Raw genomic sequence first — 57,671 nt, 5'->3', positions numbered from 1 at the left:
TCATACGCTTTAAGTGCTTTTTCAGTAATACTGTTCAACTTAACCAAAGCATATTTATCAATCTCCAACATATCTTTAAAGTCAACCATATCGCTGGAAGGATCAAAATCGTGAATATTACCTAAGATATATCTTGCAGTATTTCTTATCTTTCTGTATATTTCAGAAATCTGCTTTAAGATATCCTGAGATATTCTTATATCCGCTTTATAGTCAGAAGATGTTACCCAAAGTCTTAAAATATCAGCACCCATTTTTTCGCAGATATCTTTAATCGGGTCAATACCGTTGCCAAGTGACTTAGACATTTTTTTGCCTTCTCCGTCAACAACCATACCGTGAGTCAAAACTGTTTTATAAGGTGCAATTCCTTTTGTTGCAACAGCAGTAAGAAGTGAAGACTGGAACCATCCTCTGTACTGGTCATTACCCTCTAAATACATATCGGATACATCTAAACCTTCTCTCTCTCCAATAACAGATGCGTGAGAAGAACCTGAATCAAACCAAACGTCCATTATATCGGTTTCTTTTTTGAATTTTTCGCATCCACATTCACATTTAACGCCTAAGCCTTTTAAGAACGCGTCCTGATCAAGTGAATACCATGCATTTGAACCTTCAGCCTTAAACAATTCAACTATAGCATCAATTGTTTTTTCATTTATAATAGGTTTATTACATTCTTCACAATAGAAAATAGGAATAGGAACACCCCATGTTCTCTGACGGGAAATACACCAGTCGGCTCTGTCCTGAACCATTCCTGCAATTCTTTCTTCTCCCCACGAAGGAACCCATTTAACATTTCTTATTGCATCAATTGCCTTTTCTTTAAATGCGTCAATTGAAGCAAACCATTGTTCAGTTGCTCTGAATATGATAGGGTTTTTACATCTCCAGCAGTGAGGATACTGATGGCTTATTTTAACACTCTTAAGAAGATAACCTGTTTCATCTAATTTAATAGCAATAGCTTTATTTGCATCCTGATAAGACAGTCCTGCAAATTCCCCTGCTTCATCTGTCATAGCGCCTTTATCATCAGCAGAAACTATAATAGGGAGTTCTTTATAATTCTGGCATACCAAAAAGTCATCCATACCAAATCCGGGAGCAGTATGAACACAGCCTGTACCTGCCTCTAATGTTACATGGTCGCCGTTTATAATAAGCGATTTTCTATTAAGGAACGGATGTTCACACCATATTCCTTCTAATTCACTTCCCTTAAAGGTTGCAATAATTTCATAATTTTCTATACCAATTGTAGAAAATACGGTTTCTGCCATATCTTTGGCAACAATTAAATTACCTTTTTCTGTTTTGCAAACTGCATAATCAAAATCTTTATTTAAGCATATAGCAACGTTACCTGGCAAAGTCCATGTAGTAGTTGTCCATATTACAAAGAATGTATCGGATAAGTCAATTCCTTTTAATACATCATTAGCATCTTCACTTACTTTGAATTTAACATAAATTGAGTATGTTTTATCTTCCTGATATTCAATTTCCGCTTCTGCCAAAGCAGTCTGACAGTCAGGGCACCAGTAAACAGGTTTTAAACCTTTATAGATAATTCCTTTTTTTGCAATTTCGCCAAATACTTCGATTTGTTTTGCTTCAAATTCAGGCTGATAAGTAATATAAGGATGCTCAAAGTCACCTATTACTCCAAGTCTTTTAAACTGTTCTATATGATTATTTATATAACTTTCAGCAAAGTCTTTACATACTTCTCTGAATTTAACAGGTCCTGCTTCAAAACGGTTTACACCCATTTTTTTGATTGCCTGAGTTTCGATTGGAAGCCCATGAGTATCCCAACCGGGAATAAAAGGTGTTTTATAACCTGTCATCGCTTTGTGCTTGATGACAATATCCTTTAAAATTTTGTTAAGTGCGTGACCTGTATGGATATCTCCATTTGCAAAAGGAGGACCGTCATGAAGAACAAATAAAGGTTTGCCTTCATTTTTTTCCATTAACTTATTATAAAGGTCTTTTTTATTCATTTCTTCCAAAAACTCAGGTTCTCTTTTTGGTAAGTTACCTCTCATAGGAAACTCAGTTTCGGGAAGATTTAAAGTTAGTGAGTAATCTTTTTCCATTATATTCTATCCTTTCGGTTCTATATTTCCTCAAGCATATTAAGTTGCTCGGAAACTGTATTTTTTATTTTTAATTTATATATATCATATTGCTGTTTTAAATTTTCGTGACGTTCTATAATATCGCTCACTTCTTTTTTTGCATTTATTATAATATCTGCCGCCTTGTTTTCTGCTTCCTTGACAAGAGTTTCTGCTTTAAGGCGGGCAGTTGACTCAAGTTCCTTTGCAACATTCTGAGCAGTGGCAATAGTGCTTTGCAGAGCAGTTTCCATTGACTTATACTCTTTGATTGCTTCACTTAACATATTGATTTTATCGTTAAGCGCAATATTTTGCTTGTATAGAGCATCAAATTCGCTTCCTACGATACTTAAAAATTCATCAACCTCATTCTTCTTATAACCGAATGCACCTGACTTAAATTCTTTGTTTTGTATATCTATCGGTGTAATCATAAATATACCCCCTTTATATGTATCTTTTTATGTCAATAATTATTTTGCCTTTTTTACTAACTCCATTTTCGTCTAAAAAAACTATTTTGCCTTTTCCCTTAAGGGTTATTTTATCATTTTGTTTAACTTTATAGTCATTTGATAAAACTTCTCTTCCCGAAACTAAGACTTTACCCTGTGATATAAATTTAGAAGCATCGCTTCTTTTTATATTAAAACCTCTGGCTACAATAAGGTCAAGCCTTAAAGATTCGACGGTAGAAGATATTATCTCAAACCGTTCCTCTTTTATTATTTCTTTGCCGTTATATAAACCTACACTGACACCTAAATTTCCCACTTTTGTAAGATTTAAAAGAATGTAGTCGGCTATCTCTTCTTTTACGAACACATAGCATTTTTCTCCTATGACAATATCTCCAACCATTTCCCTTTTTATTCCAAGCCCCATAAGAGCACCTAAGAAATCACGGTGGGACAGTTTATTAATACCTCGCCCTGAAATTTCAATACATAAAACAGGATATCTTTTGTTATCCTCATTCGCCAAAAAAGCAGAAATTACTCTTTCTGCTCCTTCGTATCCGCCATATGTATCAAAACTCAAATTTGTCACAGTACTAAAAGCGGTTTTTATAAGAGTTGTTTTTTCTTCAGAGAAAAAATCCGAATAGGTATTATAATTTTTAGTAAAAGCTTTTACATAATTATCGTAAAGATGGGAAAGAAGAATTTTTTCATCATCCCCATTAGCATAAAAAAGTACGGTTTCCTTTTTTATCATATTTAGTTACTGCTATATGGGAAAACAATCTTATTTCTCATAAGTTCATCTTTAACGTCCCCGCCCATAATACCGACATTGTATGGTGCTATTAAGAAAATTCTGTCAGCAATTTTCTGGATACTTCCGTCAACTGCATAAACTGCACCTGTTAAGAAATCTATAATTCTTCTTGCAACTGCTGTTTCAACATTTTCTAAATTTATAACAACAGGTTTTTTCGCTTTTAAGTGATCTGCAATTTCTCTTGCATTATCAAAAGAATTAGGTGTATAAACAACAACTTTAAGTTGTGTTGTTGTGTGAATATTTACAACCTTATTTTTTCTCGGATTAACTGAAAATGAATCGTTCTTCTTTTCCTTTTCCGGTTCAATTTCATTTATAGGTTCAACTTCAATGTTTTCTTCTTCGTCAGAAAGACCGATAAACTCCATTGTTTTCTTAAAAAAGTTTCCCATAACTTTGTTCCTCCTAAAATTTATGTTTAATTTATTTATAGTTATAACCTTTTTCCAAATATGCCTGTCCCGATTCTTACCATATTGGACCCCTCCATTATGGCGTAAAGATAGTCTTTAGACATTCCCATAGACAAAATATCCATATATATATTATCTATTTTTTTACTCTTAATGTCAATATATATTTTATATAATTTTTCAAAATATCCTCTTGTTGTGACTTCGTTTTCAAAAATCGGCGGAATTGCCATAATACCTTTTACTATAATGTTGTCAAGTTCACTTATCATACTTGCAAATTCATAAACTTCATTAAATGAAATACCTGACTTTGACTCTTCATTTGCAATATTTATTTCAAGAAGAATATCCATAGTTTTATTATGCTTTTTTGCCTGCTTTGAAATTTCCTGTGCTAACCTCATACTGTCAACCGACTGAATAAGATCGACCTTATCAATTATATATTTGACTTTGTTGGTCTGAAGATGGCCTATTATACTTTGTTTGAAATTATTTTCTTTATAAAAATCGTATTTGTAAAGATATTCCTGAACTCTGTTTTCCCCTATATGAGTAATTCCCGCATTCTTTATCGGTAAAATTCTTTCAGGTTCAACGGTTTTTGTTACTCCTACTATTTCTATATCCGAATAATTTCTCCCGTATTTTATTGAGGTTTCAAATATTTCTTCCTTAATTCTTTTAACATTTTCCTCTATCAATTTGCAAAATCTCCCTCTTTGATATTTGAAGGGTTTACAACCACATAATCATATAAAATAACATTACTTCCCTCAGGCTCTCCCTCGGTTGTTCTGTCCTTAATCAAAATAAAATTATCTCCGTAAAGAAGAGGTTTTATTTCTATAAACTTATAAACACTGTCTTTTATTACATATACTCCCTGTACTCCGTCTTTTTCAACTACCGATGAAGGAGGAATTTTAAAACCTGTTTTTGTGCTTTTTATAAGTTCAAATTCCACTTTGTTTGATGTCCATATATTATTAAGGTTTTTGGTTGATTTAATAACTACAACGTAATTACCTTTTACTTCGTCTGAAATATAAGTTATTTCACCGCTTACCTTATGATCCGAATTGTTTATTATACGAAGTTCAACAAAACTGCCCTTTTCAAGTCCTTCTATTTCTTCTTTTTTAAATTTTGATACAACGTACCATTCATAATGATTTATTATTTTGCAAAAACTTTTGCCCGACTTAACGCCTGAATTCTCTTCTATATCAGTTTTAAAAAGTTTATCATACTCACTTACTGTCATCTTATGTGCAATTTCAGGTGTTAAAAGTTCATCAAAATTTGTTACTTTTGTTGAAAACATTCCGTGAGTTGTGCTTTTATAAATCTGTTTCGATGTATTCAGGGAACCTTCAATCCTTGCAATTTCACTTTCTATATTCTCGCTGTATTCTTCCACTTTCTGACCTTTTAACTCCATCAGTTTTTTGTTATAGGCTGTTATTTCGTTCTTTGCTTTATAAACGTCTTCGTAATTATTTTCATTGGTCATTGTCATAACATCGGAAATTGTATTGTTTATATCACGGCTTATTGAAGATATATCGCCTATAATATTTTTAGCCGACTTCTCATTTGCCTGTGCAAACACTATTTTATCATTAAGACCTCTTAAACTTTCCTTTGTTTCATCATCAATATCCCCTGAATATACAGTTGCAATTTTCATATAAGGGGTAATAAGTTTCCCCTCCTGACAGTTAAATAGTGCCTCTCCGTCACCCGTTGCATAAATAAGTGTCTGGTTTGATGTAATAATGCCTTCTTTTGTATGTTTTTCTTCAACCGTTTCCTTATAAACGGTTATGGTGCTTGCCGAAGAAGAATTTATATAGTACATACTGCCCACAACCAATAAAAATAAGCAGACAGTAAATATTCCTATTACTTTATACTTATAATTTTTATTCATAAATCCTCCTTTATATATTCAAGTTGCTTAAGTGGAGTATCATATTTTAAAATATCTATCCATTTAATTCTTTCATCACGTCGAAACCATGTAAGTTGCCTTTTTGCATATCGTCTTGATTCCTGTTTTATAAGGTCTATGGCTTCTTTCTTTTCGAGTTTTCCCTCTAAGTACATTATAATTTCTTTATAGCCTATAGCCTGCATTGATTTGTACGAAAGATTAAGCCCCTCTTTATATAAATTTTCCACCTCAGAAAAAAGTCCTTTTTCAACCATAACGTCAACGCGCTTGTTTATTCTCTCATAAATGTACTGCCTGTCTGCATTTAGTCCGAAATACTTTAAATCAAAAGAAGGCGGTACATTCTTTGAATTTTTAATTTGCTCAGTCATGGTTATGCCTGTAGTTTTATATATTTCTATGGCTCTTATTACTCTTTTAATATTGTTAGGATGAAGTCTTAAGTATGAATCATAGTCAATTTCTTTTAACATATTATGAAGATACTCAGGACCGTTTTTTTCTGCAATCAATCTTAACTCTTCTCTTAACTTATTATCTGTTTCACCCTCTGAAAACTTTACATTGTCAATCAAAGAGGATATAAAAAGACCTGTCCCTCCTACAACTATCGGTAAGTTTCCCCTTGCCAAAATCTCGTCAATCTTTTCATTTGCAATGTCAACAAACTCTTTTACCGAAAATTCGGAAAATGGCGAAATAATGTCTATTAAATGATGGGGTATGCCCTCCATTTCATCTATAGTAGGTTTAGCAGTTCCTATATTTAATTTTTTATAAATCTGCATTGAATCGGCAGAAATAATTTCACCGCCGAATTTTTTTGCAATCTCTATTCCAAGTCCGGTTTTTCCTGAACCTGTAGGTCCTGCAACGCAAACAAGTTTTTTCATAAATTAAGTTATCCTTTTAAATTGTTTTTCAAGTTCACTCTTTTCGTATGAAACAAAAAGAGGTCGTCCGTGAGGACATGTATTCGCATCCTGAAGATAAAGTACATCTGCAACAAGTTTTTTAAGTTCAAAATCCGAGAAATTCATATTAGCCTTTATAGCACTCTTACACGCCAATGTTTCAAGTGCTTTTTCCTGTTTGTACGTTATAAGGCTTGTCTTATTTTCTTTTATAATATCGCATATTTCAAGTATTGTATCAGAAATTTGCTCAATCGAGAGTTCAAACGGAATTTCCCTTACTGCAAATTCACTCTCGGAAAATTCGCTCATATCAAATCCTAAACCTTCAAACACTTCCTTATTTTCTGACACAAGAATATATTCTGCAGGAGAAAGTTTAATTATCTTTGGTATCAAAAGTTTTTGAGAAATAATTTCCTTATTTTCAAATTCTTTTTTTAGTTTGTCAAAAATAAGTCTTTCGTGTGCTGCATGCTGGTCAAGAAGATACATCTTGTCATCTTTTTCTATTATAACAAAGGTGGAAAAAATCTGCCCGATTATCTTATAATCTTCAACTTTTTGCTCATTTTCTTCTGTAAAGTCATCCGACTTTACAGCATCGTCTTTTACTGATATATAAGGAACTTCAGGCGCTCTGAACTTAGGTGTAAGTGCTTCAAATTTTGGAGTATCAACTGCGTTAAATTCGTTATTATATTCTTTCTTATTAAGATTTAAACTAAATTTTTTAGGTCTTTCTTCCTTAAATTCAGTTGGTTTTATAAATGAAAAACTTTCATACTTTTCATTATTTAATTCTTCCTCTGTTTCAAACGAAGAAGTGCTTTTTACTTCCATTCCCTCTACCTTGTGAGAAGAAGAAACTGCACTGTATATATGATTATAAATTTCGCGATCATTTGAAAACTTAATTTCTGCTTTTGTCGGATGGACATTTACATCAACATACTCAGGGTTAATATTTATATCAAGTATTATAAAAGGATATTTTGATACCATTACCTTTTCCTTTAACGCTTCATCAACTGCACTGTAAAAAATCTTATTTTTTACAACTCTGCCGTTTACAAAAAACACTTGGTTTTTACGGTTATTTCTTAAAATTTTTTCGTTTCCTACATATCCTTTTATTTTAATGTAATCTTTTTCATAATTTATTTTTATAAGGTTATCACAAATATCTTTTGAATATATATTAAGAAGATTGGAAAATTCATTGTTATCTCCTGCAGAATACAAAACTTCTTTGTTATTTTTTATAAGAAGAAAGGAAATTTCAGGTTTTGCAAGAATAAGTTTTTCCATAATTTCAGTTATGTAAGCCGCTTCAGTCTGATCAGATTTTAAAAATTTCATTCTTACAGGAGTGTTAAAAAACAAATCTTTTATAGTGATAATAGTTCCTATATTACACCCTGTATCAGAAACTTCAATAATTTCTCCTGCTCTTATTACAACTTTAGTACCTGCTATACTGTCCTTCGTTCTTGTTTCGAGCGTAACCTCACTTACTGCGGCAATACTTGCCAAAGCTTCTCCTCTGAAACCTAAAGTTGCTATTTTTTCTAAGTCTTCTTCTTTTGAGATTTTACTTGTAGCATGTCTTAAAAAACAGGTTCTGGCGTCATCTTCTGACATACCGCATCCGTTATCGGTAACTTTTATCATAGTTTTACCGCCATTTTCAATTTCAACTATTATCCTGTCAGCCCCTGCATCAATGGAATTTTCCACAAGTTCTTTAACCGCAGACGAAGGACGTTCTAAAACCTCTCCTGCGGCAATCATATTTGATATTTGAGAACTTAAAACTTTTATGTAAGCCATTTTAAACCTCTTTATAATTCTTAGGCATAAGGGGTTCAACTCCCGAGTGCCTTAACTTCATTACTGAGTTCATAAAGGATGTTAAGTGCTTCAACAGGTGTTAAAGTAGTAACATCTATTCCTTTTAGAGTTTTTACCAAATTATCGTTTGCAATATTTAAAAATCCGACCTGATCTTTATCCTCTTCTTTAGGGGCAGGAAGATTTTTTAAAGTTATTTCATCAACGGCAATCTTCTTACTTTCCAGAACTTTTACAATATCCCTTGCACGTTTTACAACATCACTTGGCACACCTGCCAGTCTGGCAACTTCAATACCATAACTGTCATCTGTTCCGCCCTCTATGATTTTTCTAAGAAACGTAATATCTTCTCCGCGTTTTTTAACTGCAATCTGATAATTTTTTACACCCTTTAACTTTTCTTCTAAGACTGTAAGTTCATGATAATGGGTTGCAAATAAAGTTTTTGCACCAATTTTCTTTATTATATATTCTACTACCGACCAGGCAATACTTAAACCGTCAAAGGTTGAAGTGCCTCTTCCTATTTCGTCTAAAATAATCAAACTGTTTTTAGTTGCATTCTTTAAAATATTTGAAACTTCATTCATTTCAACCATAAAAGTAGATTGACCTGATGCTAAATCGTCAGATGCGCCGACTCTGGTAAATATTTTATCCACGACTGATAAAGTTGCGCTTCTTGCAGGTACAAAGGAGCCAATCTGACTCATAAGTGTAATAAGAGCAACCTGACGCATATAGGTTGATTTACCTGCCATATTAGGCCCTGTAATAATTGAAAATGAGTTATCCTCTAAATCAAGATATGTATCATTAGCAACAAACGCACTGTCTCTTATAACCTTTTCAACTACAGGGTGCCTTCCGTCTTTTATAATTATTTTTCCGTCTTCCGTAAGAGTAGGTTTTACATAATGGTTTTTAAAAGCAACTGTAGCAAAAGATAAAAGCACATCAAGTTTTGCCAAAGATTTTGCAGTTTTTTGAATTCGCTCTAACCTTTTATACATTTCCTCTCTTATATTAACGAATATTTCATATTCTAAATTTACACTTTTCTCTTCTGCGCCTATTACAATACTTTCAATTTCCTTAAGTTTTGATGTAATGTAACGTTCGCAGTTGGCAAGAGTTTGTTTCCTCATAAAATAATCAGGAACAAGATTTAAATATGATTTTGTTACTTCGATATAGTAACCGAAGACTTTATTATAACTTATTTTTAAGTTCTTAATGCCTGTTTTTTCTTTTTCGTCCGTTTCAACCTGTAAAATCCATTCTTTGCCCTCTCTCATAGCACGTCTTAATTCGTCAAGCCTTTCGTTAAAGCCATCCTTAATAAGTTTACCCTCTTTTATGGTAATGGGCTGGTCTTCATTAAGTGAATTTTCTATAATCAAAACACCATCCGAAACAGAATCAAGTGAGTTGTTTAATTCCGTAAGAAGAGGACTTTGACATTTTGAAAGTTCTTTTTTAATCTCCGGAACTTTAGAAAGCGATTTTTTTAAAGCGATTAAATCTCTTCCGTTAGCAGTTCTGTACGACACTTTGGAAGACAATCTTTCAATATCATATACCTCGCAAAGTAAGGAGCATAAAGTTTCCCTGACATCCCTTTTATCCAAAAGTTCTTCAACGGCATTATGCCTGTACGCAATATGAGTATATGATTTTAAGGGCATATCAATATAATGATTTAAAAGCCTTGCGCCCATTGAGGTATTTGTTTTATCGAGTATGTCAAGCAGAGAACCTGCCTTCTTATTTTCCCTTAAAGTTCTTGTAAGTTCTAAATTCCGCTTGGTTGAAATATCAAGCGAAACAAAATCGTCCTCTTTGTAACATTCAATGTTACTTATATGTTTAAGTTCGTTAAACTGGGTTTCTTCTAAATATTCTATAGTTTTATATAGAGCAAAAACTGCCTGAGGATATTTAAGAATATTGCTTTGGTTAATTTCCTCTTTAGAAAATTTATTTTCAATTATTTTAATGCCTTCATTATACTCATATAAATCATCTCTGCATAAATTTATATACGGAGAAAATCTTATGTTTATTTCATTTATAAGTTTTTCTTTATCTGTAATACTGTCATTTATTATAATTTCTTTAGGAGAATATTTGGAAAGTTCGCTTATTATTTTATAGTTATATTCTTTTGCCATCATTGGCTCAATTATATTAAGTTCACCTGTTGATACATCAGCAAAAACCAGACATACACCGTCTTTATCGCCATAGACAGAACACAGGTAGTTGTTAATTTCATCGGAAAGAAGGTCAGTATCTGTAACTGTTCCGGGAGTTATAACCCTTACTATTTCTCTTCTTACAATACCTTTTGCTTCTTTTGGGTCTTCCACCTGTTCGCATACGGCAACTTTATATCCAAGGCTTGTAAGTTTACCGATATACCCTGAAGCCGAGTGATGCGGAACTCCGCACATAGGCGCTCTTTCTGAAAGTCCGCAATCTCTTCCTGTTAAGGTAAGTTCAAGAAGTTTAGATGCTAAAATAGCATCATCAAAAAACATTTCATAAAAATCCCCTAAACGATAGAAGATTATTTTATCCATATTTTTAAGTTTAAGCAAGATATATTGTTTCATCATTTCAGAAACATTTTGCTTTAATATCTCTTCAAGATCATATTTCCCCATTTTTCACTATTCCCCTAAATTGTATTTAATCATTTCATTAATTTTAGTGGCATCCAGAACAACTTGAGCAAGAACCGCTGCAGCCTTCGTTTCCTGCACCTGAGATAATTGTCATAATCTGCTGATTTAAAAGTTCAAAATCTCTTTGTGCTTCAACATAATTTTTAATAACATCATATTCCATAAGTTTGTCAAACGCTTCATTGATTTCTTTTCTTAAAACTTCAGTTTCTTCATCGCTCATTTTTCCATACTGCATTTTTACAGCAATATCTCTTCTTTTTTCGTTATATTCTTTTATCATTTCCTGAGCTTTTTCATCGTTTGCCTGAATTTGTTCTGTTTCTTTTGCAAGTAAATATTCCTTGCTTGTTTTAATCATTTCGGAAAGTTCCTGTGCTTTTACTAATAATTCATTCATTTTTATATCTCCTTTTCTTCGCCGATAAGCGCCCAAGTTTGTGCTTTTGTAACTAAAACATTAACAAAATCGCCCTCTTTGGCACCTTTACCCACGAAATTTATTATTTTATTTGTATCAGTTCTTCCTGATAACATATCTTTATTATTTTTGCTTACACCGTCAACTAAAACTCTGTAAACATTACCTACATAAGTGTCATTTATCTCTTTTGAGATTTCGTTCTGAACTTTTAAAAGTTCTTCAAAATTCTTATGTTTTTCTTCATCTGATATTTTATCTTCCATTTTTTCTGCAGGTGTTCCCGGCCTTTTTGAATAGATAAAAGTAAAGAGTGTATCAAATCTTACTTTCTTTATTAAATCAAGAGTTTCTAAAAAATCCTCACGCGTTTCATTAGGAAAACCTACTATAACATCGCTTGTAAGTGCAATATTTGGAATTTTTTTCTTGACATTATCAATTATTTCAAGGTATTTTTCTTTAGTGTATTTCCTGTTCATCTTCTCTAAAATACGGTTGCTTCCTGACTGGAAAGGAAGATGAAGATATGGGATAACCTTTTTGCACTGAGCCATTGTATCAATAAGTTTTATTGATATATCCTTAGGATGCGAAGTCATAAATTTAATGCGCTCTATCCCCTCAATTTCGTTAACATCAAAAAGTAAATCAGCAAAGTCGTAATCCGAGCCTAAATCCTTACCGTAAGAGTTAACATTCTGACCTAAAAGTGTAATTTCTTTATAACCATTTTTTGCAAGGTCTTTAATTTCTTCTAAGATGTTTTCCTTTCTTCTGCTTCTTTCTCTTCCCCTTACATAAGGAACTATGCAGTAAGAACAAAAGTTATTGCAACCGTACATTATTGAAACTGATGCCTTGAACTTGTCCTCTCTTAACTGGTCAACACCCTCCATAATATATCCGTCACAGTTAACTATATCAAATTTACGTTCTTTTTTCTCTAAAACATCAAAAAGAATTTCAGGAAAACGGTACAAACTGTGAGTTCCGAAAACTATATCAACATGAGAAAATTTAGATTTAATCTTCTTTGCAACAATTTCCTGCTGAGCCATACATCCGCAAATACCGATTACTAAATCATTTTCTTTAAGTTTTCTGTGCTTTAGCGCACCAAGATTTCCAAAAACTCTTTCCTGTGCGCCCTCTCTTACTGCACAGGTATTAAATATAATAACCTTTGCATCTTCAGGATTGTCAGAAATTTCATAACCCATTTTGAAAAGATAGGCTTTTATTTTTTCCGAGTCATTCTCATTTTGCTGACATCCGTAAGTTATAACACAGGCACTTTCTTTTTTTTCGCCTCTTAATGTTCTTATTTTTTCTATAAATAAATTCTGTTTTTCAATTTCTTTTAAAGATATTTCCATTTATTTTATTTCTCCAAGTATATATTATTTAATTATATATTATAACATATCCTTTGTTCGATTACAATAAATTTTATAAAATTCCCTTTTGGACTAATTTTTCCACCGCAAAGAGTATTCCGATTTTTCCGTAAGTATATGTAAGGCCGCCCTGCATATATGCAATGAATGGTTCAACAATTGGTCCGTCTGCAGAAAGTTCAATTGAAGAGCCCTGATTAAATGCTCCCGCTGCCATTATAACTTTATGCTCATATCCTGCCATATCACAAGGTGTCGGTGTAACAAAGGAATCAATCGCCGCACCTTTTTGAATACCTTCACAGAAAAGGCATAATGCTTCTTCGCTTTGTAATTTTATTGCTTCTATAATACAGGATCTTTTTTCATTATATTTCGGGCATACTTCAAATCCTGAAGTTTCAAAAACTGCTGATGCCAATATTGCAGTTTTAACAGCCTGACATACTATATGCGGTGCAAAGAAAAGCCCCTGGAACATTTGTTTTGTAAGCCCTAAAGTTGCCCCTGCTTCTTTGCCTATACCTACTGCGTTAAGTTTATACGCACACATATTAACGTATTTTTCTTTTCCTGCAATATATCCGCCTGTCGGCGCAATTCCACCACCCGGATTTTTGATTAAAGACCCTGCCATAAGGTCTGCACCAACCTCTGTAGGCTCATGCTCTTCAACAAATTCTCCGTAGCAGTTATCAACTATTGCAATTATATCAGAATTTATATTTTTTACAAAAGATATAATATCTCCAATCTCTGAAACTGATAAAGTTTTTCTAAAATCATAACCTTTTGACCTTTGGATTATAACTGCTTTTACAGTATCGTCTATTGTTTCTTTGATACCGTCAAAGTCAACCTCTCCGTTCTTTAGCGGCACTTCTTTATAATTAATTCCGAAATCTTTTAAAGAGCCTGTTCCCGCTTCTCCTCTTATACCTATTGTTTCTTCTAAAGTATCATAAGGTTTTCCTGTTACTGCAACCAAAGTATCTCCAGGTCTTAAAACCCCGAATAAACATAACGATATAGCATGAGTTCCCGATGTTATGGTATGCCTTACCATTGCATCTTCTGCACCGAAAATATCTGCATAAACCCTGTCTAAAGTTTCTTTGCCAGCGTCATCATAACCATATCCCGAAGAAGGTATAAAATGAGTTTCGCTCACTTTATTATCCCTGAATGCTTTTAAAACTTTAAGCTGATTGTTTTGTGAAACTTCTTCTGCTTTTAAAAATGCATCCTTTGCAAGGAGTTCCCCTTTATTTATTAAATCAATCGACTTTTCTGAAACATCAAAATATTTAGTATAATCTATCATCTTTTTTACTCCTTAGTTAAAATTATTTCCAGACTTTTTTTGTAATTTTCAAGGTCTGATTTATTTATACATTCTGTTCTTTCGTTAAAACCTTTTGCACATAAATTAATATTTAGAGTAAGTATTCCGCCGTTTAAATACATAACTTCGTTATTTAAAAGTCCCTCTTTTGTTAATACTTCAAGTTGATAAGGGGTACCTGCATCGCTTAGTTTTTTTATTACCATATCTCTTAAACTTTTATTTACGATAATGTGACTGTCTTTAATACGGATAACTGTTCCTTTTGACATTTTAACCGTAGTTTCCTTAGAGTCTTCAAACGAAGAAGAACAGGTGATACACAAATCGGGATTTATAGAAAACACAGCAGTTTTTGCACCTTTAAACCCTATATTATCCATAACTGTAAAAGCAAAGTACAAATCATAAGGCGACTTGATTTTTTTAATAATTTCCAATGCAGAATGGATTAGTGTGCATCTTGAAATATCGTTTCCGTATATATTATCATTTATAGGAAAACAGTCAGAAGAGAAAGAAAGAACATCTCCGACTTTAACTTTTAAGTCTTCTTTATCATATACACCAAAATCTATATATAAATCGTCAGTGTTATTTATCTCTTCAGCCTCAGAGTATATAACCCCTGCTTTCTTTCCGTTTTCACATCTTACTGTAAGGCCTGTAAGCTTTTTAGCATCCAATTTTCCTATTGGTTTAAATTTACCCTTACAGTCATCAGTTATATGTGTGATAAAAATCCCGTTTGAAGATATGGGAACATTTATTAAAATTTTATCCCCTTTTCCTTTTTTGTTTACTATGACATTTCCTAATTTATCTACGTAACATTCATCAGCATATTTTTTAGTTTCTTCCATTATATAATCTGTCAGATTTTTTTCATATCCTGAAACAGAAAAAAGACTTAAGATTTTCTCTATATTATTAGTCAATTTCAAAACCTCCTATATTATCTGTAAATAATTCGGTAATTTTTTTATAACTTTCAAAATCCCTTAGGTCCATAACACTTACAGGAGAATGGATATATCGTGTAGGAAGAGAAATAACTGCAGTCTGAACCCCGTCTTTTGCAGTCTGGATACTTCCTGCATCATTACCTCCCGTATTCGTTCTTTTAAACTGCAAAGGTACATCGTTTTCTTTTGCAAGTTTTATTATAAACTCATTAAGACTTCTATTGGAAACTGATGCGCCGTCAGCAATTGATAGAACTGCACCTTTTAAAAGACAGGTTGACTGTTCATTTTCTTTTGTTCCTAAAACATCGGAACAGGTTGTCCCCTCTAAAATAAGGGCTATATCTGGATTAACTTTATATGATGCAGTCATAGCACCTTTTAAGCCTATTTCCTCAAGCGAATTAAACACCGCATAAAAATCATACTCGCTCTCTCTTTTTATTAAATCAATAAGAGCCATAACTCCTACACGGTCATCAAGCGCTTTTGCTTTTATTCTGTTTTTGCCAAGTTTTTCATACTTTCCGTCAAAAAGAATATAATCGCCAATTTCTACATATTTAAGCGCATCTTCCCTGCAAAGTGCACCTATATCAACATAAAGGTCTGACAGAGGGATTTTTTCTTCTCTTTCTTCTTTTTTGGTTAAATGAACTGCTTTTATACCGATAATACCCGGAATTTTACTCTTACCAATATATACTTTTTTTGAAAGTAAAATCCTTGAGTCAATTCCTCCTACCGAGCATAATTTAAGATATCCGTCTTTAGTGATATCTTTTACCATAAATCCCACTTCATCTGTATGAGCACTTATCATAACTTTTTTCTTAGTAGATTTTTTCCCTTTTTTAAACGCTATAATATTTCCGTCTTTGGTAATATCAATTTTATCGGCATAAGGCGATATTTCAGCAAGTATAATATCTCTTATTTCGTCGTCACATCCCGACACTCCGAAAGCATTTGTTAATTTTTCAAGCATTACTTTCTACCTCCAGACTGTCTAAAAATTTTACAATAAGTTCAACCGCCGAATGAACATCTTTTTTATCTATAACCTCGTATGACGTATGCATATATTTTAGCGGAACCGATACCATAACTGAAGGATTCCCAACCCTTGCGCTATGATATGCCCAACTGTTCGTACCTGTGTTCCCACCCTCAACTTCAACGGAAATTTCTATATTATTTTTCCTTGCACATTCTTTTAACATATCGTTATATTTTTTTGATAAAGATGGTGAAAGAGTAATCACAGGTCCTTTTCCCAGTTCAAAAGTATCCTCATCTTTACTGTCAGGTGTCCTGCCATGTGTAACATCTATTACAATAACTAAATCAAAATCCGAAATACTGCTTATAACTTTCGCACCTTTTAATCCGATTTCTTCTCCGACTGTTATTGCACCAAATAGTGAAATATTGTTATTTTTAACCTTTTTTAAAACTTCCGAAACGATATAAACTCCAACTTTATCATCAAGCCCTGCGGCTGCTATTTTCCCGTTTAAAAGTTCCTCATAGCAACTGTTAAATGTAATAATATCTCCGCAGGAGATGATTTTTGAAAGTTCCTCTTTGCTAAGACCTGTATCAATAAAAAGTTCGTGCGTTTCGTATGCCTTATCTTCTTTGCCGCTTAAAAGATGAGGAGGCTTAACACCGATTACTCCCAAAATATCCTGTTTGCCATGTACTGTAACTGTAAGGGAAGGTAAAATTCGGGGGTCAACGCCTCCGACCGTCGTAAATTTTAAAAATCCGCCCTCTTTTATTTCGGTTACCATAAGCCCGATAGTATCAAAATGAGCATCTAAAAGCACTTTAAAATTTTTATCTTTATTTTTAAAAGCAAGAACATTTGAAAGTTTATCAACACTTACCTCTGCTCCTGATTCTTTTAAAATATCAGAAACTGCTCTTACTCCCACAAATTCATAACCTGAAACAGTGGGCAAAGTTATAAGTTTTTTTAAGTTATCCATTTTTTACACACTCTTTAAAAAGATTTCCTCTTTCTTCAAAATTTTTGTATTTATCAAAACTCGTTCCCGCAGGGGATAAAACAACAATATCGCCCGCTTTTGCATCTTCTTTTACTTTTTTTACGGTATCTTTTAAATTATATAAAATTTCCACAGGGAAATTTTCATCATAAGAAAGCACTGCTTTCTTTATTGCCTCAGCAGTATTTTTAACAGGGTCTTTCAAATCGCCCACAAGATATACTTTTTTGGTTTTTTTAGCAATTTCCATACCCAGTTCGGTATAGTCAAGCCCCTTATCCTTTCCGCCTGCAATAAGAATAATCTTTTTACCCTCGCTGTAAAACGCATTAAGACATGCCATTGTTCTTGAAGGACTTGAAGCAATAGAATCATTATAATATTTAACACCGTTTTCCTCTTTTACAAATTCTATTCTGTGACTTACACCGCCAAAATTTTTACAAACATTTATAAAATTATCAACTGTTATAAAATCTTTAACTGCAAGGTACGCCGCCATATAATTATCAACATTATGCATACCCGGAATTTTAATATCTTTTATATCAATAAGTTTGTCGGAATTTAAATATATTGCTCCATCTTTATAATAGGCATCTTTTGTATATTCTCCTTTTAAAGAAAAATATAAAACTTCGCCATTTGCATTTTGACCTGTTTTATTTGTAATTTCATTATCGTAATTTACAATAAGTCTGTCGCCGGTTTTTTGGAATTTACAAATATTTTCTTTTGCTAAAATATACTCCTCGAACGATTTATGAACATCAAGATGGTTAGGTGCTATATTGGTTATAACTGCTACCGAAGGAGATTTTTTCATTGTCATAAGTTGAAAACTTGAAAGTTCAACAACTGCTATATCGTCTTTTTTCATTTCTTCAACTTCGCTAAGAAGAGGTTTTCCGATGTTGCCTCCTAAATATACATTATATCCTTTATCCTTTAACATTTCAGAAATCAAAGTAGTTGTGGTAGTTTTACCGTCACTGCCTGTTACAGCAATGATTTTACAGGGGCATAAATCAAAAAAGACTTCCATTTCAGATGTAACAATTCCGCCTTTTTTAATAAATTCCAAAAATTCAGGTAAATCAGGTCTTATGCCCGGAGATTTAAAAAGATAGTCACCTTCTAAATCCGAAAGATAATTCTCACCGAGTTTATATTCTATAGGAAGGTCAAGGTTAATATTTTCATTTTTATCCCTGCCTATAACATAAGCACCAAAAGAGGTTAACATTTTTACAAGCGGGATATTGCTTACTCCCAGACCTACAACATTAATTCTTTTCCCTTTTACTTTACTTTTAAAATCACATAAATTTTCAAACACTAAAAACCCACCTTTAATTTACCAATTATACTTATATTATTTATTATACAATATATTTTAAAAAAATAAAATATTTTTTACAATATTTATTTGATTTTTTACTGTATTTATTATATAATATTTGTTTGGGAGTGATTTTATGGAAGGTAAAACGGCACGGCTTGCTTATGTGTGTTCAAACTGTGACGAATATAAAATTTTTGATATAAATATATTTGATTTTTCAGGGAACAGAAAAAGGATATACTCTTGCGAATGTGAAAGAAGTGAACTTTCGGTTACAAAAAACGGGGCAAAATCTTTTAAAATAGATTTATTCTGCCCTATCTGTAAAGAAATGCATTCATATATGGTACCTTTCAATCAGTTCTTTTCCGATAATGTTTTTTCTTTTTCATGCCCTTATTATGAAGCCAATCTTTTATTTATAGGCAGTAAGGACAAACTTGATATGCAACTTTCGGAATATATAGAAGATGATACGTTAAGAGAGGAAGAAACCCATATAATATACGATAATGAAACTATTGATAAAATGGTAACTCTTACAAAGAACGTGTATGAGCATCCTGAAAAATTCCATATTTGTGAATGCCAAAGCACCTATTCTGTTGCTTATAATGAAAAGGGGATTTATATTATATGTGACAAATGCAACTTTGCATTGCCTGTCAAATTTGATAAAATAGATACAATATCAGAGGGGGATATTAAAAATGTATAAACCAAAGTCATTTGAAGTTTTTTCTGATTTAAAAGGTTATTTTAAAAAAGGGACATGGCTTAAAGATTTAATTGCCGGTATTATAGTTGCTATCATTGCCCTGCCTTTATCCATTGCACTTGCTATTTCTTCAGGTGTGTCGCCTGAAAAGGGGCTTATTACTGCCTTTATTGCGGGATTTTCAATCTCCTTTTTCGGAGGAAGCGATGTTCAGATTGGCGGACCGACAGGTGCATTCGTTGTTATAATATGCGGAATTATTGCAAACTATGGAATTGACGGACTTATAATTTCTACATTTATGGCAGGGATATTTTTAATACTGTTTGGGATTTTTAAACTTGGTAATGTTATTAAATACATACCATACACGATTACTGTAGGTTTTACGACAGGTATTGCCGTTACCCTTTTATCAACACAAATAAATGACCTTTTTGGTCTTAATATTGCAAATATTCCATCAGAGTTTATTCCAAAGTGGAGTGCATATATTGCAAACTTTTCAAATATAAACTGGTGGGCGGCATCTATAGGGATACTTACAATTCTTATTTCGGTACTGTGGCCCAAAATCAACAAAAAAATTCCGGGATCTTTAATTGCACTTATTGTTACAACATTACTTGTTATAATATTTAAACTTCCCGTTAACACTATCAAAACCCAATTTGGTGAAATTTCAGGCTCTATCCCTGCTCCAACACTTCCAAATATAAACTTTGAAATCATAAAAAATCTTATTTCTCCTGCATTTACCATTGCACTTTTAGCCGCAATTGAATCTTTACTTTCGGCAGTTGTTGCAGACGGTATGACAGGTAAAAAACACGATTCAAACGCAGAACTTATCGGTCAGGGAATTGCAAATGTTTCAGTTTCTTTCTTTGGAGGAATTCCTGCAACAGGAGCAATAGCAAGAACTGCAGCAAACATTAAAAACGGCGGGAAAACACCTATTGCAGGTATTATCCATGCTGTAACTTTACTTCTTATAATGCTTTTATTTATGACGTATGCAAAACTTATTCCAATGTCAACACTTGCTGGTATCCTTGTTGTTGTTTCTTATAATATGGCAGAAATAAAATCAATGAAAACGTTACTTAAATCTTCTAAAACAGACGCCCTTGTTATGATGCTGACATTTATACTTACAGTAATTTTTGACCTTGTTGTTGCTATTGAAGTTGGTATGATTTGTGCATTGGCTCTTATTGTTATGAAAGTATCGGAAAATACAACTGTTAAAGAAAAAGATACTATAGATAAAGAAAAATATAAAAATGATAAAATAATGATTTATGAAATTAACGGACCGTTATTTTTTGGCGCAGCAAGTACATTTTTAGATGTTTTATCAGATATAAACACTAAACTTGATATAGTAATTTTTGATATGTCTAAAATGACCGTTTTAGACGCAACAGCCTATGACGCACTCAAGAAAATAGAAAAAAGATGCCGTCATGAACATATACTTCCAATGTTTGTCGGAGTTTTAGAACAACCCTTAAAAATAATCTCAAACTTAGGTGGTTACGAAGGCATAAAGAAAGAAATGTTTTTTGATACAATTGATGACGCATATAGCGAGGCTGAAAGTATTGTTAATCTTAACAAAAAAATTAAGGCAATCACAATATAACAGTATATATTTACAATAATCATATAAATATTTATTATTTGTATAAAACAAAGGCACCTTTAAAATGAAGGTGCCTTTGTTACTTTCAGTCATTTATTTTACAAGTCTTTTATAAGCGTCGTTATAAATTTTTGTTACTTCTTTGCTTCCTAAAGATTCTGCTTTTTTAACCCATTCGTCCCATGATGCATCAGCAAGGATATACTTAACAGCAAATTCCGAACCTGCTTTCTGTAAATTAACAAGATATTCGCTTCTTAGTTCTTTTTCTTCGTTTGTAAATATAAGTTCAGGGTCAAGCGGTTCAACGTGTTTTTCATCCTGCATATATTCCTGAGCTTCTTTAAGCTGAGGCGCAAAGTTAAAATAACAGCTTCTTCTGTCAAACGATAAGTACATTCCCTGTGTAAACATACCGTATTTTTGTTCCAAATCGGTCATTGTAGGAGTTTCATCAAATCCGATATATTTTGCCATTCCGTTTTCGTCTAATGTATAAGTTTCACCTTCAATACCCATTGTCATAAGTTCTTTACCAAAAGGTGATAAGCAGAAGTCAAGAAGTTTAAATGCTACTTCTTCTCTCTTTTCATCCTGCTTTTTAACATATCTTCCCCAGCAAAGCTGATTTGCTTCAATATAAGTCTGCTTTGGTCCTACAGGGTTTGCAAATCTTAAATCGTACTCAGGAACTGTTTCTAAAGTCTGTTCTTTAAATAATGTCATTCTGTCTATCCAGTCAAAAGTAACGAACGCTTTGTCTTTCTGTGTCATCTTCTGAGTCCATGCAGACTGAGTTGCTGTTAAAAATTCAGGGTCAAGTAAACCTTCATCATATAACTTTTTCATAAAGTCAAGCATTTCTTTATATTTTGGGTCAGTATCCGCATATTTCCATACTTTTTGCTCTTCGTCAAAATATGGTTCATGTGCTTTTATTCCCCAACCTGGTGCCCATTTTGCAAAAATCTGACTTGTGTTTTTAGAAACGAACGGAACTGAAGAAGGATAAAGTTCCTTTAGTTTTTTAAGTGCCTGATAAAATTCTTCAGGATTATTCCACATTTTTATTCCATGTTTATCAAATATGTCTTTACGATATAAAAACGCGTGGTTTATATCACGGTTATAATCATATCCGTAGTATGGATATACTTTACCATCAGGAGCAGTACGGGAATCAAATATCCAGTTATTGTCTTTATTGTCAACAAAAGTTTTCTTGAAGTTAGGAAGTTTGTCGATATAATCTTCCACTGCCGCAAACGCACCCTGCATTGCTAAATCATCCATTGTTCCTTCGCCGTAACTGCTTGTTATATCAGGAAGATTTCCGCCTGCGATTAAAGTTTTCATCTTTTCATTGGCTGTAGATGACTGCATAACAAGAAGTTGAACATCAACTCCCGTTATACCTCTTAATTTTTGCATAAACCAACTGTCATTGATGCCGGTTTCCTGCGATATAATCTGCCACTCAATAGTCATTGGTTCTTTTGTAAGAGGCACTTTAAGCCCACCTGTATCGCCTACTTTGATGTTCGGATCATATACTTCGTTTGCAATGGTTTGCCCACCTGTGCATCCGACAAGTAAGCCTGATACCATAACGAGTCCCAATAGTAAACATAATGTTTTTCTCATTTTTTTCATCCTTTCTTTTAGTTAATTATTATACCTTTTGCTATAATTTCATTATATTTATTTATATATTTAAGTAAAAGACATTGAAGAAAAATTTATAGACAAGTTTTTACTTATTTTCAGCCATATAAATGCCTATATCTTTCAAGTTAAATTCACGGGGAGAATCGGGATAGGTTTTATCTTCGCGGACCCATGCCCATTCCCACTTAAACCAATCTGTTTTGTCCACCTTTTTGCCGTCGAGTTCTTTTTTTCTATCTTCAATCCACTTTTTCCATCTTGCAATATAAAAATCTTTGGTAAGCCCTCCCCACTGACGATTTGAATAATCGTGAAGGCCGCCTGTTTCCGATTGATTGTATGCCCCCCAGGTAGTGACAAGTGCCTTAGCATTCATTAAGTAGCGCATACGGGTAAAATCATCGCATCCTTTGGAAAGATTTAATGCGTCATTTATCCACTTTCCGAAAAGATAGTGTTCACTTTGAGAAGCAGTATCATCTGTAATTTCTGCAATTTTTATAAACTGATCGGATTTTTGGCAAAACTCTTTTAAGTTTTTATTAAAAAACGCTTCGCTCATTTGCTTATGTAAATCCTGAAGTTTATTAGACAAAACCTGAAGTGCAAGAGATATTACATCATATCTGTATCCCTCTGTGTCTTTTAAATTATCATATTCTTTTAAGAACAGTAAAAGCGCATTTGAAAGTTCATTCTTATCATAACTTATTACAGAATTTCCCCATGTAGAAGCCGCATTGACAGAGAGTGCAGGTCGGGCATTCAAGATACTTTCGGGAGCACCCTGTCCTAACATATTTAAAGAAGATTTATACACCGTACTAAGTAGTATTTCCCATGCTTTTATTATATTGTGAGAATAAGAGGCATATCTTCTTAAAGAATACTCATAAATCCAGCTTTTCATATCGCCGACATTGTTACCAAAATCGCAATTCTCAACCCAGACTGCCTCGAAAAGATATTCATAAAGTACAGGATTATTAAAACTCGCCTCAGGCGTTATTCCAATGCCTGCAATAGATTTACACTTATTAAAAAGGCGCGGAATATCACGTTCTATATTGTCAAGATGTCCGTAAAGTCCAAGTCTGCCGCCAAAATTATTAAGCATACAGTAAATCCACGGTGTATGATTAAACTCCTCTTCGTATCCGAAAGAACTATTGGATGCACAGCCTTTATTGTAATTTGGCTGTTTTTCGGCATACAAATCAAGGATAACGGCATGGTTTTTCCCGACTTTCTCTATCCCTCTTAAAAGTTCCGATGTCGGATTATTCTGCCAGGACTGAACCACCCACACAGCATCGGAAACTTCTGATATCATAGCAGAAAGCACATTTTCGGCAATTTCGCAAGGTTTCATATCGAGAGTTATACCCCCTTCATGAAACGGGTCGGCAGCAAAGAAATTACTTACGTCACCATACACCTCACGCTGAGCCTTATAGAATTTTTTTGCATATTCCATAAAACAGGGCGAAGTGGTTTCAAGCATATCAGGTCTTTGAAATGAACACCATGTCCCCTGAGGAATTACTGAAATATTTTCATCGTATTTTTTAATATCGCAAGGAACCATACCGCTATACCCCTGAAGAATAGGTTTCATACCCAGTTTACGCATAATAAGATGGTTTTTCCTTGCAAGTTCGGTTTGTTTTTCAAACCAATTGTCGTAAACAGGCCCGCCAAAACCATACAGATTTGACATATATGCCCAGGCATAATAGCCTGGTCCTGCAATAAATTTTTTAATTTCGTTATGGCTGTATCCTATTTCTTTTAAAAATCTTCGCCATACTTCTTCTTGTGCAGTAAGGTCTAAAACAAGATTGACTCCGTTTAAAGCAAGCCAGTCAAGTTCTTTTCGCCACTTTTTTTCATCCCAGAATGACATAGAATAAGATAAGGTGCAATAATTATAAGCATAACGATATTTTGCTTTTGTTTCTCTATGAATTTTATCTTTGGGAAATACAGGTTTTTCGGGCATTTTGTTCTGAATTGCCGTCTGCGATATATTGACCTTCAAAAAATATTTAAGATAGTAGTTAAGCCCCGCTGCGAGCGAAACACCATTATTTGCCTTTATATGTATTTTATCTTTTTTTGAACTGATATCAAAATAATCATATTCATAAAAAGAGTCAATTTCAAAAGAAAACCATTCGGTATATTTACTTCCAAGATTTCTTTCTATAATAGAATATACTTCGCAAATAGTGTCATTATCGGTTATTTCGCAGTTATATATACTCTCTTCAAAAGTTTCCACGTATGGTTCTGAAGAAAAAACCATTTCTCTGCCGCTTTCTTTTCCTGTATATTTAATTTCGCTTTCACACACTTCGCAAGATGCAGAATTATATTCGGTAAAAAGACGAACTATTCTTGCTTCCTTCCCGTTAAGACAGTAGGTTTCCCCTTCTTCGGGGCAAGTTTTTTCAGATGTTTTCCTTGCAACTAAATCAAAATCTTTGCCGTTTATACTTGTAAATAAGGAATATTCGCTATACCCTTCTCCCTTTGTAAAAACAGTAATCGTATCCAGATAATAGTTTTTCCCTAAATCGTAATCGGTATATACGGGATAACATCTTGATAAATCAACATCTTTTGCAATATAAAGTTCTATCTCTTTTACTGAAACATTTTCATCAGATAATGTTATATATAAATCCGATACGGAGGCAGGACTGTTGGGCACAAATTCCAAAACGGAATTTGCCTTTCCACAAGCAGTGGCAAACCAGATTAAGTCAGTGGTTACCCTGTTTTGCGCATAATGAATATCTGCATCTACCACCTTGTCAAAATCGCCGCTTTCTAAAGTGAGTGCAATTTTACTTATAGTGTAATTTGTGGTAAGATGAGCAACCTTTTTCCCGCTTTCATCCGTAATATTTTTTATAATAATAGTTTCCAAAAAAACAACTCCTTACTTCTAAAAACAAATTTACCACAAGCACATCTTAAAGTCAAACATACTTTTTATTGATATTTTGTAATCGGAACTTTGCTAAATTAATAAAATAAGAACCTCACGAAAAACTATCGAACTAAAAGTTCGAGTTTTTCGGAGAACCTTGTTGTGTTAATTCACAATAAAGAGGCAAACATTTTTTAACATTGTTATAATAATGTTTGCCTCCCTTCCTTGCGAATTTTCGCAATTATGTAAGATACTTATTTTATATACGCCGCTTTATGCTTATCATGAGATATAACTATCGGTTCATTGGCAATAAATCGGACTGCGAACTTTTCATTTTCAGGTATTCCTTTAATATTAAGAGAATGCCAGTTGAAATACGCCGAATTTACATTTACGTCATTTGCATCTGTTATGCATATTTTCTTAAATGATTTTGCAGGTATTTTAATTTCAATATTTGTAATTAAATCTTTCGCGTTTTCAAAGTACAGTTCTGCTGATACAGTATTTTCAAAAACAGTCATATTAAGGAATGTAAAATTAAAATCTTCAGCATTTTTTGTATCAAGGTCCGTAAAAACCCATACTGTACTGCCCGATGATTTATATCCATCAAGAAAGTTATTTTTAATTTGATTTTTCTTATAATTTTCAGGATAATAAGGAAGGATTATCGTCCTTGTTTCATCACCTGTAATAAGTTCATCAATATCAGCATTTAACATAAGATGCCTTGTTCCTTTTTTATATAAACAAAATTTAACATAAGCATTATAATCGGATACAGGTAAAAAACATACACTCGGTTTTATATAATTATAACATATAATCTGTTCTTCCTCTTTTCCGCATCCGAAACCATGATGAGGAACCTGAAGTATATCCGATTTAAGTTTTTCTCCATACTTTGCACTAAGCTTTGAATCGGAAAAAGATGCATCACCCGTCCACAAAATTTCCTGTCCTGCAAGAGTCATTTTAAACACCAAAGAATGTGAATTTGTATTAGTGGTAAAATAATACATATCATCAACGGTTGATAAGAATTCGCACACAGCATCTCCTATTTTATAGCATTGTCCCGTATGCGGAATATAGGTTTTTATCTTAAATTCTTCAACTATATCAAGCATAATCGAGATATGATGAGACTCAGATGAATCTTCAAACGAATACTCCCCTTTTATATCAGGTTTTCTGTCTGTAAAATATTCTTCCAGCATATCTTTATGTTCTTTAAAATTAAAAAGCATTTTCTCAACAGTAACATACAAGCCATACTTTCTCATAAACACATTAAAACATCTGTAATGATCGATATGTTCGTGTGTCATAATCCAGGCAGCAATAACAGGCTTTTCATCTTCTGAGTTTTCTTTTATATAATTATAAAGTTTATCCGCGTCCGGTTCTAAATCCCATCCTCCGTCTATAATTATAAAGCGGGAATCGGTAAGCCTTATCGCATAAGACATTCCAAAATCCTCTAACCCTATCTGAGTTACCGAAGGAGTGGTAACTTGCCCTTTGTACTCATCTAAGTAATTAAAGTAATTGCAGTTTTCTTCAAATACAATGCTTAGTTCTTTTATATTTTCAAAATAATTAAGGAACACGCACAGCTTATCTTTTTCATAAGATGAGTAACTGTGAGTACCGTTTTTTCGCTGCTCTTTAAGAGTAAATCCTTCTTTTTTTAAATTCGCACAATAGAGATTATACTCTTCAAAATGAGTGCCTGTACAATTTATTACAATATGATTTTCCTTGATTACATTTTCATATACGTTTTTGCAATCAGGATAAGGAAATCCGGCGTTCATTATTTTCCCTCCGATTTATAAGTAACACTGTTTTTTTATTAATATTATTTGAATATAACAAGAATCTGAGATGATCTTGAAATAGTCTGAACAATACCTCTGTCCTGAGGAAGAATATCACCTGCAGAGCCTAAGCGCACACTTACATTTGACGGAGTTTTCTTAACAATTACAATTGTAAGAGCAGAAAGAAGATGTGCTTCTAAAATTGAACTGTCCTTAGTATCCTGCAAGAATACATACTGACCGTCAATATCGGTTACTATTCTTTCGTAAACTCTGTTAAGAGTAGCATAGTTTCCGCCTGAACTACCGTGCCATATACCCTTATCATACTTATAATATGTAACGAATTTTATAATTTTTCCGTTAGCGTCAGTTCTGTATTTTATAATGTCACCAACTTTGATATCCGAAAGTGAATATGTGCCATCGCCTAATGCTTCTTCTGTAATAGTATAAAATTCAGCCTCTATACCGCCACCGGATCTACCCTTATACACCTTAAATTTTATGGTATCTTCGCCATCTTCGGTAACACCATTTGAAACAGAATATACTGCCCCTATATTGTCATGACCTTCAAAGACAGCATTTGCCTTTGATTCTCTTGAAATTAAAACGGAGGCTACAACATCTTTTACGCTGTTGGTATATCCCTCAACCACATACTCCTTGTCATCCGTATATATACTTGCGGTTGTAATCTGGAAATCTTTTTCTTCAGCGTTTTCGATATCTAAAGGAATTATCATAACAGGTGTTGCACCTGTAACATAGATTTCAAAATTAAACTGTTTAGCACTTCCGCCGAAAGTTCTTTCCTTACTTTCATACTTAGCACAAAAACCGTCTGTTCCCAGATTATTAAGTTCTTCTTTTGTGCGTGCAGTATTAAGTTTAACGATTTTTCCTTCATCATTTACAGAATAATTTATAATCTGATGATAGCTTTCCCCTGCATTTATTGCAGTTTTAAATTTTTGTTCGTTAACATCTGAAATACGTGTTCCGTTTACTGTAACGTTTTTATTAAGTTCAAGATTTTCCATTTTACCGTTAATGGTATAAAGTTTAAGGTAAACCTTTGTTTCATCGGGTGACGGTGTTCTTTCCACTGCTCTTATCATATATGCAATGGTATTGTCAGTTCCCGCACTCATTTCAGCGTCTGCCACTCTGCCGTTGCTGTCAAGATAAAGTACATAATCTTTACTTAAAGAAATATTTACATTTCCTTTTGCAAAATAATTAAGTTTATATTCTTCATCACCAATTAAAAATTCGTCATCATCAATTATTCCTGTTACTTTTCCTGTAACTTTAGTACTTGATACATAACATTCAACTACTGAAGAGCCTTCGGCAAGAAGCAATATATCATCTCTTTTTATATCGGAAAAAGTAAGGTTATTGTTACCCGAATCTTTTATAATATATTGTTTTGAACTATTGCCAAAATCCACTCTTGTAAGAGGATTATGCTTATCGGTTATAAGCATATTTTCGCTATCTACAACACCGACTCTTATTGACTGATAACTTGTTATAATAACAATATCATAACCGCTTGTAACACCTGAACTTATAAGTTTAATCTTACCAAGTTTAAAGTTACTAAAAAGGTTGTCACTGTATATAACATTGTCGCCGTTTAAAATATAATCGGCACTCTGAGAAATTCTTACATCTGCCACTTTATCGTTATCTATATATTTTAAGGTGTTATTTGAAAAAGAAATTTCATTCTCTTCAGTAAGTTCAAGCACTTTTGTTTTGTTATCTTTTACATAGATAAGAGTTTTTTCATTTTCATCTTCTCTGTCAAACGAATAAAGATAACTTACATTATACCCTAAATAATTTTTTTGTAAACCGTCTGTAACTTTAAGTTCCTCACCGTTTATAATAACTCTTCCTTCGCTTGCCAAAGGAGAAACACCAAGTTTTGCCGTATCGGTAGCGGTAAATAATCCCTTACCTCTTCTCATTCTTAATTTTTCAGATAAAAGGGTGTTATCATTATCAATTTCGTACTTGTAATTGTCACTTATACTGATATTTTTAGCATAAGGAACATCTAAAACGTTATTTATCATTCTTGCAATTTCTTCACGGTAAATATAGTCAGAAAGGCTGATTTGAAGCCCGTCTAAAATACCAAGTTCCGAACCTGTTATCTCATATCCGTCAGGATATCCGCCTTTTGATAACGCAAGAAAATCATAACCTGCAAGGCTTACTAAAACTTTAAGTGCTTCACTTCCTGTAATACATTCGTCAGGCTTAAAAGTTCCGTCTGTATAACCTTGCATATATTTTCTTCCTGAAGCATAGAAAATATATTTAAGTGCCCAGTGGTCAGAGTCAACATCGGAAAACCCCATAGAAGCACTTGTACCGATATCCATATCCATACCGTCAATTTTACATATAATTTTAGCAAACTCTGCTCTTGTAAGACATTCGTCAGGCTTGAAATTGCCATTTTCGTCTCCCGACATAATTCCTATAGCATATAATTCTTCTATATCGCTTATATAGTTACTGTCAGAAATATCTTTATAGGAATATGCATAAGTAAGCGGAGAAAAAGACATAAGCATAGAAAATGCCAGAATTAAAGATAGTAATTTTTTCATTTTTTTCTCCTCCTTTATTTATTTACATAATCTAAAAAGTTTTTAATAAGAACTGCTGCTTCGGCACGTGTAAGAAGATTCTGAGGTTTGAAAGTTCCGTCAGAAAATCCGTTTATTATTCCGTATTCAGAAAGCATCTCAACGCCTCTTACCGCATAGTCAGATATATCTTTATGATCGGTAAAAGTTTTTGTTATATTGAAGATGGCAGGAGTTTTATCGTTAATCTGCATCATTCTGTATAGGATAACTGCAGTATCCTGTCTTGTTATATAATCGTTTGCACCAAATTCAGTATCGCTTTTACCTACTACATAACCTTTATTGTAGGCTGAAGCAACGTAAGAGTTAGCCCAGTGATTCTGAAGGTCATAAAAAGCGGTTGTTGCCGTACTGTCATATTCGCCAAATGCCATAACAAGCATTTTAACGATTTCCGATCTTGTGATATTATTCATAGGAGCAAAGACTCCTTCTGCCTGTCCGCTTACAATTTTTTCAGAGTAAAGGTAGTTTATTGCATCCTTTGCCCATGGAACGGAAGCAAGGTCATTAAGTCCTGATGAAATAGAAGTTTCTCCCGATATTTCAGGATACTTAGGAGGGTCTGCAGAAACAACGGTTCCGCCGCCTCCGCCGCTTCCGCCAGGGATAACAGGAGGTAAAAATCCTACCTGACCTTGTGAAATGTTATTTGGATTTGCAATGGCATAATTAAGTTTTTCGATAAGCTTAGAAATGGTATTTATGTTATTTTTTTCGTTTAAAATATATAAAAGAACTTTGTCTTTAATTGTATCGTTAAGCGCTGAAACCTGTGTTTCTATTCCCATTTCAGTTTTATAATCATCAAGTATATCATAGATATTTAAATAAGAAGTTACTTCTTTAATACCTGTTAAGATAACCGATTCAAAAAATCTGTCATTTATTTTTGAAACATCCTGATAGGTTTGTTTATTCATAAGGTTATATACTATGTTCTTTTTTGTTTCGTCAAAACTGTTAAACAAGGTTGCAACTGACATATTATTAAGATGAAGATACTTATCTTCATAGTAGGAAAGCGCTTTTTTTGCACTGTCAGCACTTGAACCGTAAGTAAGTGAATTAATAAGAGTATAACGGTTAAATGTTTCGTAGATATTTTCCGCATCAAAGGAAGTACCGACTTCTAAAATCATATCGGCTATAACCTTTTGCTTATTCTGATATACTATATCGTTAAAAACATAAGTATCAAAAGCAAGTTCTTTATTATTTGCAATAATTTCATCGACAACTTCTTTTGGTGTTATCCCATTACTATTAAGTTTTCCGATTAAAATATTGATTGCGTCAAAAGAAGGTACATACATACTTCCGTCCAGCACTTCTTTTTGCCCTGTAACAGTAAACTTATAATCCTTTCCCATACCTTCAAACTGCTCAATTATCTTTACAGAGCCGTCATCATTTACTGTTCCTGACTGGGTAAACAGTTCATAATCAGTTAAATTCATAGTGTCTTCACTAAGAGTTTTGTCAAAACCTTTTATAAGAAGCGGTTCATTTTTCTTGTAATCGCTTAAATTACCTGTTACAACAATATATTGTGTTGGCTGACCGTTTTCAATTTTTCTTTCCACTACTATTGTAAGCCCTGCCGCACCGACAACAAACTGCGCAGCAAAGGAAAGAATAATAGTAAGAAAGATTACTCTTTTTATAATATTTTTCATACTTCATACCTCCTGTTAATTAAATCTTATCGCTTTTCCATATACAACATTTTCTATACCGTTTTGATTATATTTAACATATGTTCTTAAATAACATTCTTTTTCTAATATTCCGATTTTATCTATAAGTTCTATTCCGAACTGACCAAGCCTTGTTAAAGATGTTTTACTTGGAAAATCTCTTGCCCCTTCATATTCTAAAGTAACATCTTCGCTTTCCCCGTAAACTACACCATAGCCTGTTATATTAAAGCCTTTGTCAAGCAATGAACGGGAGAATACAACAACCGTGTTATCTTCTTTAAAATAGGTTGGAGCGGTTTCTATATGAGGATTATCAGCCTCTGAAACGCTGTCAAATAAACTAAAACTTACATCGGTATAATCATCTTTTACTCTTTCTATGGTGTAAGTTCCCGCTACACCGTAAAAATCAAGTACATTTGCACCCTTTGAAACGTTATATGTTTTTTCTTCTTTTCCTTGTGATACTTTCCATGTACCTTCTTTTAATCCTAAAATTGTAACTTCCTTATTTTCACTGTTATCTATTGTGATTTCAAACTTTCCATCATAAAGAGTATCGGATTTTGAGAAAAATGCCGTTTTATCCCTGATACCTGCCCCGTAGAAAAGTTCGGTATCATAAAGTTTTATATCAAGTTCAGGAATACTGTCGTTATCATCATTTACATACATTACATTTAAGAAATAATCGGTTTTGTTTTTATCCTCAGGTGATATTTCCACTCTGTAACGTCCGCTTTCGTCATAGGTATAACTTTTAGGAACTGCATAATAGTTTGTATCACCAACCATAAATGCCTTTTTAAGTGTTCCGTCCCCGACTGTTTCATATACTGCATTTTTGGGAAGAAGGGTAAGATTGGTTAACTTTCCTCCCCCGCTGTTTGAAAACGAAGTTTTATTATCTGTTATATCAGGCTTCTTTTGTGAATGTAAGAGCCATGTCTTTTTAAAGTCTTCGCTTTCTGATGTAATCTTATCAAATACTATAAGCGCTCCCGGATAAGTATCGTCAAAGAAATTATAGAATAGAAAACTTCTCTTATAATCGGTTACCTTATCTGAATACCAGTTAGTCAAATCACCTTTTAAATATGTGTACTGAGGCTTATTAAGGTCAGGACCTATAGAGTAGGAAATTACCTCGCCCTGTTTACCCGGGTCAGATGTATAATCCTTTGCCGTCATATCGCTTGAATAGGAATAAAGAGGGGTCTGACCGCCGTCATTTGTGGTACCGTATTTGCCAAAACTGGTTTCCGAAGGGTCATATACAAGCATTGAATTGTGGGCAACCGTTCTTTTATGGTAGTTATAATCGTGAAGGCTTCCAAATTCTAAGTTGGTTACCTTGTTGCCGTTTTCGTCCGTCCAGGAAGCACTCTGATACATTCCCGAGTCAAGTGCAAGCGCACCTTTATAATATATGTAGAAATGCCCTGCGTCAAGATGCTGATGGCTTTGGTAATATATTTCGGGAGTTTTAAAAGATACTACTAAATCATCGGAATCTTTTTCTCTTTCCCAGCCCGTTCTTGCAGTAACTGCACCCAGATCAGGTCCGCCGTAAACCGATAAAGGTAAATCGGAAATTGGCTTTCTTATAATATCGGGATTATTAAGCGCAAGATAAATCATATTTGAAAAATTGTCAAGTGTTCCGTGTTCTATTGTGTCAATATCCGGCATCTGTTCAAAAAAGTACTGCTTTAAATAAGAATCTTCAAATAAGTTTGCCGTAAAAAATGCAAGAGTTTTATCATCTGCCTTTGCGGGACTGCTGTATGAATCGCCGTCATGAAGTCTTCCGCCATCGGGGCGTTTTCTTATAATCTGCTGATATGCCATAAGATGTTGCTTTTCGCTTATGATTTCAGGATGCCCCATAGCAGAAAGAAGCATATTTAAGTAAACCTCATGTTCAAATCTTGCTACACCGTAGTCATCTCCCATTCTGTGCATCATATTTTCTTTTTCATAGTGATGATTAACAACGGGAACATATTCTTCTAAAACTCTTCCCATAACAAGATTATATATATCGGGATATTCGTCTGCTACTGCTATTGCAAAAGCAAGCATATCCTTAATTACAAAATTTTCAAAACCCTGACCGTTATCAAAGGCTGACATTTTAACAGGCGGCCATCCGCACATAAGCTGTTCTGCCTGGGATATAATTGCCATTACCATATCTTCTTTTTTATCATCGGTAAAATAATCAGAATCATGGCACCAGTCATATACCAAAGAGGCAGTAAATATGCACATTCCTCTTCCTGCCGCTTCAATAGGCGCTCCCTTTACATGAGAGTTATATTTTAAGGTTTTCATAAAGTTAGTCATAATATCAATTGCTTTTTTTGCATTATCTTCATTTTTGGTAAGAAGATATAAAAGAGCATTTGCCTCTGCGCAGTCAAGGGCTTTAACGCTGTAATTTCCCGAATGAGTAGAAGCTGGCTCGGGAAGTATTCCCGTTTCCGATCTTTTAGCGTCTGAAAGAAGTTTATTGTATGCCTTTATATTTTCCTCGTGGGTTAAATTTTTACTTATTTCGGTAAGTCTTTCCTCATTAATTAAAACTCTCGGACGAGTAGATGAAGGCTTAATCTCAGGCACAGGATAAATCATTGATAATCCGTTATTTACACTAAGAGGCTGACCTTTATACTGTTCGTTGTCAACAGGGTAATAAAGTTTGCTGTTTGTTATTATAATCTTATCAAGATAAAAACTTGCCTGCCTTGAAGAAAAAGCAATAGTGTTTTCGGAAAATTCGTTAATCTCGGCATTTCCTAAATATGCCCAGGAATATTCATTAGCCTTATACGGCATACTGTATACACTTTTGTATGCTTCGCCGTTTACCGAATATTTAACCGAGCCTTTACCCTTAATTCTTACAAATATTTTATATGTGCCGCCAACATCAAACCACTCTTTAAACTTAAGAGGCATCTCAGTTGGTGACTGACTGGCATCCTGATAAGTATTAAGGGTTTTAAGAGCATAATTCCCTGAGGCATCATAATCTATTGCGGTTTTCTTAAAAGCACCTGTAACCGAAGTGTCTAACAATCCGGCTTCTGCCTCAAAGGCATACCAATATTCCCCGCTTTCTTCAGCATATCCTGTCATTGGGATTAAACTTATTACCATTGTTATTAAAATAAATATTGATAAAATCTTTTTCATAATTTCAGCCCCTCTTTTTTGTTTATTTTTTGTGTATCACTCTTGATAATATATACCTTAATATACATTATCAAAAATAATATGCTGTTATTTGTTTATCCAAGGGGGCTTATGCCCCCTCGGAATTAACAAACTAATTATCAAATTTGTAGTATTTAATAGTTGTTTTTGAAATTTCATTTTTATACAATTGAAGTCTTGCACGTGGGTCAGTATTAGTTTCAGGCACTCCGATATATAATGCGATTATCGGATTTTTACCTGTTCCGTAATATTTTTCAATAACTCCCGTCAGGCTAACGGGTATGAATTCAGTTTTATTGTAACTTGTATTTCGTCCCTTAAGAGTTGTTGTGTCCAGCAGTTTGTCATCGCTTACCCATTTAGATATGTTTCTTATATCCTCAATTGTTACAGCATCCATATCTGTTCCTGTTGCATCATAGAAAGAAACAATTACATCAGCATTGTCATCTGCGGAATAACTATATACTCTACCATATATATTCAAAGTAGTTTCCTTAGTAGTATCAAGATTTTCAAGTTTTGATAAATCAAGTTCTATAAGAGCGACACCTGGATAAGTTGTTTTCCCACCGTATACCTTAGTCACATCTCCTTTCATTCCAGTTACGTGAAGATTACTAGTAAGTGTGTCCGGGTATTTAGTTTTAAGCATATTCGCATCATCCATCGCAGAGTCCATATATGTTGATCTTTGCTGTAAATATAGTTCTCCAAATGACACTTCAGCCAATGAAGATGGAGCAACCCATTCAAAGTTAATGGTATATGTTTTTTCGGTTCCGTTACCTGCTGTTACAGCAACTGTATAAGTATCATCATCAACTTTAACAGCATTTGAAACAGTTGCGTAATTACCTGAAGCAGTTGCAAGAATACTGTCAACTGTTACGCCGTAAGAAAGTTTAACTGTCATTGAGCCTGTTTCGTCAAAATCTGCTACATCAATTTCTTTACCGTTAATGGTAAGGGTTTCAAGATCAGCGGATGTATATGAAGGGTCAACCTTCTGATATTCAATATATGGAGGTTCTTCGCCGGTTTTTGAGTAGAATGCAAATTTTAATGCATTTCTTTTACCATCCACTTTGGATAATGCTTCGGCTTCGGTATTATCACAGTATAAAGCGATGGATACACTTTCTGAGCCTTTTGCAAGTTCCTGTTGAATAAGACTTGTAATATTTAATTTATACCAGTCGAGAGTATCACTCGTAGTGATTGTTACTGTATCAATAACAGAGTTTCTATTGGTTATCTGGTTAAGCAAGCTGGCTTCAGTAAACGAAGACAAATCACTTTCTGACCATTCCTGACTGGTTGAGCATACCTGAACCTTAGCAGAATCAAATCCTGGGCTTACGCTGTCTTTATCATGATATGAAGCCCTTCCTTTTAAATAAAGAATGAAATTACTTTCTTCTGCCGCATCTTTAAACTTGGTTAAATCAAGTTTAAGAATAGCAGTGGAAAGATTGGCTACACTACTGGGTCCATATAAACCATCAGTTCTGACCATTAAATATGTATAATCAGTGCGCATTGTACTATTTTCATTGTAGAAGTCATCAGTAACGGCATAAGCCTTTTCATTAACTACAGGTGTTGTAGAAGGATTTGCACTAACGGTTATTCCCTGACCTGTTACAAGGTTACCCTCTGCATCTTTAGAATAAGGGGTTACAACATAGGAATCGTCCTTAAAAGAATCTGCTGTTTTAAAGCCGATACCAAAGATGTTTCCGTTTTCTTTTGCAACTTCAAAAGCAGTTTTTGAAGAGTCATTTTTATCGGCATTTTGAAGGGTATATTCTTTGCCGTTGATTATAACGCCTGCGTCGGTATCGTCGCTGTCAAACGCACCGAAGTGATAGGTATATCCGTCAGTATTATCATAGAAAGTATAACGGATATAAGTATCAGCAAATACTGTTGCACCAAAAGATATTACAAGTGTGCATACAAGGATAAGACTTAATAATTTTTTCATATTTTCTCCTCCCTTCCTTAAGACTCTACAACGTAGGTTGTAATACCGGCGTTTGCATAAGCCTGGCCTTCGCCGTCCAACCATCCGCTAAGTCCGCTTGAAATATTTTCTTTGTTAAGCATTGCCATGATGTCAATTTGGGGTTTTTGATAATTTTTCATATCAATCTTCCTTTCTTTTTATTCATCATATTTATAATATTTAATAGATGTATGTGTACCATACTTAAATGTAAGCTGGAATCTTGTACGGGCATCATCATTGGTTTCAGGAACTCCGATATACAGTGCAATTATCGGATTTACGCCTGTGCCGTAATATTTATCAATAACGCCTGACAGACTGACGGTCATATTCGTTTGCTTCCAGTACTGCCCTGTAAGTGTTGTTGTATCAAGCAGTTTTTCATCGCTTACCCATTTAGATATGTTTCTTATATCCTCAATTGTTACAGCATCCATATCTGTTCCTGTTGCATCATAGAAAGAAACGACAACATCGGCATTTCCACTTGTAGCATAACTGCCAAGTGAACCAAACATATACAAGTTAGTTTCCTTAGTAGTATCAAGATTTTTAAGTTGTGATAAATCAAGTTCTATAAGAGCAACACTTGGATAAAGTGTTGTTCCGCCTGCCTGGGTAGTTGTATCTCCTTTTATTCCGCTTGCGTGAATACTCGTAGTTGTATCCTTATATGTACGCGTAACCATATTCGCATTATCCATAGGAGAGTCTATATACGTTGTTTTTGCCTGCACAAATACAGGAGTGTTAAAGGCTGCTGTAGCAGGTGAAGATGGCAGTGTCAGGGTTTCTTTAAAGGTTACCTTATATTCCTTTGTTGTTCCCTTTTCTGCACTTACGGTAACTTTTGCAAGCATACTGTCAGCTGTTGCCTGAAGGATGATTATATCAACAAACTCACTTCCTGATGCTGTTACCTCAGGAATACCGTCCGATGCTTTCCAGCCATAAGGTAATGAATAGGTATATTCATAAGTATTCTTATCAAAGCCTTCGATTGTTGTGCCTCCTACCTTAAGGTCAGAAAGAACTGTTTCAAACACTTTGAAGTTAAATTTATAGGTTTTTTCCTGTGTTCCGTCGCCCGATTTTACTTTGATTTCGGTTGTACCTGGTACAGATGTTGCCTTAGTTACTTCCGACGTTGCACCAAAGCCTGATAATTTATATGAAATTTCAGGAGGAAGAGTTGTTCCCTCGTCAAGTTCCACGTCATATTCTGTCACATCAGAGTCAAATGAGAAATCGGATACACCCTCAACTTTAACTTCATTAATATCAATCACACTGTCAGGCTCTATAAATTTAACGATAAATGACATATTTTTAGTTGAACCACCTGTTGAGTTTGTGGAATTACCTATTTTTACTTTTGCAGTTTCGCCTTCTTTTACATATACTCTCTTATGATATGCCGAAAAGTCTGCAGGTTTTTCCGCTTCATAAACCATTTTAGTGTCTGCACTTGCCGCTCTTTTGTAGCCTTCCTCTTTTGCCCAGTCCATTCCGCCGCCACCATAAAGGTATATATCTGCAGAGCAGTCAATTGTAAAACTTCCAAGTTCTTCTAAGGCATTAGCTTTATCAAGATAAAGGGCGTCATTCATTATAATCTGTCTGCTCATCTGGACTGCAGTTGCTCCAACAAGGTCATAAGGAATATCAGAATAATAGAAACCAGTCCTGTCGGAGAATATTAAAGTTTTATCTATAGGTAAATTTTTAATATAACTAAAACCTTCGTCTGAAGGGGTTATAGGGGTTACACCGTCTTCTTTAAAGCCGTAATCGGGAACACGCACAGTATCGGTTTTAACATTAACCGCCTGCGTTGATGAGCCTACAGTTTTAAGCATTTTTGCATCGGTTACGCTACCAGGTTTTAATGATAATAAAAGTTTATGCCTTACGGTAGTGCTTCCCTGCTTAACAACAATTCCCACAGTCGTTTTTTCCTTTGCGGAAAGTGAAGTTACTTTTGATACGGTTACTTTGGAAGAAGAGTTTTTCGCTATAACCTGTATATCGGGATTATGAGCATAAGACGGAGGAAGTATAAGTTCGGTTTCTGAATTTTCCTCATTAAAGCCTTCTACTCTTTTACCGTCAACATATATTGCTTCTATCCCACATTCATTTGATAAGAAGGTTGCTTTCGGTGCAAGGATTTTACCGCCTATTACAGAATTTAAGAAGAAACTTTCTACTTTTACTCCGTTTGTATCATTTGGAATTGTTACAGTAACAGAAGGATATCCCTTTTTATCATTTGTAAGAAGAAGCGAATCACTTTGCGCCTCATATTTTTGAATGTCAACTATCTTTCCAAACTTTTTTACAACTGTAACAAAAGAATATGGAACGGGGATATTATCCGTTGTATTAATTTTTCGCACAGTGCAGGAAACCGTCATTTCCCCGCCTGTTAAGGAGTCTTTTGAATAGGTAAAATCAGATACCGCAACAGTTGGCTCCCAGATTTCCTCTGCCTTTGCCGATATAGGTACAGTCGGCAAAATTAAGGAAATCAGCAGTAAAAATACTATTATTTTTTTCATACTTTCCCTCCTTTAGTTCGTTTGCTTATAAAATCTTATTTCGTTAATATTAAACCAGTCGTTTAAAACATTACCGTTACAGATAATTTTTACATATTTTGCTTTAATATTATCAATGTCGTAATCGGTCCACTGTAATGTCAGTCCTGAATTACCTTTAAGTACAGTTGTCCAGTTTTCTCCATCTTCCGATACTAAGAATTCATAAATATAATCTCTTGTGGTTGAGTTATACCACGCTACCGAAATTTTATCGAGTGTTTCAACCTTGTCAAATTCGTAGGTAAGGGTTGCACCGATAGTATTTGCGCCTGCAGGTGTTCCGTGATTATTATCAAGTGCCATATATGCTTCTCTGCCTGCGTAAATGTCGGTTCCTGAGGTAGCGGCAACGGTAATTCTGTCAGTGTCAATACTGTTTACAATATAATCTTCAGCACGTTTAAAGTGCGAAGTTATTCTTGATATTTTACCGATACTGTCATAACTTGAGCCTACCGATAAAAGTTTGCCGAATATTCTCGTTGATGCATATAAGACGCCGTCTTTTTCGATTAATTTGTCCGCAAATTCTCTTTCTTCGGTTATTTTAGTACCTTTTAGTTTCTTAGTTGCTTTTGTAGTATTTAAATCAAGAGAATAAAGAGCGTCCTGAAATTCAAAATTAATATTATCTCCGTTTCTTTCCAGTTTGAATTTTTTATCAACTATTTCACATACTTCAGAAAAAGGAAGATAGCATAATCCGTTTTCGTTAATTATAGGATTATTAAGATGATAATATAAATTGTTATACATAAACTTATTTGAAATTTCAGTTTTTGTTTCGTCAATACTGTCAAAAACGTTAAAAGATTTTGAAGGGATATTGTTATAACCTCTTAATTTAACAAGTTTATAAGCACCGGGTTTTAATTCAAAGTAAGCAATACCGCCTTCTTCGGTAACGTCGCTTATAGCAACCTGATTATTGTTTTCATCGATAATCTGCCATCTGCCTTTATTGAGTCCGTCAACCGTCCATAAAAGTTTTTCTTCATTTCCTTCTGCATAAACTACAACTTCTCTTGATGTTCTTTGAGAATTTTTAGTAAGGTAGGAAACTCTGTCTTTAATTTTTACTCCAACGTGATTACCGCTTTCGTAAAGGTCAGGATTTAAGTAAGGAATTGTATCGTCTGCATCATTTACATACATTACGTTTAAGAAATAATCGGTTTCTTTCGGAGTTTTAGGGTTTACGTCAATTCTCCATTTACCACATTCAATACCTGAAGTTACCGCTTTAACGTAAACGTCACCAACCATATATTCTTTGCCTTCGCCGCCGATTTTTGTAATAGATAAATCGTCGGATTTAGGAAGAAGGGTATAATTTGTAAGTCTGCCGTTATATCCTCTCTCGGTTCTGTCAATAACAGTTTTGTTACCCTCAACTACAGGTTCCTGCTCTGAATGTAGTAACCATGTCTTTTTAAATTCGGGATTTGAACTTGAAACTTTATCAAAAACAATAAGTGCCCCGGGGTATGTATCGTCGAAAAGATTCTGGAACATAAAGGTTCTTGTATATTCCTTTACCTTTTTGGTATATGCATCGGTTAAATCGGTTTTTAAATATGAATAGGAAGGTTTGTTCATATCAGGGCCGTAATCTACGCCAAGCCTTTTAGCGTATATTCGGGAATCGTCTGTCGCCTTTTCGTATCCTGTTGTTCCCTCGTTTACATATCTTCCGTTTTCTTTTAGCTGACCGCCGTCATTAAGTTCTCCCAAGTTGTGGAACTTCATAACCTGGTCAGGGTCATAAACCAGGATACAGTTATGCGCTACAGTTCTGTGCTGATAGTTTGCATAATGATATGAACCTGAATGAACATTTGTTACTTGTTTACCATTATCGTCAACAAATGGCAGACCGCTGTAAACACCTGAATCAAGTGCTAAAGGTCCTTTATAATAAATCATAAAGTTACCGCCGTCTAAGTGCATATGGCCGCCTCTCCATCTGCCTCCGCCCTTCATTGAAACAATCATTGTATTAGCACCGAATCCATCGTCCCAGCTTGTTCTTGCGGTCATCATATTGTTACCTTCGCCTGAATACCAGGTAAGAGGAAGCGCTTCATTTGATTTAAGTTCTAAAGATGTATCATTAAGGATAAGAAAATCCACATAACCGTAAGTACTTTCTGCACCGTCCGCTTCATAGCCGTTAGGTTCTAATTTATATACTTCATACTTATAGAAAGGATTATTATATCTTGATGCTAAAGAAAGCATCGGAGAACTTGCTCCATTATTGTTAAATGCATAATCCCAGATATCTCCGTCCTGCATAAACGCTCCGTCAGTTCTTTTCCTGTAAATCTGCTGAAGGTTCTGAAACTGTTCGTTTTTTGATACCAGACCGCCAAGCCCCATTTTATAAAGAATTGTATTACCTTTGGCTTCACAGGAAAATCTTCCCTTACCGTAAGAGTCGCCTTCTGCATACCACTGGTCATTATTATAATAGAAATTATTTATATGAATCCACTGACTGAAATATCTTCCCGCAACTGCATTCCATATATCGTTATAATCACCGTAAGTTGCAATGGCAAGGCTCATTAATTCTATCTGAAGCCCGCCTTCTGAACCGTGGTCGGAGGAATAAGCGTCAAGTCCTTTAGGAGGCCAGCCTATTTCACCTTTTCCTGCAATCTGAAGTCCTTTTTTTATAAAGAACTCCTTATCTTCTTCCGAAAGCAAGTCGTAACACCAGTCATATACCTTTGATATATATAGAAGCAATCCTGCTCTTGCAAATTTATCATCACCGTCTCCGCCTGAATACTGCAAAGTACTTAAATAATCTTTAAGTCCCGAAACAGCCTTTTTACCGTAGAAGAGATTGTTAATTTTATCTATTCCATACATAAATGCACAACATTCAAGATATTCATGAATTGACTGGTCAAAACTGTAAGCGGCAGTTGAAGTCATCTTACAGTCCTTATCCTGTTTTGCTATATTCTGAACATTTTCCCAAGCTTTTATATTCTCAGGATGAGTAAGATTTTCTTTGATTTTCGGAATATCCGCCTCTCTTAAGAAAATACGGGGATGTTCTTCAGGGGGCGTATATGCAGGGAGAGGAAAATCAAGCCTTTTTTTAGATTCTCCTTCTTCGCCTAATATAAAAGGATCAGGCTTTTGCCCTAAATCGTAGGGAATAAAAAATTCACTTGAAGTAATCAGTATTTTATCGATTGCGACATTAACACGCCTTGGCTGAACACCGATTTCGTTAATTCCCTTTTTAAACTTTGTGGTAACTGTGGGTACCCACATAAATGCCCCGGGTTCGGGTGCTGTAAACCACAAAGATGGCATATGACCGTTAACATCCACCCAGAAGTTACCGCTTCTGGAACTATCATTTATAAGAAAATGTATTCTTACCCATACGGTATAGTATTTATCATTTTCCGATTCCACTAAAAACTGAAGGTCATTCCCGCCCTGTTCTTTTTTTCTTCCCTGAGGGTCATTATTAAGAGATGACACAGACGGATTAAGAATCACACCTCCTGAGGCTTCTTTATGTTCTCTCGTTTTCCATCCGCCAAGGATATATCCATCCTCCGCTTCAAACATAGCAAATTCGTCTTCAAGTTTTATTAAGGGAACCTTTTTTTCTTCTTCTGCAAATGTAAGCACAGAAGAAAACATTGAAAGTAAAATAGAAACAATTATCAGACTTACTATAGTTTTAGACTTTGTTATAGTTTTCATTGCTGGTCTCCTTTCAAAAATTTAAATTCATCCGGAATTAACTTAAACGGATTTCCTCCCTTAAAAGGAATTTCACCGTATATTGCGGCAACTAAAGCCCTTTGAGTTTCTTCATAGAAATTGTAGCAGTTTATAAATGTATGGAAATTAAAGAAATGGTCAAAATATAAATTCGGAGTTCCCATACTTATGCCGAATGATTTTTCTTCACCGCGGTACATAACATAATTGAAACTTTCCTTTTCGTCTTCCCTGAAATGATTGTTAAGACCTCTCATAAGATATCCTATATATATGATAAGGTCACAGTTATTTGAAATGTCCTCAATTTCCTCATAACTGTATAAGTTACGCTTTATGTAAAATTCTGCGCCTCTTTTATTGAATTCTTCCTTCATAATTTTAAGGCTTTCAATCTGTTCATCATCATAGGATAATACAACGGCGGTAACGCGTTTTATAATCTTTTTATCAACGGGAAGAATGTTCTTTTTATTTGTTACAAGAGTAAGTCCGTTTTGTGCAATTTTTTGATTAACGTTTTTAACATATTTATTTACTTCCGAGACACTGTCATCGGCACAGGTATAACCTTCTTTAAACATACCGAGTTTTTCTTTCATTTCAAGAACTCTTCTGCATGCATCATCAATTCGCTCTATTGACACCCTGCCTTCTTTTACTGCGTTTTCTATTATATCTATATAATCATCATTCACACCTAAGATAACATCATTACCTGCGTTTAGTGCGGCTATGTATATTTCCTTTTCATCACAATCGAAAACATCCATAATACCTTTCATACCAATGCCATCGGTTACAACAACTCCCGAAAAGCCCATCTTTTCTTTTAAGAGTTCAGTTATAATTTTATATGAAACGGTAGCAGGTATATATCTTCCGTTAATTTTAGTATTATCGTATCCCGGAAAAGACTGATGACCTATCATAACCGAGTAAACACCCGCATCTATCAGTTCTTTAAAAAGTTTACCCTGCCTTTTTTCCCATTCTTCATAGGTTATATTAAGCATAGAAGCACTTGCGTGAGGGTCACGGTATTCAATTTCATCCGAACCGGGAAAATGCTTGGCAGTTGCGGCAACTCCCTGCTCCTGCGCTCCTTTTACTGCGGCAATTGCCATTTTTGAAACCTTTTTAGGATCATCCGAGAAAAGCCTTCCCCAGTTAATAACAGCATTACGGTTAGCAAGATCAACTTCAGGCCACCATAACCAGCTTGAGCCTGTACTCTTTAACTGCCTTGCTCTTGAAGCACCTGCATCATAAGCCATTTGTTCATCATCCGTTGCGCCAACTGCAACACAGTCTGCCACAAAACTAAGTTCACTAAAAGCGTGCTTTATACCATTCATATTATCCATAGCAGATAATATCGGCACTTTAAGTTTACTGTTATATCCTTTAATTCTTGTTTTGGAATCTTCTGCATAAGCAACCGCTTCGGTTGCTATATCGTCCATATTAACATTGGTAAAACGGATGGCGCCTATTGACCACATTCCGCCATAAGGGGTCTTAGAAAGGTCGGACATATCGTTGCTTATAAAAGCAAGTGCAGTCTGGCCTATTTTTTCACGCAAACTTAAGTCTTCCAATTTTATTTTCAAATGTATCATTCCTTTCCGTTAAGGGCATTTTCAAATCTATATTAAATACTCTTTATCGCTTTACAATTTTATTATATTTATTTCCTTATTACAATAAAAGACAATGAATAAATTTTTATAGTCAAATTTTTACTCTTTTTTTTATTACTTACTAATTATAACAGTTTTTTGCACAAATTTCATTTCCAAATTACGGAAATATTTTATTTTTCCATTAATAACTAAAAGAAAAAAATAAAAAGACTGGACAACATTTTACTTTTATGATATGCTAAAAAAAAGGAGGTCAAGATGTATGAAAGAAGTTCAGGCCGAAATATTTATAAACAAAAATATTCTTACTTTTTTACATATGCATTCTAAAATAGAAATGCTTTTTTGCCTTGAGGGAGAATTGGAAGTAATTATAGGAAAGCATAAAAAAGTTATTGGCGAAAACAGTTTTGTGTTTATTATGCCTTATACCATTCATTCTTTTCAGACTGTTAAACATTCCAAAACACTTGCAATATCTCTTTCTAAAGATACACTTCCCTTGTTTCACAGTTACCTTAACCGTCAGGTTGATAATCCTTTCGTTGAAAACTTTGTGCATCCTGATATTGATTACATTACAAAAAAACTGTGCGTATCCGAAAGAAGCACTTTGGAATACGAACAGTTCATCGGTTATGTTTATGTTCTTTTGGGAATTCTTTTTAAGAAAATGGAATTCAGTAGTTCTGATAAAAAAGTTACCACCGAATTTCTTCCCGATGTTTTAAGTTTTATTGAAAAGAACTTTCAGAATGAAATAACACTTAATGATATTGCGTACAGTGTTGGATTAAATCCGTCTTACTTGTCACGGACTTTTTCTGATAAGATTGGCTATCCTATTACAAAATATATAAATGAGGTGCGTATAGATCACGCGAAGTCTATGCTCTTATCAACCGACACACCAGTGACGGATATTGCTTTTGCAAGCGGATTTACTTCTATAAGAACGTTCAACAGGGTATTTATGGAGCATACGGGTATTACCCCTAAAGAATACAGGCACGACAAAAATAAGACGGGATATTATGAACCTATTACAACAAAACAACTAAAAGATGTGTTAACTGTTTCAGGAATTCCTGCATACAAAAAAATTACTTTTTATAAATAATTTAAATTTTTTAAAAAAATCACCAAAATGGGGACTGTCCCTTTTTTGGTGATTTTTATATAATTTTTATATTTTAAATATTCCGAATACATCAAGAACTGATGATAGTAATATCAAGACGATAAATACAGGTGCTATATATTTAATAACAAGTGTGAATAATTTTTCTCTTTTAAATTTACCTGTCAAAGAAACTTCTTCAATAATCGCGTAAGGCTTAATTACATAACCTATAAATACGCTTGTTAAGAATGCAACAACAGGCATTATAACACTGTTACTTATAAAATCAAAGAAATCTAAAAACTGCATTCCGATAACGGTAATCTCAGACCATATACTGTAACCGAAGCAGGATACAAGCCCTAACGCAACAGAGAAAATGTAAACTATAATACAAGATATTGTTCTTTTTATTTTCATCTTATCGCAAATTATTGAAACAACAGTTTCCATAAGCGAAATAGACGAAGTTAGTGCTGCAAGTAAAACAAGAATAAAAAATACTGTTCCTATCAGATGCCCCATCCACATTGTATCAAAGATTTTCGGCAAAGCAACAAACATAAGACTTGGCCCTTTTCCCATAGCAGCAGGATCTCCACCTGAGAAAACGTAAGTTGCTGGGATAATCATAAGTCCTGCTAAAAATGCAATACCAGTATCAAAAAGTTCAATTTGTTTAACTGAAGATTCAAGGCTTACCTCTTTTTTCATATATGAACCGTATGTAATCATAATCCCCATAGCAAGTGACATTGAATAAAACATCTGCCCCATTGCGCCTAAAACAGTCTGAATAGAAAATTTTGAAAAGTCAGGAAGAATGTAATATAAAACCCCGTCAAGAGCACCTGGTAAACACATCGAATATACCGCAATAATCATTGAAAGTAAAATAAGAACAGGCATCATAACTTTGCTTACTTTTTCTATACCTTTTTCAACACCGAAAAGTACAATTACTGCTGTCACTGTCATAAATATCATAAACCATACTACAGGGCTTTGCGCATTTGTAATAAAATCTGTAAAATATGAATCAGTAGCAGCAAAACTTCCTGCACCTGATATAAATACTGTTAAATATTTTGTAACCCAACCGCCTATAACCGAGTAATAAGGAAGTATTATCACAGGTACCAAAGCGGCAAGATAGCCAATAAAACTATATTTTTCATTGAGTTTTTTAAATGCACCGATAGCACTCAAGCCGGTTTTTCTGCCTATAGCAATTTCCCCTATCATAAGGGCAAAACCAAAGGTCAACACAAGGCATATATATGTAAGAAGGAATATACCTCCGCCATATTTAGATGCAAGATATGGAAATCTCCATATATTACCTAATCCGACTGCCGAACCTGCCGCAGCAAGAACAAAGCCGAGTTTCCCCGTAAAATTCCCTCTTTTTTCATTTCCCATTGTAAAATCCTCCATTTTAGTCTTTTCTTAGTTTGTTATTTATTTCTTCTGAATATCTTACTGTTTCCATCGCGTCTTTTGCATATTTATCTGCACCGATTAAATCTGCATATTCCTGATTTAAAACTGCTCCTCCGACAATAACCTTACACCATGATGCTTTTTCTTTAATCAGCCTGATTGTTTCCTCCATCGAGGGTACTGTAGTAGTCATTAGCGCACTAAGACCGCATAGCGGAGATTTAAGTTTTATAACTTTATCTAAAATTTCCTCAGACGGTACATCTTTTCCTAAATCAACAGTATTAAATCCATAATTTTCTAAAAGCAATTTAACTATATTCTTACCGATATCGTGGATATCGCCTTTCACTGTTGCAAGAACAACCGTACATTTATCCTTGCTTTTCTCTCCCACAGATGCTTCCTTTATTTTTTCAAAAGCGTACTTTGCCGCTTCTGCACTCATAAGAAGTCCGGGAAGATATACAGTTTTATTTTCAAATCCCATACCAACTGTGTCAAGTGCAGGTATAATTTCATTTTTTACAATATCAAGAGGTGGTGTTTCCTTTAATAATTCTTTCGTAATCTGCCCCGCTTTTTCCTTAAGACCTTTTAATATTGCATCCTGAAGTTCAGATTTTGACTCCTCTTTCTTATTTGACTGAATTTCCTTAGTTTCCTTACTCACAGTAACAGGAAGTGTGGTTGTAAAGTCTATATACTTTACACAGTTTTCATCCTTGCCGTTTATGGCTAAATATGAGTAATATGCTTTTAGCATATCATAAGAATAAGGGTTCATAATAGCTGAAGACAAGCCGTTTTGCATTGCAAGTGTGAAAAATGAACTGTTAATTATTTCCCTCTCAGGAAGACCAAAAGAAACATTTGATACGCCAAGAATTGTGTGGCATAAAAGTTCACGTTTTATAATATTTACTGCTTTTAGCGTTTCTTTACCTGCATTATTATCTGAACTTATTGTAAGTGCGAGAGGGTCAAATACAATATCTTTTTTAGGTATATTATATTTTTTTGCTTCTTCAAGTATTTTTTTTGCTATATTAACTCTTCCCTCTGCAGTATCGGGTATGCCGTTTTCATCTAAAGTAAGTGCTACGATAACTCCTCCATACTTTTTATAAAGAGGGAAAACTATATCCATACTTTCTTTTTTTCCGTTAACGGAATTTATCATTGCCTTTCCGTTATAACGCCTTAAGGCAAGTTCCATAGCAGTTATATCAGACGTATCGATCTGCAAAGGAAGATTTACTACTGCCTGAAGTTCGGTAACTGCAGTCTTTAACATACTTACTTCGTCTATGTCGGGAAGACCGACATTGACATCTAAAATATGAACTCCCTTTTCCCCTTGTGAAATCCCTTCTTTTAAAATATAATTTATATCATTTGATTTCAAGGCTTCTTTAAATGCTTTTTTACCTGTAGGATTTATTCTTTCTCCTATAAGTACAGGTATATCAGAAAAAGTAACTGTATGAGTATAAGAGGAAACACAGGTTATCCCCTTATCATAACAAGGTTTTGGAGTAATATCTTTTGCCTTTTCAAAAAGTGCTTTTATATACTCAGGTGTTGTACCGCAACAACCTCCGACAACTCTTATGCCCTCTTTTATAAGTTCTGATATTTCATTTGCAAATTCTTCCGGCTCAACATCATAAACTGCTTTACCGTCAACTGCTTTCGGAAGTCCTGCATTAGGTTTTAATATAACGGGTATTGATGAATACTCAAGATACTTTCTTGCTACTTTTGAAAGTTCTTTCGGACCGAAAGAACAATTCATACCAATAGCATCTGCACCCATTCCCTCTAACATCGCAATAACTGCATGAGGGTCTGCTCCTGTAAAAAGACATCCGTCTTCACTATACGCGTTAGACACAAAAACAGGCAAGTCACAGGTTTCTTTAGCGGCAAGAAGTGCGGCTTTTGTTTCATAAGTATCGTTCATTGTTTCAATAAATATTAAATCAACGCCGTATTTAACACCGATTTCAACAGTTGTTTTAAAATTTGAAACTGCATCTTCAAAATCTAAATCTCCAAGAGGTTTTAACATTCTGCCAAGAGGCCCTATATCAAGAGCAACCCACTTGTGTTGTGCCCCGTTACTTTCTTCCCTTGCTCTTTTTGCATTTTCTACAGCGTATTTTATAATATCATCAAGTTCATCAATTGAAAATTTCAGTAAGTTAGCACCAAAAGTATTGGTGTTTACTATATTGCTTCCGCTGTTATAATAATCACAGTGGATTTTTGTTATCACGTCCGGATGGCTTATATTCCACATTTCAGGAAATTCGCCGGGTTTAAGCCCCTCTTTTTGCAAAAGCGTTCCCATACCGCCATCTAAAAATATTAAATTGTTTTTTAAATATTCTCTTAAAGTCATTTTTCTCTCCTGAAAAGACAATTTTTATTAGCACACATACTGCATCCCTCTTTTTTTTCGCAAGGCAAATCAGATATGCCTATTACGGCTGTAACCGATTTTGAAGGTGACATAACAAGACTTTCATTAAGAGTAAGACCTATTTTTTTTTCAGGAGTAAGTACTTTGAAAATCTCTTTTTGAAACTCTATGGGTAAATCTCCATATCCTGCACTAAAACGAGGAACAGTATAATTATTTTTATTTATTTCATTATTAAATACATTACATAAACTTTCAATTCTTTCGGCACCTATTGCCTGAAATATCAATGCTTTAAGCGGAGATGTTTTAGAATACTTTATTATGAGCCTGTCAATCCCTACACCGATTGTAGCAGCAAATATAATGGCTTTTTTACAGTTCCTTAAATTTTTACTTAAATCTTTTGAAAAAACTTTAAAAAATCCTAAATCAACATAATTTTCTTTTAAAGATATTTCAAAGAAACTGTAACATACTTTATAAGAAATCTGATTGTTAATTTCTTCCAAACATTCTGATAAAATTCCATCAATCTCTTTACTTAGTTCTTTTGCGCCCATATACCTTAAAATCTCTTTTTTATTAATTTTGGGTGCATCATAAGTTTTTACATAAATTTCAGTATCCATTATTACCTCAAAATATTAGATAAATTTCTCTGAATTTCTGCCGCAACAAATGGATTATTCATTGAATAAACGTGAACATTTTTTATACCGTTGGCAAAAAGGTCAATAATCTGGTCAGTTGCATAAATAATTCCCGCCTGACGCATCGTTTCGGGAGAATATCCGAATTTATCAACAAGGCTCTTAAATCTCTGCGGCATAAAAGAACCCGAAAGGCTTATTGCTCTTTCAACCTGTTTTGCGTTGGTAATAGGCATTATGCCCGGTATGACAGGAACCGTTATTCCCGCTTCACGAATTTTATACATAAAGGAATAAAATAAATTATTATCAAAAAACATCTGGGTAGTTAAAAAAGAACACCCAGCATCTACTTTTTCCTTTAAATATTTTATATCTTCTTTACTATCCTTGCTTTCAGGATGAATTTCAGGATAACATGCTCCACCTATGCAAAAATCTGCTCCGCTTTCCTTAAGTTCCCTTACCAGATCTATTGCATTTTTATAATCCCAGTTATCTCTTCTTTGACCTTTTAATTCTTCAGTCAAGTCGCCCCTTAAAGCCATTACATTTTCAATTTTTAAGTCAATCAAATCTTTGATACGTTCTTTAACAGTATTTCTGGTAGATGAAACGCATGTAAGGTGAGCCAGAGTAGGAACATTATACTTCTCTTTGATATTTTTTGCTATCTCAAGAGTATATTTACTTGTCCCCCCGCCTGCACCGTATGTAACACTCATAAAAGATGGTTTAAGTTTTGCTATCTCCTCAGTTGCTGTTTTCACAGTATCAAAATTAGAATCGGTTTTCGGAGGAAAAACTTCAAAAGATAATAAGAATTTATCTCCGTTTAAAATATCAGTTAATTTCATTACAAATCTTGCCTTTCGGAAAAATATATATAATTATACTCTTAATTGCCTTTTTTGTCAAACATTAGGTTTAAATTATAACAGGAACGATATACTAAAAGAAGGTGATAAAATGTCTGGATTAATTTCATTATTTTTACTGTTCCCTTTCTTTTCTCTTGTTTGCAGTGTTATAAAGCAGGAAACACCCATAGTTCTTAATTCACTTCTTGTTATAGGAATAATCTTAATTTCCTTTTATCTTAATAAAAAAATACCTGTACTTAAGAAAAGCACCTTCCTGTCAATTATGCTATTTGTTCTTTTTTCTTTGTTTTTAGGGAAAACTTTAAACTTTTATACCAAAATTCCAAATTGGGATAAATTTTTACATTTTGTATCAGGAATTATTTTTGCAAGGGTGGGAAAAGAAATATATGTTAAAATAAATGGTGACGGAAATATACCTCTTATGATTTTATTTGTTATTTTATTTGCATCTTCAATATCCGGTCTATGGGAAATATGGGAATTTACAAGTGACTTTATTTTAAAAACCAACGCTCAGAATAACTCTCTTTTTGATACTATGACTGATATGATTTTAGGAAACTTAGGAGGAATTGTTTATTTGCTTCTTTGGAAAATTAAAAAACAGGGGTAGATTTAAAATCATTCCCCTGTTATTTTGCTTTAGTTTTCATTCCACTTATAATAAACTTTATCAACATCAAAGAAAGTTTTATTTATAAACTCTTTCTTTGTTCTCATATTAAATCTGTCTAAATTAAATCTTTCTGAAATAATAACATTATCTTCTGTCTTTATCGTACGCATAGCATTACTTACAGGGCAGAAATAGTCATATCCCATATTCTTAAGATATTTAAGCCTTTCGTCCCCTTCTCCCAAGTGATATCCAAATGGGCTTATGTAAATATCAGGTTGTAAAACTACATCAAAAATTCGTTCTTTAAAACGATTAGTGTCATACGAAAGGTCATCCATTCCTACATTACCGTCTTTAAAATAATCGTTGTGGGTATAACTGTGACAGGCAATAAGCCAGCCTGTGTTTTTAAGTGCTGTGGCAACCTCTGTTGCCTCTTTGGTTAATTTTTCTTTTTCCTCGCCTTCGGCTTTTATAAAATTGTATCCGAATACACCCTCATAACCTGTTACGGCTACAATTCCTTTTGCACCTCTATATGAAAAGTCAGGATGTTCTTTTACAAACTCGTCAAGTATTGGCATAACATCGCCGTCTTTTGTGTTTTCAACTTTGCCGTCAGGAGTTTTAACATTGGTTAAGATATATCCGTCATCCCCAACAACTAACTTATCGCAAAAACCATCGGGGTCCATATAGTCATAGTAATTAACATCGTCAATTGATATTATAAGAGGTTTTTTACCCTCAGGAATTATTATCTTTTCTCCCGCCTTTATATCCTTTAGCGAATAAAGAATAAAATCTCTTTCGTAAAGTTCGGGAAGCATATTTTTAAATTCGGAAACTGTTGTCATCCACATATCGTAACCTTCGTGCTTATAATCATTATCAAAAGCAAGTTCGGGATAAACTATAAGACTATGGAAAAAAACATGGTAAACCTGCCCGTCATATTCGCAAAGTTTGCTTTTTATATTTAATATTTCCTCTTTTAAACTTTCAAGTTTTTTGTCTTTATAGCCTGAGTTTTCTATTAAGTCAAGTGCTTCTTGATAAAAATATCCGTTTGAAAGTTCTTTTGCTTTACTTAAAACATTTCCGATTTCTTCATTCTTTGCTTTTATACTTACTGTAATTAGCACTCCTGAAAGTATAATACATAATATAAGTGATATACTGATTAAAATTTTATATTTCTTAATAAATTCTATTAATTCCATCAAAACCACCCCTTAGGCACTCGGGAGCCAAACCCCTTATGCCTTAAATTTGTTAAATTTTAATCTTTTCAACTTGGCGTCCTCGTAAGGCGACAGCCTGACTTCGTCCTTCGCATTAAAAATCTTAAAAATTTCCCTGCATTTAAGGTCGAAGAGTTTAAAATTTAGAAATTTTGTTTAAGTCAAAGAAATTTCAAGGATGATACTTACGTATATCCGCAGGAATTTCTGCAGGATTAAGCGAAATTTCTAATTTCAAACCATAAGGTGTTCGACTCCCGAGTGCCTAAGTACATTATAAAACAAATTTCGGCATTTGTCGACAGTATTTTTTGTAAAAAAAGAGGTGCTTTAAAAATCAATTTTGATAAAATCCCCTAATTAAAAAAGCACACCACAAGGGTGTGCCGAAAAAGTGTTTCCCTCGGTTTCGTTACCACACTACACCGATATTTATTCTCATATGAAAGATAAAGAGAGAACACCTTTTACCAAGGTAGTATCTCCCCTCACGGATATAAAAATTTATCGCAAATTAAATTGTAGTGTGGTATGATACAATAATAACATATTTTTTTAAAAAAGTAAATATAGTTTAAAAAAATAACATAAGGCATAAAAAATGCATCGAAAAGTAACAATTCTTTTTCGATGCTTTTTTCCTTTTATATGTCACGAAAACCTCTGCCTATTATTTCACTGCTTGATGTTATAATAACAAAAGCGTGAGGATCAATATTCTTAATTTCTTTCCTTAGTCTTACTGCCTCTATACGTTTACATACTGTGTGAAGCATTACTTTTTCTTCGTTTGTAAATTCTCCTGTAACCACACTTGCCGTAACACCATGATGAAGATTTTCAATAATATATCTTGAAATTTCCTCTCTTTTTTCTGTTATAACAATAAAATATTTACAAACATTAAGATTTTCTATAACACCGTCAACAATAAACGCTTTTGAAAATAAGCCTAAAAGTGAGAATAACCCTGTTTGCACATTAAATATTATAAACGAACTTGACGCTACTAAAAAGTCAACCACTAAAAGTGCCTTTCCGACATCAATGCTCGTATATTTCTTTAAAATAAGCGCTGCAATATCCGTTCCTCCCGATGATGCATCAACATTAAAAATCATTGCAGCACCGATAGACGTTAAAAGCATTGCATAAACAAGTTCAAGTAAAGGCTGATTGGTAAGTGGTGCATTTAACGGCACTACAATCTCTAAAAGATATGTAACAGCAGAATAAAACATACTGCAATACACAGTTTTTATTCCGTTCCCACGTCCTAAGAATATAAAACCAATTATAAGAAGAACTATATTAAGCCCCCAAATCCATATACCTGCAGAAATGGGAGTTATCTTTGCCAAAATTGTGCCGATACCTGTTACTCCTCCTGTAGCAAATCCGTTTGGAATCTTAAAGAAATATACTCCGAAAGCAACCAACAGACTCCCAAGAGTCATAACAAGAAAATCTTTAAATTTAGACCTTTCTTTCATTTATCTGTAAACCTCTTCACATTCTATATATTTAACCATAAGTTCAGGATGTTTTTCTTTTATAATATCTGCAGTATATCTCATTCCGTCACGTTCTGAACCGACATGCCCTAACACCATAAGTGTTTTATTATAACCTAACTGGTCAGCATCTCTTGCGTATTCAGCATAAGCCCATTCAGAGGTTTCCCCTACTATTATAATTTCACTTTTTTCATTTTTAAGCTCAATTCCTACATTATTACCAGGCGAGCCAAACATTCCTGATATAACGGTTGACGGTTTATTTAAAGTCCCTGCTATACGCACATATTTTACACCAAGTTTTTCTTTTATTATTTCTGATAGTTCAAGTGCAGTAACAGGCTTATCAAGATGAAATCTTACAAGGTCAAAAACATCAGTTGTTTCAAGTTTACCTTTTAAATCTAAATATTTAAATTCCCCTGCTGCAATAATATCAGGTACAGTGTAATGAGGATGGTCGTGATAACGATAAATTGTAAGACCTGATTCTTCAACAAGCTTCATCTTTTCTTTTACTATGTAGTCAGGCTCTCCTTCTTTATAATTATAATATAAAGGTTCGTGGACAATCAGTAAATCTGCTCCCCACTCTTTTGCTTCTTTTATAACATTAACGGTAGGAAACATGGTAACTGCCACTTTGTTTATCTCTATGTCAGGATTACCGCATTTACACGAATCTCCCAAAGGACTATATTCTCTTTCTATCGCTAAAGAGAAAAGTTCTTCCATAAGTTCTATTGCTTTCATATTTATCACCCAAAATTATTTTAACATTTAAAAATTAAAAAAGCAATACATATAAAAAAGTTGCGTATTAAACGCAACTTTTTATTTTTATAAATTTAGGATTCAAGTTCGTAAACTAAATCGTAATGTGAAACGCCTACACCTGCGTAATCGCCATTTTCCACAAGCCAACCTGCTAAGGAGGCAATATTCTGTTTAGATTCGATTTTTGATATATCCATATTTGGTTTAATATAATTTTTCATAATCTTTTTCCTCCTTTTTATTATTCCCAACAAAGTGACACACTGTAATTAGGATTATATGTAGTTGTATTATTATGTCTTATGAGTCTCAATGCCGGTGTATTAGCAGTATTGTCACATTCAATATCTATTATCTGCAAAGCGATTTTAACAGTGGTTTGATTTGCTTTTATAGCATCTTTAACAATACTTGTTACATCAATTCCACAAGGACAAAAATCATTAGTTGCAGTTTTATCTGTTGAAACATCTGCAGCTTTAGGAATTACAAATGTACCGCCTACTTTACCTAATTTCGTTGTGTCATCATACGCTCTTGCGGCTAAAACAATATTTTTTGCACCATCTAAGTTTTCAGCATATACATTCGAAGTACTTAATGAAATAACATCCGCAGATTTCATTCCATCCACGATATTGAAGGTATAAACTAAATATCTTTCACTACTAGAACTTTCTAGTGGAAAAGCATACAAATTATTGTTATTTGTTGCAGTTGAATATGATGTGCCATCATATCCTACACTGATGTACTCAGTCGGTCTTGCAACATTAGATGATGTAGTTGAATAATACTTATCCCTGTCATATGTATGAAAATTAAATTTATATGTTTTAGTTTCTTTGTTTTCAGCTGTAACTGTTACGGTCAGATAATTCGCATATTCACCATTTTCATCAAAATTTTGAGTAGGTATAATATGAGCATTATCACCTCTGTTTGAAGTAAGAACAGGCTCAGATATTATAGCATTTGGATCTTCCGCAGTAAGAAGAAGTTTTACGTTTGTTAAATTATTATTGGTTGCATTTGCAAAACTCCCGTATATAGTATATTCAGTTATATCAGGATCAAACGCAGGCTCCATTGAAGCCATAAGCCCACCTTTGTTTGGCTGAGCTCTGATAATTGCAACACTCGCAAGATTTGCATTTGAAGATAATTTCTTCTCATTATTCACAAAATCATATTCCTGTTCAGCACCTAATTTTTCTCCAAATTTATTAACAGAATATGGCTGAACTTTAAAAGATTTCATACTACCTTTAACGCCAGCTATATCATCGAAGGCTATACCGTATAAACCTGCTTTGCTTGTTGTGTTACCGTCTTTAACATAACTGTATTTTTCACCATTGTAATATACACCAACATCACTTGCAAGCTGTGTCCCGCTTTTTGTGCTATTATTAGTGTATTTCCCGAACACATAGAATGCAGGTATGCCTGTTTCATCATCTACGCCGTAAAAAATATGTTCAACACTTGGTGCTGCGAAAACTGAAACTGCTGAAAGCATCATAACAACTGCTAAAATTAAAGCAATTTTTTTCATTAAAATCTCTCCTTTTATATTTTAGTTAAAGGCTTTATATTGTATATATTCTATATACAATCAAATGGGTATACCCATTTTGCCTTTTTTTAAATTTTCCTTTTATAATATTTTACCATTTTTTAAATAATATCGTAAATAAACTATTCGGACAATTGTGATATATTTGAACATCAATATCTTGGTTTTGGATCAGGGATTGTATTATACGGTTGACTCTTTGCACGGGTACGG

At 33.9% G+C, this 57,671-nt stretch carries 38 protein-coding genes (1 of these 38 running past the window's edge); 4 read left to right on the top strand and 34 right to left on the bottom strand.

The window, feature by feature from the left end:
• The 16 genes from ileS to E7419_00115 form a co-directional block, all read right to left on the bottom strand.
• Nucleotides 1-2,114 carry the 5' portion of an isoleucine--tRNA ligase gene (gene ileS, locus E7419_00190; protein MBE7013608.1) on the bottom strand. It extends 679 nt beyond the left edge of the window, so the window shows 2,114 of its 2,793 coding nt (coding positions 1-2,114); its start codon is at nt 2,112-2,114; the stop codon falls past the left edge of the window.
• Between the two features lie 20 nt (nt 2,115-2,134).
• Nucleotides 2,135-2,572 (bottom strand): DivIVA domain-containing protein, encoded by a 438-nt coding sequence (locus E7419_00185; GenBank protein ID MBE7013607.1) that lies wholly within the window; start codon nt 2,570-2,572, stop codon nt 2,135-2,137.
• A 13-nt stretch (nt 2,573-2,585) separates the two neighbouring features.
• The gene (locus E7419_00180; GenBank protein MBE7013606.1) at nt 2,586-3,356 is read right to left on the bottom strand and encodes a hypothetical protein; all 771 of its coding nucleotides are present in this window, start codon (nt 3,354-3,356) and stop codon (nt 2,586-2,588) included.
• Between the two features lie 2 nt (nt 3,357-3,358).
• Nucleotides 3,359-3,817 carry a cell division protein SepF gene (locus E7419_00175; GenBank protein MBE7013605.1) on the bottom strand — a complete coding sequence of 153 codons (459 nt, stop codon included), beginning with the start codon at nt 3,815-3,817 and terminating at the stop codon, nt 3,359-3,361.
• A gap of 41 nt (nt 3,818-3,858) precedes the next feature.
• Nucleotides 3,859-4,545 (bottom strand): YggS family pyridoxal phosphate-dependent enzyme, encoded by a 687-nt coding sequence (locus E7419_00170; GenBank protein MBE7013604.1) that lies wholly within the window; start codon nt 4,543-4,545, stop codon nt 3,859-3,861.
• Nucleotides 4,542-5,777 (bottom strand): hypothetical protein, encoded by a 1,236-nt coding sequence (locus E7419_00165; protein ID MBE7013603.1) that lies wholly within the window; start codon nt 5,775-5,777, stop codon nt 4,542-4,544. The genes E7419_00170 and E7419_00165 overlap by 4 nt, the downstream gene beginning before the upstream one ends.
• Nucleotides 5,774-6,694 carry a tRNA (adenosine(37)-N6)-dimethylallyltransferase MiaA gene (gene miaA, locus E7419_00160; protein MBE7013602.1) on the bottom strand — a complete coding sequence of 307 codons (921 nt, stop codon included), beginning with the start codon at nt 6,692-6,694 and terminating at the stop codon, nt 5,774-5,776. The genes E7419_00165 and miaA overlap by 4 nt, the downstream gene beginning before the upstream one ends.
• A gap of 3 nt (nt 6,695-6,697) precedes the next feature.
• Nucleotides 6,698-8,548, bottom strand: a complete 1,851-nt coding sequence (mutL, locus tag E7419_00155; GenBank protein MBE7013601.1) for a DNA mismatch repair endonuclease MutL — start codon at nt 8,546-8,548, stop codon at nt 6,698-6,700.
• Nucleotides 8,549-8,583: 35 nt separating this feature from the next.
• Nucleotides 8,584-11,241, bottom strand: a complete 2,658-nt coding sequence (mutS, locus tag E7419_00150) for a DNA mismatch repair protein MutS (GenBank protein ID MBE7013600.1) — start codon at nt 11,239-11,241, stop codon at nt 8,584-8,586.
• 43 nt (nt 11,242-11,284) lie between these two features.
• Nucleotides 11,285-11,662 carry a YlbF family regulator gene (locus E7419_00145; protein MBE7013599.1) on the bottom strand — a complete coding sequence of 126 codons (378 nt, stop codon included), beginning with the start codon at nt 11,660-11,662 and terminating at the stop codon, nt 11,285-11,287.
• A 2-nt stretch (nt 11,663-11,664) separates the two neighbouring features.
• Complete coding sequence (gene miaB, locus E7419_00140) at nt 11,665-13,062, bottom strand: tRNA (N6-isopentenyl adenosine(37)-C2)-methylthiotransferase MiaB (protein ID MBE7013598.1); 1,398 nt, start codon at nt 13,060-13,062, stop codon at nt 11,665-11,667.
• A gap of 73 nt (nt 13,063-13,135) precedes the next feature.
• Entirely contained in the window at nt 13,136-14,407 is a 1,272-nt protein-coding gene (locus E7419_00135) for a hypothetical protein (protein ID MBE7013597.1), read from the bottom strand.
• A gap of 5 nt (nt 14,408-14,412) precedes the next feature.
• The gene (locus E7419_00130) at nt 14,413-15,366 is read right to left on the bottom strand and encodes a M42 family metallopeptidase (protein MBE7013596.1); all 954 of its coding nucleotides are present in this window, start codon (nt 15,364-15,366) and stop codon (nt 14,413-14,415) included.
• The gene (locus tag E7419_00125; GenBank protein ID MBE7013595.1) at nt 15,359-16,381 is read right to left on the bottom strand and encodes a M42 family metallopeptidase; all 1,023 of its coding nucleotides are present in this window, start codon (nt 16,379-16,381) and stop codon (nt 15,359-15,361) included. The genes E7419_00130 and E7419_00125 overlap by 8 nt, the downstream gene beginning before the upstream one ends.
• Nucleotides 16,374-17,387 (bottom strand): M42 family metallopeptidase, encoded by a 1,014-nt coding sequence (locus tag E7419_00120; GenBank protein MBE7013594.1) that lies wholly within the window; start codon nt 17,385-17,387, stop codon nt 16,374-16,376. The genes E7419_00125 and E7419_00120 overlap by 8 nt, the downstream gene beginning before the upstream one ends.
• On the bottom strand, nt 17,380-18,747 hold the full coding sequence (locus E7419_00115; GenBank protein MBE7013593.1) for a UDP-N-acetylmuramoyl-L-alanine--D-glutamate ligase: 1,368 nt from the start codon (nt 18,745-18,747) through the stop codon (nt 17,380-17,382). Before E7419_00115 ends, E7419_00120 begins: the two co-directional genes overlap by 8 nt.
• 139 nt (nt 18,748-18,886) lie before the next feature.
• On the opposite strand from E7419_00115, the gene E7419_00110 reads away from it, so the two are divergent.
• Nucleotides 18,887-19,471 (top strand): hypothetical protein, encoded by a 585-nt coding sequence (locus E7419_00110; protein ID MBE7013592.1) that lies wholly within the window; start codon nt 18,887-18,889, stop codon nt 19,469-19,471.
• On the top strand, nt 19,464-21,119 hold the full coding sequence (locus E7419_00105) for an STAS domain-containing protein (protein ID MBE7013591.1): 1,656 nt from the start codon (nt 19,464-19,466) through the stop codon (nt 21,117-21,119). The genes E7419_00110 and E7419_00105 overlap by 8 nt, the downstream gene beginning before the upstream one ends.
• 93 nt (nt 21,120-21,212) lie before the next feature.
• On the opposite strand, the gene E7419_00100 is transcribed toward E7419_00105, so the two are convergent.
• The 10 genes from E7419_00100 to E7419_00055 form a co-directional block, all read right to left on the bottom strand.
• On the bottom strand, nt 21,213-22,772 hold the full coding sequence (locus E7419_00100) for an extracellular solute-binding protein (GenBank protein ID MBE7013590.1): 1,560 nt from the start codon (nt 22,770-22,772) through the stop codon (nt 21,213-21,215).
• A 100-nt stretch (nt 22,773-22,872) separates the two neighbouring features.
• Nucleotides 22,873-25,722: an alpha-N-acetylglucosaminidase gene (locus tag E7419_00095; GenBank protein MBE7013589.1), complete on the bottom strand. Its 2,850-nt coding sequence runs from the start codon at nt 25,720-25,722 to the stop codon at nt 22,873-22,875.
• A 260-nt stretch (nt 25,723-25,982) separates the two neighbouring features.
• Nucleotides 25,983-27,554: an MBL fold metallo-hydrolase gene (locus tag E7419_00090; protein MBE7013588.1), complete on the bottom strand. Its 1,572-nt coding sequence runs from the start codon at nt 27,552-27,554 to the stop codon at nt 25,983-25,985.
• A gap of 44 nt (nt 27,555-27,598) precedes the next feature.
• Nucleotides 27,599-30,196 carry an S-layer homology domain-containing protein gene (locus E7419_00085; protein ID MBE7013587.1) on the bottom strand — a complete coding sequence of 866 codons (2,598 nt, stop codon included), beginning with the start codon at nt 30,194-30,196 and terminating at the stop codon, nt 27,599-27,601.
• A 14-nt stretch (nt 30,197-30,210) separates the two neighbouring features.
• On the bottom strand, nt 30,211-31,917 hold the full coding sequence (locus tag E7419_00080; protein MBE7013586.1) for an S-layer homology domain-containing protein: 1,707 nt from the start codon (nt 31,915-31,917) through the stop codon (nt 30,211-30,213).
• Nucleotides 31,918-31,932: 15 nt separating this feature from the next.
• On the bottom strand, nt 31,933-35,142 hold the full coding sequence (locus E7419_00075; GenBank protein MBE7013585.1) for a hypothetical protein: 3,210 nt from the start codon (nt 35,140-35,142) through the stop codon (nt 31,933-31,935).
• A gap of 133 nt (nt 35,143-35,275) precedes the next feature.
• A complete protein-coding gene (locus E7419_00070; GenBank protein MBE7013584.1) occupies nt 35,276-37,156 on the bottom strand; it encodes a hypothetical protein in 1,881 nt (626 codons plus the stop codon).
• 179 nt (nt 37,157-37,335) lie between these two features.
• Nucleotides 37,336-39,741 carry a hypothetical protein gene (locus E7419_00065; protein MBE7013583.1) on the bottom strand — a complete coding sequence of 802 codons (2,406 nt, stop codon included), beginning with the start codon at nt 39,739-39,741 and terminating at the stop codon, nt 37,336-37,338.
• A gap of 12 nt (nt 39,742-39,753) precedes the next feature.
• Nucleotides 39,754-43,521: a discoidin domain-containing protein gene (locus E7419_00060; GenBank protein MBE7013582.1), complete on the bottom strand. Its 3,768-nt coding sequence runs from the start codon at nt 43,519-43,521 to the stop codon at nt 39,754-39,756.
• Nucleotides 43,518-45,164 (bottom strand): glycoside hydrolase family 3 protein, encoded by a 1,647-nt coding sequence (locus E7419_00055; GenBank protein MBE7013581.1) that lies wholly within the window; start codon nt 45,162-45,164, stop codon nt 43,518-43,520. The genes E7419_00060 and E7419_00055 overlap by 4 nt, the downstream gene beginning before the upstream one ends.
• 259 nt (nt 45,165-45,423) lie before the next feature.
• Between E7419_00055 and E7419_00050 the strand changes: the two genes are divergently transcribed.
• On the top strand, nt 45,424-46,308 hold the full coding sequence (locus tag E7419_00050) for a helix-turn-helix domain-containing protein (GenBank protein ID MBE7013580.1): 885 nt from the start codon (nt 45,424-45,426) through the stop codon (nt 46,306-46,308).
• Between the two features lie 66 nt (nt 46,309-46,374).
• On the opposite strand, the gene E7419_00045 is transcribed toward E7419_00050, so the two are convergent.
• From E7419_00045 to metF, 4 genes are read right to left on the bottom strand one after another with little or no spacing between them, the layout of a single operon-like run.
• Nucleotides 46,375-47,733: a sodium-dependent transporter gene (locus E7419_00045; protein ID MBE7013579.1), complete on the bottom strand. Its 1,359-nt coding sequence runs from the start codon at nt 47,731-47,733 to the stop codon at nt 46,375-46,377.
• 16 nt (nt 47,734-47,749) lie between these two features.
• A complete protein-coding gene (locus E7419_00040; protein MBE7013578.1) occupies nt 47,750-50,161 on the bottom strand; it encodes a homocysteine methyltransferase in 2,412 nt (803 codons plus the stop codon).
• On the bottom strand, nt 50,158-50,814 hold the full coding sequence (locus E7419_00035; GenBank protein MBE7013577.1) for a Vitamin B12 dependent methionine synthase activation subunit: 657 nt from the start codon (nt 50,812-50,814) through the stop codon (nt 50,158-50,160). Before E7419_00035 ends, E7419_00040 begins: the two co-directional genes overlap by 4 nt.
• A gap of 2 nt (nt 50,815-50,816) precedes the next feature.
• Entirely contained in the window at nt 50,817-51,692 is an 876-nt protein-coding gene (gene metF, locus E7419_00030; protein ID MBE7013576.1) for a methylenetetrahydrofolate reductase [NAD(P)H], read from the bottom strand.
• A 112-nt stretch (nt 51,693-51,804) separates the two neighbouring features.
• Here metF and E7419_00025 point away from each other — a divergent pair, with 112 nt between their 5' ends.
• Entirely contained in the window at nt 51,805-52,335 is a 531-nt protein-coding gene (locus tag E7419_00025; protein MBE7013575.1) for a DUF2238 domain-containing protein, read from the top strand.
• 29 nt (nt 52,336-52,364) lie between these two features.
• Here E7419_00025 and E7419_00020 read toward each other — a convergent pair whose 3' ends face one another.
• The 4 genes from E7419_00020 to E7419_00005 all read right to left on the bottom strand — a co-directional run bounded on the left by E7419_00020 (nt 52,365) and on the right by E7419_00005 (nt 57,437).
• Nucleotides 52,365-53,564, bottom strand: a complete 1,200-nt coding sequence (locus tag E7419_00020; protein MBE7013574.1) for a hypothetical protein — start codon at nt 53,562-53,564, stop codon at nt 52,365-52,367.
• Nucleotides 53,565-54,229: 665 nt separating this feature from the next.
• Nucleotides 54,230-55,078, bottom strand: a complete 849-nt coding sequence (locus E7419_00015; GenBank protein MBE7013573.1) for a YitT family protein — start codon at nt 55,076-55,078, stop codon at nt 54,230-54,232.
• Complete coding sequence (locus E7419_00010; protein ID MBE7013572.1) at nt 55,079-55,855, bottom strand: hypothetical protein; 777 nt, start codon at nt 55,853-55,855, stop codon at nt 55,079-55,081. It abuts the gene before it with no gap.
• A 265-nt stretch (nt 55,856-56,120) separates the two neighbouring features.
• Nucleotides 56,121-57,437 carry a hypothetical protein gene (locus E7419_00005; protein ID MBE7013571.1) on the bottom strand — a complete coding sequence of 439 codons (1,317 nt, stop codon included), beginning with the start codon at nt 57,435-57,437 and terminating at the stop codon, nt 56,121-56,123.
• Nucleotides 57,438-57,671 lie beyond the last annotated feature (234 nt).

The organism is Oscillospiraceae bacterium (assembly GCA_015068525.1).
Lineage (GTDB): Bacteria > Bacillota > Clostridia > UMGS1840 > HGM11507 > SIG450.
Note: the sequence above shows the minus strand (reverse complement) of the source record. Positions and strands in the feature narration are given on the sequence as shown.

What these genes read in the sequence shown, in the direction of transcription:
- E7419_00185 (MBE7013607.1), bottom strand. Translation starts at nt 2,572, where the DNA reads ATGATTACACCGATAGATATACAAAACAAAGAATTTAAGTCAGGTGCA.
- E7419_00180 (MBE7013606.1), bottom strand. Translation starts at nt 3,356, where the DNA reads ATGATAAAAAAGGAAACCGTACTTTTTTATGCTAATGGGGATGATGAA.
- E7419_00175 (MBE7013605.1), bottom strand. Translation starts at nt 3,817, where the DNA reads ATGGGAAACTTTTTTAAGAAAACAATGGAGTTTATCGGTCTTTCTGAC.
- E7419_00165 (MBE7013603.1), bottom strand. Translation starts at nt 5,777, where the DNA reads ATGAATAAAAATTATAAGTATAAAGTAATAGGAATATTTACTGTCTGC.
- miaA (MBE7013602.1), bottom strand. Translation starts at nt 6,694, where the DNA reads ATGAAAAAACTTGTTTGCGTTGCAGGACCTACAGGTTCAGGAAAAACC.
- mutL (MBE7013601.1), bottom strand. Translation starts at nt 8,548, where the DNA reads ATGGCTTACATAAAAGTTTTAAGTTCTCAAATATCAAATATGATTGCC.
- mutS (MBE7013600.1), bottom strand. Translation starts at nt 11,241, where the DNA reads ATGGGGAAATATGATCTTGAAGAGATATTAAAGCAAAATGTTTCTGAA.
- E7419_00145 (MBE7013599.1), bottom strand. Translation starts at nt 11,662, where the DNA reads ATGAATGAATTATTAGTAAAAGCACAGGAACTTTCCGAAATGATTAAA.
- miaB (MBE7013598.1), bottom strand. Translation starts at nt 13,062, where the DNA reads ATGGAAATATCTTTAAAAGAAATTGAAAAACAGAATTTATTTATAGAA.
- E7419_00135 (MBE7013597.1), bottom strand. Translation starts at nt 14,407, where the DNA reads ATGATAGATTATACTAAATATTTTGATGTTTCAGAAAAGTCGATTGAT.
- E7419_00125 (MBE7013595.1), bottom strand. Translation starts at nt 16,381, where the DNA reads ATGCTTGAAAAATTAACAAATGCTTTCGGAGTGTCGGGATGTGACGAC.
- E7419_00120 (MBE7013594.1), bottom strand. Translation starts at nt 17,387, where the DNA reads ATGGATAACTTAAAAAAACTTATAACTTTGCCCACTGTTTCAGGTTAT.
- E7419_00110 (MBE7013592.1), top strand. Translation starts at nt 18,887, where the DNA reads ATGGAAGGTAAAACGGCACGGCTTGCTTATGTGTGTTCAAACTGTGAC.
- E7419_00105 (MBE7013591.1), top strand. Translation starts at nt 19,464, where the DNA reads ATGTATAAACCAAAGTCATTTGAAGTTTTTTCTGATTTAAAAGGTTAT.
- E7419_00100 (MBE7013590.1), bottom strand. Translation starts at nt 22,772, where the DNA reads ATGAAAAAAATGAGAAAAACATTATGTTTACTATTGGGACTCGTTATG.
- E7419_00090 (MBE7013588.1), bottom strand. Translation starts at nt 27,554, where the DNA reads ATGAACGCCGGATTTCCTTATCCTGATTGCAAAAACGTATATGAAAAT.
- E7419_00085 (MBE7013587.1), bottom strand. Translation starts at nt 30,196, where the DNA reads ATGAAAAAATTACTATCTTTAATTCTGGCATTTTCTATGCTTATGTCT.
- E7419_00080 (MBE7013586.1), bottom strand. Translation starts at nt 31,917, where the DNA reads ATGAAAAATATTATAAAAAGAGTAATCTTTCTTACTATTATTCTTTCC.
- E7419_00075 (MBE7013585.1), bottom strand. Translation starts at nt 35,142, where the DNA reads ATGAAAAAGATTTTATCAATATTTATTTTAATAACAATGGTAATAAGT.
- E7419_00070 (MBE7013584.1), bottom strand. Translation starts at nt 37,156, where the DNA reads ATGAAAAAATTATTAAGTCTTATCCTTGTATGCACACTTGTAATATCT.
- E7419_00065 (MBE7013583.1), bottom strand. Translation starts at nt 39,741, where the DNA reads ATGAAAAAAATAATAGTATTTTTACTGCTGATTTCCTTAATTTTGCCG.
- E7419_00060 (MBE7013582.1), bottom strand. Translation starts at nt 43,521, where the DNA reads ATGAAAACTATAACAAAGTCTAAAACTATAGTAAGTCTGATAATTGTT.
- E7419_00055 (MBE7013581.1), bottom strand. Translation starts at nt 45,164, where the DNA reads ATGATACATTTGAAAATAAAATTGGAAGACTTAAGTTTGCGTGAAAAA.
- E7419_00050 (MBE7013580.1), top strand. Translation starts at nt 45,424, where the DNA reads ATGCTAAAAAAAAGGAGGTCAAGATGTATGAAAGAAGTTCAGGCCGAA.
- E7419_00045 (MBE7013579.1), bottom strand. Translation starts at nt 47,733, where the DNA reads ATGGGAAATGAAAAAAGAGGGAATTTTACGGGGAAACTCGGCTTTGTT.
- E7419_00040 (MBE7013578.1), bottom strand. Translation starts at nt 50,161, where the DNA reads ATGACTTTAAGAGAATATTTAAAAAACAATTTAATATTTTTAGATGGC.
- E7419_00035 (MBE7013577.1), bottom strand. Translation starts at nt 50,814, where the DNA reads ATGGATACTGAAATTTATGTAAAAACTTATGATGCACCCAAAATTAAT.
- metF (MBE7013576.1), bottom strand. Translation starts at nt 51,692, where the DNA reads ATGAAATTAACTGATATTTTAAACGGAGATAAATTCTTATTATCTTTT.
- E7419_00025 (MBE7013575.1), top strand. Translation starts at nt 51,805, where the DNA reads ATGTCTGGATTAATTTCATTATTTTTACTGTTCCCTTTCTTTTCTCTT.
- E7419_00020 (MBE7013574.1), bottom strand. Translation starts at nt 53,564, where the DNA reads ATGGAATTAATAGAATTTATTAAGAAATATAAAATTTTAATCAGTATA.
- E7419_00015 (MBE7013573.1), bottom strand. Translation starts at nt 55,078, where the DNA reads ATGAAAGAAAGGTCTAAATTTAAAGATTTTCTTGTTATGACTCTTGGG.
- E7419_00010 (MBE7013572.1), bottom strand. Translation starts at nt 55,855, where the DNA reads ATGAAAGCAATAGAACTTATGGAAGAACTTTTCTCTTTAGCGATAGAA.
- E7419_00005 (MBE7013571.1), bottom strand. Translation starts at nt 57,437, where the DNA reads ATGAAAAAAATTGCTTTAATTTTAGCAGTTGTTATGATGCTTTCAGCA.